This window comes from Pseudomonas sp. P4_C1 (assembly GCF_056402155.1).
Map to the genome: position 1 here is coordinate 57672 of NZ_JBFUHY010000009.1, position 56585 is coordinate 114256.

General features: G+C 59.8%; 58 protein-coding genes and 1 pseudogene (2 of these 59 cut by a window edge). 54 read left to right on the top strand and 5 right to left on the bottom strand.

All coding sequences use genetic code 11. From position 1 onward, the window contains the following. The 38 genes from AC1DU9_RS08655 to flhB form a co-directional block, all read left to right on the top strand. A protein-coding gene (locus AC1DU9_RS08655; protein ID WP_223461323.1) for a DegT/DnrJ/EryC1/StrS family aminotransferase crosses the window boundary here: on the top strand, positions 1-295 show its 3' portion. It extends 827 nt beyond the left edge of the window; only the last 295 of its 1122 coding nucleotides appear in the window; the start codon falls outside the window, past its left edge; the stop codon is at positions 293-295. Then, positions 292-957: an acetyltransferase gene (locus AC1DU9_RS08660; RefSeq protein ID WP_223461325.1), complete on the top strand. Its 666-nt coding sequence runs from the start codon at positions 292-294 to the stop codon at positions 955-957. Before AC1DU9_RS08655 ends, AC1DU9_RS08660 begins: the two co-directional genes overlap by 4 nt. A gap of 30 nt (positions 958-987) precedes the next feature. Further along, positions 988-1716 (top strand): cephalosporin hydroxylase family protein, encoded by a 729-nt coding sequence (locus tag AC1DU9_RS08665; protein ID WP_223461327.1) that lies wholly within the window; start codon positions 988-990, stop codon positions 1714-1716. Between the two features lie 52 nt (positions 1717-1768). Further along, positions 1769-4693: a TIGR00180 family glycosyltransferase gene (locus tag AC1DU9_RS08670; protein WP_223461329.1), complete on the top strand. Its 2925-nt coding sequence runs from the start codon at positions 1769-1771 to the stop codon at positions 4691-4693. 126 nt (positions 4694-4819) lie between these two features. Further along, positions 4820-6010, top strand: a complete 1191-nt coding sequence (gene pseC, locus AC1DU9_RS08675) for a UDP-4-amino-4,6-dideoxy-N-acetyl-beta-L-altrosamine transaminase (RefSeq protein ID WP_477809996.1) — start codon at positions 4820-4822, stop codon at positions 6008-6010. Further along, on the top strand, positions 6010-6630 hold the full coding sequence (locus AC1DU9_RS08680; protein WP_223461333.1) for a pseudaminic acid biosynthesis-associated methylase: 621 nt from the start codon (positions 6010-6012) through the stop codon (positions 6628-6630). The genes pseC and AC1DU9_RS08680 overlap by 1 nt, the downstream gene beginning before the upstream one ends. Further along, the gene (gene pseF / locus AC1DU9_RS08685; RefSeq protein ID WP_223461335.1) at positions 6627-7334 is read left to right on the top strand and encodes a pseudaminic acid cytidylyltransferase; all 708 of its coding nucleotides are present in this window, start codon (positions 6627-6629) and stop codon (positions 7332-7334) included. Before AC1DU9_RS08680 ends, pseF begins: the two co-directional genes overlap by 4 nt. Further along, the gene (gene pseG / locus AC1DU9_RS08690; RefSeq protein ID WP_223461337.1) at positions 7331-8836 is read left to right on the top strand and encodes a UDP-2,4-diacetamido-2,4,6-trideoxy-beta-L-altropyranose hydrolase; all 1506 of its coding nucleotides are present in this window, start codon (positions 7331-7333) and stop codon (positions 8834-8836) included. The genes pseF and pseG overlap by 4 nt, the downstream gene beginning before the upstream one ends. After that, a complete protein-coding gene (pseI, locus tag AC1DU9_RS08695) occupies positions 8829-9881 on the top strand; it encodes a pseudaminic acid synthase (protein WP_223461339.1) in 1053 nt (350 codons plus the stop codon). The genes pseG and pseI overlap by 8 nt, the downstream gene beginning before the upstream one ends. Before the next feature lie 226 nt (positions 9882-10107). Further along, on the top strand, positions 10108-11034 hold the full coding sequence (locus tag AC1DU9_RS08700; RefSeq protein ID WP_223461341.1) for a ketoacyl-ACP synthase III: 927 nt from the start codon (positions 10108-10110) through the stop codon (positions 11032-11034). Between the two features lie 90 nt (positions 11035-11124). Then, positions 11125-12417 (top strand): motility associated factor glycosyltransferase family protein, encoded by a 1293-nt coding sequence (locus AC1DU9_RS08705; protein WP_477809997.1) that lies wholly within the window; start codon positions 11125-11127, stop codon positions 12415-12417. After that, entirely contained in the window at positions 12414-12680 is a 267-nt protein-coding gene (locus AC1DU9_RS08710; RefSeq protein ID WP_223461345.1) for a hypothetical protein, read from the top strand. Before AC1DU9_RS08705 ends, AC1DU9_RS08710 begins: the two co-directional genes overlap by 4 nt. Positions 12681-12922: 242 nt before the next feature. Next, positions 12923-13774, top strand: coding sequence for a flagellin domain-containing protein (locus AC1DU9_RS08715; RefSeq protein ID WP_477809998.1), 852 nt, complete (start codon positions 12923-12925; stop codon positions 13772-13774). Positions 13775-13846: 72 nt separating this feature from the next. Next, positions 13847-14200 (top strand): flagellar protein FlaG, encoded by a 354-nt coding sequence (locus tag AC1DU9_RS08720; RefSeq protein ID WP_223461347.1) that lies wholly within the window; start codon positions 13847-13849, stop codon positions 14198-14200. An 82-nt stretch (positions 14201-14282) separates the two neighbouring features. Beyond that, positions 14283-15719, top strand: coding sequence for a flagellar filament capping protein FliD (gene fliD / locus AC1DU9_RS08725; RefSeq protein WP_477809999.1), 1437 nt, complete (start codon positions 14283-14285; stop codon positions 15717-15719). A gap of 128 nt (positions 15720-15847) precedes the next feature. Further along, positions 15848-16243, top strand: a complete 396-nt coding sequence (gene fliS / locus AC1DU9_RS08730; RefSeq protein WP_477810000.1) for a flagellar export chaperone FliS — start codon at positions 15848-15850, stop codon at positions 16241-16243. A 10-nt stretch (positions 16244-16253) separates the two neighbouring features. Next, positions 16254-16550: a flagellar protein FliT gene (fliT, locus tag AC1DU9_RS08735; RefSeq protein ID WP_223461353.1), complete on the top strand. Its 297-nt coding sequence runs from the start codon at positions 16254-16256 to the stop codon at positions 16548-16550. Between the two features lie 172 nt (positions 16551-16722). Continuing rightward, a complete protein-coding gene (locus AC1DU9_RS08740; protein ID WP_477810001.1) occupies positions 16723-18198 on the top strand; it encodes a sigma-54 dependent transcriptional regulator in 1476 nt (491 codons plus the stop codon). Positions 18199-18326: 128 nt separating this feature from the next. Next, positions 18327-19520 carry a sensor histidine kinase gene (locus tag AC1DU9_RS08745; protein WP_477810018.1) on the top strand — a complete coding sequence of 398 codons (1194 nt, stop codon included), beginning with the start codon at positions 18327-18329 and terminating at the stop codon, positions 19518-19520. Positions 19521-19525: 5 nt separating this feature from the next. Then, on the top strand, positions 19526-20911 hold the full coding sequence (locus AC1DU9_RS08750; protein WP_477810002.1) for a sigma-54-dependent transcriptional regulator: 1386 nt from the start codon (positions 19526-19528) through the stop codon (positions 20909-20911). Positions 20912-21142: 231 nt separating this feature from the next. Then, the gene (gene fliE / locus AC1DU9_RS08755) at positions 21143-21469 is read left to right on the top strand and encodes a flagellar hook-basal body complex protein FliE (protein WP_116263161.1); all 327 of its coding nucleotides are present in this window, start codon (positions 21143-21145) and stop codon (positions 21467-21469) included. A 16-nt stretch (positions 21470-21485) separates the two neighbouring features. Continuing rightward, positions 21486-23273, top strand: coding sequence for a flagellar basal-body MS-ring/collar protein FliF (gene fliF, locus AC1DU9_RS08760; RefSeq protein WP_223461360.1), 1788 nt, complete (start codon positions 21486-21488; stop codon positions 23271-23273). Beyond that, positions 23266-24285, top strand: a complete 1020-nt coding sequence (gene fliG / locus AC1DU9_RS08765; protein ID WP_007983391.1) for a flagellar motor switch protein FliG — start codon at positions 23266-23268, stop codon at positions 24283-24285. The genes fliF and fliG overlap by 8 nt, the downstream gene beginning before the upstream one ends. A gap of 4 nt (positions 24286-24289) precedes the next feature. Further along, complete coding sequence (fliH, locus tag AC1DU9_RS08770; protein WP_223461362.1) at positions 24290-25087, top strand: flagellar assembly protein FliH; 798 nt, start codon at positions 24290-24292, stop codon at positions 25085-25087. Next, the gene (fliI, locus tag AC1DU9_RS08775) at positions 25077-26435 is read left to right on the top strand and encodes a flagellar protein export ATPase FliI (RefSeq protein WP_223461365.1); all 1359 of its coding nucleotides are present in this window, start codon (positions 25077-25079) and stop codon (positions 26433-26435) included. Before fliH ends, fliI begins: the two co-directional genes overlap by 11 nt. Positions 26436-26441: 6 nt before the next feature. Next, complete coding sequence (gene fliJ, locus AC1DU9_RS08780; protein ID WP_223461367.1) at positions 26442-26891, top strand: flagellar export protein FliJ; 450 nt, start codon at positions 26442-26444, stop codon at positions 26889-26891. Between the two features lie 89 nt (positions 26892-26980). Further along, positions 26981-27280, top strand: a complete 300-nt coding sequence (locus AC1DU9_RS08785) for an STAS domain-containing protein (protein WP_223461369.1) — start codon at positions 26981-26983, stop codon at positions 27278-27280. 5 nt (positions 27281-27285) lie between these two features. Then, positions 27286-28992 (top strand): ATP-binding SpoIIE family protein phosphatase, encoded by a 1707-nt coding sequence (locus tag AC1DU9_RS08790; protein WP_223461371.1) that lies wholly within the window; start codon positions 27286-27288, stop codon positions 28990-28992. A 30-nt stretch (positions 28993-29022) separates the two neighbouring features. Next, the gene (locus AC1DU9_RS08795; protein WP_477810003.1) at positions 29023-29373 is read left to right on the top strand and encodes an Hpt domain-containing protein; all 351 of its coding nucleotides are present in this window, start codon (positions 29023-29025) and stop codon (positions 29371-29373) included. A 99-nt stretch (positions 29374-29472) separates the two neighbouring features. Further along, positions 29473-30837: a flagellar hook-length control protein FliK gene (locus tag AC1DU9_RS08800; protein WP_477810004.1), complete on the top strand. Its 1365-nt coding sequence runs from the start codon at positions 29473-29475 to the stop codon at positions 30835-30837. A 185-nt stretch (positions 30838-31022) separates the two neighbouring features. Beyond that, positions 31023-31526 (top strand): flagellar basal body-associated protein FliL, encoded by a 504-nt coding sequence (gene fliL / locus AC1DU9_RS08805; protein ID WP_223461377.1) that lies wholly within the window; start codon positions 31023-31025, stop codon positions 31524-31526. A gap of 9 nt (positions 31527-31535) precedes the next feature. Continuing rightward, positions 31536-32504 carry a flagellar motor switch protein FliM gene (gene fliM, locus AC1DU9_RS08810; protein ID WP_057398369.1) on the top strand — a complete coding sequence of 323 codons (969 nt, stop codon included), beginning with the start codon at positions 31536-31538 and terminating at the stop codon, positions 32502-32504. A 66-nt stretch (positions 32505-32570) separates the two neighbouring features. Next, positions 32571-33017 carry a flagellar motor switch protein FliN gene (gene fliN / locus AC1DU9_RS08815; RefSeq protein ID WP_223461379.1) on the top strand — a complete coding sequence of 149 codons (447 nt, stop codon included), beginning with the start codon at positions 32571-32573 and terminating at the stop codon, positions 33015-33017. Continuing rightward, complete coding sequence (gene fliO / locus AC1DU9_RS08820) at positions 33018-33461, top strand: flagellar biosynthetic protein FliO (protein WP_223461381.1); 444 nt, start codon at positions 33018-33020, stop codon at positions 33459-33461. It abuts the gene before it with no gap. Further along, positions 33461-34219: a flagellar type III secretion system pore protein FliP gene (gene fliP / locus AC1DU9_RS08825; protein ID WP_090324267.1), complete on the top strand. Its 759-nt coding sequence runs from the start codon at positions 33461-33463 to the stop codon at positions 34217-34219. The genes fliO and fliP overlap by 1 nt, the downstream gene beginning before the upstream one ends. Continuing rightward, positions 34216-34485 (top strand): flagellar biosynthesis protein FliQ, encoded by a 270-nt coding sequence (gene fliQ / locus AC1DU9_RS08830; protein ID WP_007983364.1) that lies wholly within the window; start codon positions 34216-34218, stop codon positions 34483-34485. Before fliP ends, fliQ begins: the two co-directional genes overlap by 4 nt. Positions 34486-34488: 3 nt before the next feature. Then, the gene (gene fliR, locus AC1DU9_RS08835; RefSeq protein WP_223461383.1) at positions 34489-35271 is read left to right on the top strand and encodes a flagellar biosynthetic protein FliR; all 783 of its coding nucleotides are present in this window, start codon (positions 34489-34491) and stop codon (positions 35269-35271) included. Between the two features lie 3 nt (positions 35272-35274). Next, positions 35275-36414, top strand: a complete 1140-nt coding sequence (gene flhB, locus AC1DU9_RS08840; protein ID WP_223461385.1) for a flagellar biosynthesis protein FlhB — start codon at positions 35275-35277, stop codon at positions 36412-36414. 166 nt (positions 36415-36580) lie between these two features. Here the strand turns inward: flhB and AC1DU9_RS08845 are convergent, their stop codons facing one another. The 3 genes from AC1DU9_RS08845 to AC1DU9_RS08855 all read right to left on the bottom strand — a co-directional run bounded on the left by AC1DU9_RS08845 (position 36581) and on the right by AC1DU9_RS08855 (position 40172). Beyond that, on the bottom strand, positions 36581-36943 hold the full coding sequence (locus tag AC1DU9_RS08845; protein WP_477810005.1) for a DUF6124 family protein: 363 nt from the start codon (positions 36941-36943) through the stop codon (positions 36581-36583). 561 nt (positions 36944-37504) lie between these two features. Continuing rightward, positions 37505-38599, bottom strand: coding sequence for an RHS repeat-associated core domain-containing protein (locus tag AC1DU9_RS08850; RefSeq protein ID WP_477810006.1), 1095 nt, complete (start codon positions 38597-38599; stop codon positions 37505-37507). Between the two features lie 439 nt (positions 38600-39038). Continuing rightward, positions 39039-40172, bottom strand: a complete 1134-nt coding sequence (locus AC1DU9_RS08855) for an RHS repeat-associated core domain-containing protein (protein ID WP_477810007.1) — start codon at positions 40170-40172, stop codon at positions 39039-39041. 458 nt (positions 40173-40630) lie between these two features. Between AC1DU9_RS08855 and flhA the strand changes: the two genes are divergently transcribed. From flhA to AC1DU9_RS08935, 16 genes and pseudogenes are all read left to right on the top strand, one after another. Next, on the top strand, positions 40631-42760 hold the full coding sequence (flhA, locus tag AC1DU9_RS08860) for a flagellar biosynthesis protein FlhA (RefSeq protein ID WP_223461387.1): 2130 nt from the start codon (positions 40631-40633) through the stop codon (positions 42758-42760). A gap of 11 nt (positions 42761-42771) precedes the next feature. Beyond that, the gene (gene flhF, locus AC1DU9_RS08865) at positions 42772-44100 is read left to right on the top strand and encodes a flagellar biosynthesis protein FlhF (protein ID WP_477810008.1); all 1329 of its coding nucleotides are present in this window, start codon (positions 42772-42774) and stop codon (positions 44098-44100) included. Between the two features lie 116 nt (positions 44101-44216). Beyond that, positions 44217-45047 (top strand): flagellar synthesis regulator FleN, encoded by an 831-nt coding sequence (gene fleN, locus AC1DU9_RS08870; protein ID WP_008001746.1) that lies wholly within the window; start codon positions 44217-44219, stop codon positions 45045-45047. Next, a complete protein-coding gene (fliA, locus tag AC1DU9_RS08875) occupies positions 45044-45784 on the top strand; it encodes an RNA polymerase sigma factor FliA (protein ID WP_223461391.1) in 741 nt (246 codons plus the stop codon). Before fleN ends, fliA begins: the two co-directional genes overlap by 4 nt. Before the next feature lie 168 nt (positions 45785-45952). Then, positions 45953-46324: a chemotaxis response regulator CheY gene (locus AC1DU9_RS08880; RefSeq protein WP_003183998.1), complete on the top strand. Its 372-nt coding sequence runs from the start codon at positions 45953-45955 to the stop codon at positions 46322-46324. Positions 46325-46345: 21 nt separating this feature from the next. Continuing rightward, a complete protein-coding gene (locus AC1DU9_RS08885) occupies positions 46346-47134 on the top strand; it encodes a protein phosphatase CheZ (protein WP_223461393.1) in 789 nt (262 codons plus the stop codon). 54 nt (positions 47135-47188) lie between these two features. Then, positions 47189-49453: a chemotaxis protein CheA gene (locus AC1DU9_RS08890; RefSeq protein WP_223461396.1), complete on the top strand. Its 2265-nt coding sequence runs from the start codon at positions 47189-47191 to the stop codon at positions 49451-49453. 48 nt (positions 49454-49501) lie between these two features. After that, positions 49502-50626: a protein-glutamate methylesterase/protein-glutamine glutaminase gene (locus AC1DU9_RS08895; RefSeq protein ID WP_477810009.1), complete on the top strand. Its 1125-nt coding sequence runs from the start codon at positions 49502-49504 to the stop codon at positions 50624-50626. Next, positions 50626-51366 carry a flagellar motor protein gene (locus AC1DU9_RS08900; RefSeq protein ID WP_477810010.1) on the top strand — a complete coding sequence of 247 codons (741 nt, stop codon included), beginning with the start codon at positions 50626-50628 and terminating at the stop codon, positions 51364-51366. Before AC1DU9_RS08895 ends, AC1DU9_RS08900 begins: the two co-directional genes overlap by 1 nt. A gap of 15 nt (positions 51367-51381) precedes the next feature. Beyond that, a complete protein-coding gene (motD, locus tag AC1DU9_RS08905) occupies positions 51382-52272 on the top strand; it encodes a flagellar motor protein MotD (protein ID WP_085716991.1) in 891 nt (296 codons plus the stop codon). A 43-nt stretch (positions 52273-52315) separates the two neighbouring features. Beyond that, positions 52316-53104 carry a ParA family protein gene (locus AC1DU9_RS08910; RefSeq protein ID WP_115948140.1) on the top strand — a complete coding sequence of 263 codons (789 nt, stop codon included), beginning with the start codon at positions 52316-52318 and terminating at the stop codon, positions 53102-53104. 1 nt (position 53105) lies between these two features. Continuing rightward, positions 53106-53228 (top strand): annotated as a pseudogene (locus AC1DU9_RS08915) (outer membrane lipoprotein carrier protein LolA); the annotation flags it as partial. 2 nt (positions 53229-53230) lie between these two features. After that, positions 53231-54160 carry a CheW domain-containing protein gene (locus AC1DU9_RS08920; RefSeq protein ID WP_477810011.1) on the top strand — a complete coding sequence of 310 codons (930 nt, stop codon included), beginning with the start codon at positions 53231-53233 and terminating at the stop codon, positions 54158-54160. 42 nt (positions 54161-54202) lie between these two features. Next, positions 54203-54688, top strand: coding sequence for a chemotaxis protein CheW (locus AC1DU9_RS08925; protein WP_007980742.1), 486 nt, complete (start codon positions 54203-54205; stop codon positions 54686-54688). Further along, positions 54689-55081, top strand: coding sequence for a DUF2802 domain-containing protein (locus AC1DU9_RS08930; protein ID WP_223461406.1), 393 nt, complete (start codon positions 54689-54691; stop codon positions 55079-55081). Positions 55082-55370: 289 nt separating this feature from the next. Beyond that, complete coding sequence (locus AC1DU9_RS08935) at positions 55371-55868, top strand: hypothetical protein (RefSeq protein WP_223461409.1); 498 nt, start codon at positions 55371-55373, stop codon at positions 55866-55868. Between the two features lie 155 nt (positions 55869-56023). Here AC1DU9_RS08935 and AC1DU9_RS08940 read toward each other — a convergent pair whose 3' ends face one another. Both AC1DU9_RS08940 and fliK read right to left on the bottom strand, forming a co-directional pair. Then, positions 56024-56353, bottom strand: a complete 330-nt coding sequence (locus AC1DU9_RS08940) for an EscU/YscU/HrcU family type III secretion system export apparatus switch protein (RefSeq protein ID WP_223461411.1) — start codon at positions 56351-56353, stop codon at positions 56024-56026. Next, on the bottom strand, positions 56350-56585 hold the 3' end of the coding sequence (gene fliK, locus AC1DU9_RS08945) for a flagellar hook-length control protein FliK (protein ID WP_477810012.1). It continues 1339 nt past the right edge of the window; the window shows 236 of its 1575 coding nt (coding positions 1340-1575); the start codon falls outside the window, past its right edge — the gene reads right to left on this strand; its stop codon occupies positions 56350-56352. Before fliK ends, AC1DU9_RS08940 begins: the two co-directional genes overlap by 4 nt.

A 56585-nucleotide genomic window follows, 5' to 3' on the forward strand; every position in this document is an offset into this window, starting at 1 on the left:
CGAACATGCGCGCAACGGTTACTGGATGCCCACCGTGGTCTTTGACCGCGAGCTGGGGATCACGCGGGAGATGTTGATCGCCGCCTTCCAGGCCGCCGATATCGATGCGCGGGTGTTCTTCTGGCCGCTGTCGTCCTTGCCGATGTTCAGCGAACTGACGGCTGACTCGCCCGTGGCGCATGCACTGCCGGAGCGCGCGATCAATCTGCCGAGTTACCACGACATGACCGATGACGATCAGCACCGGGTCATCGAGGTGCTGCGCGCGCTGGTACTCAAAAGGACCCGGCTATGAAGGTTTACCTGCTGGGGGCGGCCAATCCTGAAGCGGTACGGATGATCCTCACCCTGCAACGCAGCCAGCCGGACGTGCAGTTCGCCTTTCTCGATAACGATCCGGCCAAGCAAGGCACGCTGTTTCATGGCGTGCCGGTGGTGGGTGGTACCGACAAGGTGGCCGAGCTGAAAGGCCCCGACACACGCTTTGTCAATTTGATCACCGGCAGCACGGCGCTGCGTTACCGGACCACCTGCGAGATCGTCGAGGCCGGTGGCACCCTGGGCAACTTCATCCACCCGGGCATCGATCTGACGATGATCACCATGGGCGTCGGCACCTATCTGCAAGAGGGCGTGATCCTGCAGGCGCAAGTCAGCCTGGGTGACAACACCAGTATCAGTGCCGGCAGCGTCGTCGGGCATGAAGGGCAGGTCGGCCATTCGGTGTTCATGGCACCGGGTGTCTGCATTGCCGGTTGTGTCGAGATCGGTGACGGCACCTTCATCGGCACCAACGCCACGATCCTGCCGCGATTGCGCATCGGTCGTTGGGTCACCATCGGTGCGGGCGCCGTGGTGACCAGGGACGTTCCAGACTATGCGGTTGTGGTGGGCAGCCCCGCCAGGACCATCAAGACCAATCCTGCTTCCTTTCAAGACGGTCGGGTTTTCAAGTAACCACCGCGACTAATTTCCGGAGAGTCTGTAATGAATCCTCATGAGCAGTTTCGTGAAGAAGTAAAAGAGAACATCGAAGGCCTGCAACAGGACAAAGCCTTGCAAGCCACCTCGCTGGATTGGGTTGGCACCACCGCCAAACATAAGTACACCTACAACTTCAGCTGGATGGGCCGCCCGATCATTCAGTTTCCCCAGGACATGGTCGCCATGCAGGAGATCATCTGGGCGCTGCGGCCGGACATCATCGTCGAGACCGGTATCGCCCACGGCGGCTCGCTGGTGTTTTACGCCTCGATGCTGGAGCTGATCGGCCATGGCGAAGTGCTGGGCGTCGACATCGATATCCGCCAGCACAACCGTGAGGCAATCGAAGCGCACCCGATGAGCAAGCGGATCCGGATGATCCAGGGTTCGAGTATCAATCCGGCGATTGTCGAACAGGTTCGCCAGCGCGTCGAAGGCAAGAAAGTGCTGGTGGTTCTGGACTCCAACCACACCCACGAGCACGTACTCGAAGAGCTGCGGGCCTATGCGCCGATGACCTCGGTGGGCAGCTACTGCGTGGTGATGGATACCGTGGTGGAAGACATGCCCGAAGACGCCTTCCCGGACCGCCCGTGGGGCAAGGGCGACAACCCGAAAACCGCGGTATGGGCCTACCTGGAAGAAAACCGCGACTTTGAAATCGACCAGGCCATTCACAGCAAGCTGCTGATCACCGTCGCGCCGGATGGCTATTTGCGTCGCGTGCGGTAATCGACAAGACATCGTTGGGTTTTTTCGGCGATACGCCGTTGTGGGGAAAGGTATGCAAGGCAGGAACAATTCTGGACACGGGTTGGCACTCAACGAACAGTTGACCGTGGTGCTGATGTCTCACGAGCGGCCGGCATTTTTGCGCCGGGCGGTACGTTTCTACAGTGGCTTGCCTTGCAGGATTCTGGTGCTGGACTCTTCGAACGAAGGCCAGCCAAGCCTGGCCGGGCAGTTTGAAAATGTGGATTACCAGCATGTCCCGCAGTTTGGCTACTGGGGCGTTCGCGCCAAGCTGGCCTTTGGCGTGGAGCAAGTGACCACGCCGTTCATGGTGTTCGCCGCCGACGATGACTTCCATGTGCATGACGCCCTGCGCGCAGCCGTGGCGTTCATGGAGGCCAATCCCGACTACGGCCTGTGCCACGGTTACAGCATGATGTACCTGTCGCAACCCAACAGCGTCAGCTACTTTCGGCGTGACAAAAAGGTCTGCGAAGACTATTCGTCCGAGCACGCCGAGGAGCGTGTGCTCGATTACATGCACCAGTACCTGCCACCTTTTTATGCCGTACAACGCACCGACCTGGTACGTGACTGGTATCAGGTGATGCCTCAGGATACGTCCTTCCAATGGCAGGAAATCGGTCACACGTATTACATGCTGGCGCGGGGCAAGGCGCGGATTCTGCCGATCCCGTATGTCGTGCGTGAGATGAACTACGGGTATTCGGACCACAACACCGAGATCTTCCACACGCTGGCTCATACCGATGCCAGGACGGTCGCCGAGCGCGAGGCCTTTGCCGATTTCCTCTTCGGGCTGCCGACTCAAGTTCAAAACGAAGACCCGGAGCAAGGCCGGCAGTTCGCGCTGCAAAGCTTTGAAGCCCTGGCCGATAGCTTGCGCACCGGTCGCGCACTGACCACCGAGCTGATTATCGAGTCCGCCTGGACGAGCGTCGAGAAAGGCCCTGTGCGCCGATTCGGCCCCAAGCAGTACGTCGAAATGCCGTTCTACAATCAGCAGTTTTTCGATCAGTTGACTCAGTTCGAATTCCTGTTGCATGCCATGCCGGCCGGTCGTGTTCAGTTGGCAGGCCTGGAGGGTATCTGGACCCGTCAGCAGAACCTGATGCTCGCGCGTAACAATGATACGCCGGAAAGTGTGGTCGACCGTTTGTGGCAGGCCCACGACAGCAACGTGTTCAATCGCGCGGTGGTCAAGCGTCTGGTGGCTCAGCTGGAGCTGCTGGGCGAAGACGAAGAGGCGCAGACTCTGCGCGACTGGGCGGCACGTCTTGAGGCGGTGTCGGTCGAGGGTAATCGTGCGACGTTCGACAAGATGCTCTCCGGTCGTTTGCTCAAGTGGCTTGCGCCCCGTCAGCCCGATGCCCATGAGGCCGAGTCGATTGCCCAACACCTGGCGGCCAACGACGGTGGCCCGCAGTTCGGGATTTTCCTGCTGGACCTGGATAACGATATCGACAAGCTGCAGGTCAGCCTCGACAGCCTGCTCGAAGGCCACAGCAAGGCGTTCAAAATCGTGGTCTTCACCACCGGTGAAGCGCCGGCGGCGACCACGGCGCAGAACACCCTGCACTTTGTCCGGGTTACCCAAAGCAACTACGTCGACAAACTGAACCAGAGCGCGCGTCAGTCGACGTGCGACTGGCTGCTGCTGGCTGAAGCCGGCGACGAGTTCACCGCCGGTGGTCTGTTGCGTGCCAGCCTGGAATTGCTCGCCGCGGCAGACTGTCGCGCCGTCGCCACCGACGAAATCCAGCGCACCGCCGAAGGCGCACTGATGGACGTGTTCCGCCCTGGCTTCAATCTTGACTTGCTGCAAAGCCTGCCGGCCTTGATGGCGCGTCACTGGCTGATCCGGCGGGAAGTGTTCATGGAAGTCGGCGGCTACCAGCCTGACTTCAGCAAGGCCCTGGAGTTCGACTTGCTGCTGCGTATCATCGAGCAGGGCGGCCTCAACGGGCTGGCCCACCTGGACGAACCGTTGCTGATCAGCCGGGCACCGGTGCTGGAAGAAAACGCCGATGAGCGCCTGGCGTTGCTGCGCCACTTGGGCAATCGTGGCTACAAGGCCAAGATCACGTCGGCAGTGCCTGGCACTTATCAGATTGACTACCGCCACACCGAGCGCCCGCTGGTGTCGATCATATTGCCGGCCGGGGACGACCTGGCTGCGCTGCAACAGTGCCTGCAAGCTGTGTTGCTGCGTACCCGCTACATCCAGTACGAAGTGCTGATCGCACTCAATCCGAATCAGTCGGCCGAGGTCAATGACTGGCTGGGTACTTACCAGCATCCGAAAGTCAGCGTGCTGCGTGCCGACCGGACCCTGAGCGATGCGGCGTTGTACAACGCGGCCAGCCAGCAGGCGCAGGGCGAGTACCTGGTGCTGTTGGCCGCCGACAGTGAAGTGGTCAACCCGAACTGGCTCGAGTCGCTGCTCAATCACGCCCAGCGTCCGGAAGTCGGGGTGGTCGGTCCCAAGTTGATCGACCGCGACGGCAAGGTCACCCAGGCCGGGCTGATTCTCGGCATGAACGGTGGTGTGGGCTCAGCATTTGTCGGTGAAAAACACGACGCCGAAGGTTACCTGCACCGGTTGGCGCTGGAGCAGAACTACTCGGCGGTGTCGAAGGTGTGCCTGATGGTGCGTAAAGCGTTGTTCGACGAACTGGACGGTCTCGATAGCGTGACCTTCGCCGACGGCTTGAGCGACGTCGACCTGTGCCTGCGGGCCGGACAGGCCGGTTACCTCACCGTTTGGACACCGCTGGTACAGGTCATTCATTCGGGTGCCGTGCCACAGGTGCCGCAGGCCCTCGATGCGCTGCGTGACAAGTGGGCGGCAGCCTTTGCCCAGGACCAGGCCTATAACGCCAATCTGGCCTTGAGCGGCAAGGGCTTTGCCCTGGGCGAAAGTGCTTCGGTGAACTGGGCGCAGATGCTCGGCTAGGCCCGGCGAAAAGGTATAAGGGATTCAAGGCATGCACAACGGTATTTCGATTTTCATTGCAGGCCGGACCGGTTCGTTCGGGCGTCAGATCATCCGGGACGCGCTGGTGCGTGTCTGGTTGCCAGCATGATTCCTTACGCTCGGCAAAGCCTTGATCAGGCGGACATCGACGCCGTGGTCGGTGTGTTGCAGTCTGACTGGCTGACCCAGGGGCCGACCATCGAGCGCTTCGAGCGAGCCATGGCCGAACGCTGCGAGGCCGGTTTTGCCGTGGCGGTGTGCAATGCCACGGCGGCCCTGCACATCGCTTGCCTGGCGGCGGGGCTCGGCCCGGGCGATTGGCTGTGGACGACACCGAACACCTTTCTCGCCTCGGCAAACTGTGGTCGCTACTGCGGTGCCGAGGTGGATTTTGTCGATATCGACCCGCTGACCTGGAACCTCGATGCCGCTGCGCTGGCCGTCAAGCTGGAACGGGCCGAACGTGAAGGCCGGTTGCCGAAAGTGCTCGTGGCCGTGGCGTTCTCGGGGCAGAGCTGCGACATGCGCAGGATTGCCGCACTGGCCAGGCGCTATGGCATAACGGTGATCGAAGATGCGGCCCATGCCGCCGGTGCGTCCTACGCCGGGCGCCCGGTGGGTTGTGGCGAGTTTGCCGCAATGACCGTGTTCAGCTTTCATCCGGTGAAGATCATCACCAGTGCCGAGGGCGGCATGGTCATGACCAACAGCCCGGAACTCGCCGAGCGTTTGCAACGCTTGCGCAGCCATGGCATGACCCGTGATCCGCAACAAATAACCGGACCCAGTCACGGCCCCTGGTACTACGAACAGGTGGAGCTGGGTTTCAATTACCGCATTACCGACCTGCAGGCGGCCCTTGGTTTGTCGCAGTTGAACAAACTCGATGAGTTTATCGAGCGTCGGCGTGAACTGGCGGCGCGTTATGAGCGCTTGCTGGCGTATTTGCCGCTGACCCTGCCCAGTGCGCAGCCTGAGGCCGAGTCGTCATGGCATCTGTATGTAGTGCGCCTGCAACTCGATCAGATCAATCTCACCCATCGTGAGGTGTTCGAGGGCTTGCGAGCTGCCGGGGTCGGTGTGAACCTGCACTACATTCCCGTGCATTTTCAGCCTTACTATCGTGATCTCGGGTTCGCCGAAGGTGATTTTCCACAGGCCGAACGTTACTACGCCGAAGCCATCAGCCTGCCGTTGTACCCGTTGCTCAGTGATGAACAACAGGACTATGTGGTCGAGCAGATGCGGCAACTGATCGAAATAATCCAGCCATTACGGCGGGTGGGAAATGTGTGATGCGTGAACTGACCGAGCAGGAAACTTTCTGGCAGGGCGAATTCGGCAACCAGTACGTTGATCGCAATGTCGGACAGCCGCTGGTGGCAGCTAACCTGGCGCTGTTTGCCAAGGCGCTGACACGGGTCGGGCGCATCGACAGCCTGGTGGAACTGGGCACCAATGCCGGCAACAACCTGCAGGCACTGCGTCAGCTGTTGCCGCGCTGCGAGTTGTTCGGTGTGGAGATCAATGCCAGTGCCTGTGCTGCTGCCCAGGCGTTGGGTATTGCACAGATCTGGCAGGGATCGCTGTTCGATTTCCCCCGCGAACGCACCTTCGACCTGACCCTGAGCAAAGGCGTGCTGATTCACCTGGCGCCGGAGTTGCTGCCGGCCGCATACGCGCAACTGTATGAGCTGAGCCAGCGCTACATACTGATCGCCGAGTACTACAATCCGGCGCCGGTCGAAGTCCCGTATCGCGGCAATAGCGGCAAGTTGTTCAAACGCGATTTTGCCGGTGAAATGCTCGATCGCTACGACGACCTGCAACTGCTCGATTACGGTTTTGGCTACCACCGCGATCGGCAATTCCCGGTGGATGACATCACCTGGTTTGTCCTGGAAAAACGCCGTTGAACAACGTCGCCATCATACCGGCCCGCGGTGGCAGCAAACGCATACCCCGCAAGAACCTCAAGCCGTTCGCCGGTGTGCCGATGATTGCCCGCTCGATTCAGGTCGCGATGGAGTCCGGGTTGTTTTCCCGGATCGTGGTCAGCACCGACGACGAAGAAATCGCCGGACTGGCGCGGGACTGTGGCGCTCAGGTGCCCTTCATGCGCCCGGCGGCACTGGCCGACGACTTCACGGGGACCGCAGCGGTGATCGCCCATGCCCTGCAAGCATTGGGCGAACAGGGTGACGAGTTTGATCGCGCCTGCTGCATCTACGCGACCGCGCCGTTGTTGCAAACACGATTTCTTGCCCAAGGGCTGAGCCTGCTGGATCAGCATCCCGACAAGTCGTTCGCCTTTTCGGTGTGCGACTTCGGTTTTCCGGTTCAGCGAGCCTTGACCCTTGATGATCGCGGCGCATTGACGGCACTGTATCCGCAGTATCGTGACACCCGCTCCCAGGATTTGTCGGTCGCCTATCAGGATGCCGGGCAGTTCTACTGGGGCCGCAGCGACGCCTGGCTGCGTGGCGAGGTGCTGTATTCACCGTACAGCCTGCCGGTCATCCTGCCGCGTCATCTGGTGCAGGACATCGACACACCGCAGGACTGGAAGCGCGCGGAGTACCTGTATGCCGCGCTTAAAGCCGCAGGTGAGCTGCAATGAGAGTGCTGATTCGCTCTGACGCCTCGCCGACCATCGGCAGCGGCCACATCGCGCGTTGCCTGTGCCTGGCCCGCGTGTTGCGCCGGCAGGGCAGTCACGTGGCTTTCGCCTGTCGCCTGTTACCCGGGCATCGAGTGGAGGCACTGCGGGCCGAAGGTTTCGAAACCTTCGCGCTGCCTGAGCGCTACAGCGATGAAGACCCGCAGCAAGCCATCGAATCCATGCTGCCATGGCAGGCGGACGTCGCCGCGCTCGAGCCGTTGCTGGAGCACCAGCCGGCGTTTGACTGGATCATTGTCGACCACTACGGCCTCGATCATCACTGGCAGACGGCCGCGCGGCGCTGGGCGCCACGGATCGCGGTAGTGGATGACCTCGCCACGCGGACCTACAGCGCCGACTTGTTGCTGAACCAGAATCTCTCGGGTACGCCAGAGGCTTATACCTCGCTGCTGACGCCGGGCTGCCGGACATTGTTCGGTCCCCGGTTTGCCATGTTGCGCGACGAGTTCTGTTGCCCGGCCATCGACATCAAACCACAGGCCCGGCGTGTTCTGGTGAACTTCGGTGGGTTCGACGCGGCCATGCAAACCCATCATGCAATGCTGGCGCTGGCGGATTTTGCCGAGCTGGAAGTCGATTTTGTCGCCGGTGCGGATAATCCGGCCTGGGCGCAGATGCAGGCGTTGGCGGCCAGTCGCCCGCATTGGCGCCTGCACAGTTTTGTCAGCGACTTTTATCGATTGATGACCGAAGCTGACCTGTTTGTCGGCGCGGGTGGCGGCACCAGTTGGGAGCGGGCGGCCATGGGGCTGCCGACGATCTGCATTGCCGTATCGAACAACCAGCAGGCCAACGGCGAGGTGATGGCGGCCGCGGGCGCCCATGTGTTCATGGGCGCCCGCGAGCAGGTCAGTGTCGAGCAGTTGCGCCTGGCCATTGGCTTTGTCGCGGGTAATCAGGGTTTGCGCCAGAGCCTGGCACAGCAGTCGCGACAACTTGTCGATGGGCGTGGGGCGCAGCGGGTAGCGGTTGCGCTGGCCGGTGCGGTGCTGAGGATGCGCCCGGCGACCCTGGGTGATGCGCAGTTGTTGTTCGACGGGCGCAACACCGAGGCCGTGCGCCGCTGGTCGCTGGAGACCGGCGTGATCGAATGGCCTGCGCACCAAAACTGGCTGGCCGCGAGCCTGAACAATCCCTGGCGACTGCTGTTGATTGCCGAGGCCGATGACGGTCCGGTCGGTGTGCTGCGTTATGACCTGCGTGGCTTTAGCGCCGAGGTGTCGATTTATCTGTTCGAAGGCCGGTTCGGCCTGGGCTGGGGCAGGGCGCTGCTGGCCCGTGGGGAAACCTTTGTGAAGGCCCTCTGGCCGGAACTTCAGTCGCTCACCGCCCAGGTGTTGCCCGCTAACCAGCCGTCGCTGAACGTCTTTCGCGAAGCCGGTTTTACCCAGAGTGCCTGCGCGTTCACGCGCGTATTGAAGGATCACGCAGATGACTAGCTTCAAGATTGGCGATCGCCTGATCGGTGCCGATGCGCCACCTTTCATCATTGCCGAGATGAGCGGCAATCATAACCAGTCCCTGGACGTGGCGCTGCAAATCGTCGAGGCCGCGGCCAGGGCCGGTGCCCATGCATTGAAGCTGCAGACCTACACCGCCGACACCATGACCCTGGACCTGGCTGAAGGCGAGTTTTTCATCAAGGACCCGAACAGCCTGTGGGCCGGTACTTCGTTGTACGCGTTGTACGAGAAGGCCCACACGCCCTGGGAATGGCATGCGCCGATTTTCGCTCGCGCCAAAGAACTGGGCCTGCTGGCGTTCTCCACGCCATTCGATAAGAGCGCCGTGGACTTTCTCGAAAGCCTCGAGGTGCCGGCCTACAAGATCGCCAGTTTCGAAAACACCGATTTGCCGTTGATTCGCCGGGTGGCCGCGACGGGCAAGCCGCTGATCATTTCCACCGGCATGGCCAGCATCGCCGAGCTCGATGAAACCGTGCGCGCCGCCCGCGAGGCTGGGTGCAAGGATCTGGTGCTGCTCAAATGCACCAGTACCTATCCGGCATCTCCCGCGAACAGCAATGTGCGCACGATCCCGCATTTGCGGGAATTGTTCGATTGCCAGGTGGGGCTGTCCGATCACTCCATGGGCGTCGGTGTGTCCGTGGCGGCGGTGGCACTGGGCGCAACGGTGGTGGAAAAGCATTTCACCCTCGAGCGTGCGGCCGGTGGCGTCGACGCCAGTTTCTCTCTGGAGCCCTCGGAGCTGGCCAGCCTGGTGATCGAAACCGAACGCGCCTGGCAAGCCATGGGGCACGTGCATTACGGCGTCACCGAGGCGGAGCGCCAATCCCTGGTGTACCGTCGATCGTTATATGTCACCCGGGACATGGAGGCCGGTGAGCCCTTCGACGGGAAAAATCTGCGAGCCATCCGTCCGGGTCTCGGGCTGGCGCCCAAACATGCGCAAAGCCTCCTGGAACGCCGTGCCCGTCAGGCTATCAAGCGTGGAACACCACTGGACTGGTCGTTGGTCGAATGACCCATTGCCGGGCTGATTCGGCAAAATAGCGTGACCTGCGAGTCATAACGGGCATCTTCACTGTATTGTATTGACCGGGAAGATGGCGCCTGACCCTTTATCGGGTTCAGTGATAGTCCTTTATGCTTCCCGGCCGTCGCCTTGGGGTGACAGAAATCCAGGTTTGTCGGCGCCCCTCGATTCCTGCGGGTGGTGGTATTGGGCTGTTTATTATTGGGAAGCCGTAATGATTGGCATAAAAAGCATTGCGAGCTACGTTCCTGTAGCCGGCGTGGACAATTACGCACAAGGTGCAAAATTCGAGAAGGATGAAGAATTCATCCTGGGCAAGATCGGTTCGGCTTTCCTGCCGCGCAAGGGCGTTGATCAGGAAACATCGGATCTGTGCGTTGAAGCGGCCAATGCGCTGTTTGCCGGCAACCCTGATCTGAAACGTGAATCCATCGATGCGTTGATTATCGTCACCCAGAACGGTGACGAAGAAGGCCTGCCGCATACCGCGGCCATCGTGCAGGACAAACTCGGCCTGCCGACCAACGTCGCCGCGTTCGATATTTCCCTGGGCTGTTCCGGTTACGTCTACGGCATCTATGCGATCAAGGGCTTCATGGAGGCCGCAGGCCTGAAGAACGGCCTGCTGATCACCGCCGACCCGTATTCGAAGATCGTCGACCCGGAAGATCGTAACACCACCATGTTGTTCGGCGATGCGGCCACCGCGACCTGGATGGGTGAAAACCCGACCTGGGCACTGGGCAAGGCCAAGTTCGGCACCGACGGTTCCGGCGCGCCACATTTGAAAGTCAGCGACGGCGTGTTCTTCATGAATGGCCGCCAGGTATTCAACTTCGCACTGCTCAAGGTGCCGGCACATTTGCATGAGTTGCTCGGCGAGTCGCAACTGAGCGCCGACGACATCGACGCGTTCTGCATTCACCAGGGCAGCGCGGCGATTGTCGATGCGGTCGCGCGGCGTTTCGAAGAATGCCCGCAGAAGTTCATCAAGGACATGGTCGAGACCGGTAACACGGTGTCGTCGAGCATTCCATTGCTGCTGGAAAAGCATATCCTCGATTCCGAATGGAAGCGCGTTGCGCTCAGCGGTTTCGGTGTGGGGCTGTCATGGGGTTCGGCGATCATCTATCGCCCTTGAGTGAAAGTTTTTTAATAAAAAGGCCGGTACAAAAAAGCGCTCAAGGGTTAACCTTGAGCGCTTTTTTGCTTGTAAGGAATGCGAGGTAGCATGAGCGAATGCTTTGAAGACAATGCTCAGGTTATCCAGCGGCGCTGGCCGTCGCTGTATGCGCGATTGGAAACGGAAGATCGCCTGGCCGTCGATGTCGACCTGATCGAAGGGCGGGACTCGACGTTGTGTGTGGGTGGCATCCAGCTCACCAGCCGCCATGATCGCCTGAGCGAGGCCCGTTTGCAGGCCGCCAGCCTCCCGCTCGACAAGGCACAGCTGCACGTTTACGGCACCGGCTTCGGCGATTTGCCTTCGGTTTTGCTGGAGCGCGCCGGGCTTGAAAAGCTCTATGTCCATATTCTCAACGGCGCGCTTTTCGCGCTGGTGTTGCAGCTGATCGATCAGCGCCAGTGGCTGGGCGATCCGCGTGTGCAATTGCTGTATGCCGGCGATCTGTCGGACATCTGCACACCGTTCTTTGCATTGCCTGCCGAGATGCTGCTGGCGGATGACTTTAGTGCGAAGATTCGTGATCGGCTGGTCAGCGAAGTGCACCTGAGTTTCAACAATCGTGAGTTCGACCCGCAGTCTCCCGTCATTCAGCAGCGCTTGCAGGACACCCTTGAAGTGCTGCTCGCCGATGATGATGTGGCACAGCTGTTTGGCACGTGTTCCGGGCGTGAAATCTATGTGATCGCCACAGGGCCCAGCCTTGAAGGAAATTTCGAGCGTTTGGCAGCGGTGCGCAATCAAACGCCGCGACCGCTGTTCATCAGCGTGGATACCGCTTACCGGCCCCTTCGCGAGCACGGAATCAAACCTGACCTGGTCGTGAGCATCGATCAGCGCATCAGCGTGCTGCACTTGCCGGGCGAGGGCTCCGAAGGCATTCCGCTGGTGTATTTGCCTTTGAGCGATCCACACATGCTGAAAGCCTGGAAAGGCAAACGTTATGGCGGTTACTCCGCCAGCCCGATCTACGCCGAATTGCGTGAGCAACACCCGCGTGCGCAGCTCTACGTCAGCGGCAGCGTGATCCATCCTGCGGTCGATCTGGCGGTGAAAATGGGCGCGCAGCGCATCACGCTTTTCGGTGCGGATTTTTCCTTTCCGATGAACAGGACCCATACCGGTTGGAACGATGGTGACCTGGGGCCGCCGGTGAACCAGGCCAGGCACTGGGTGCACGATGGTCATGGTCAGAAGGTCAAGACGCAATTGAATTTCCGCAGTTACCTGTGCGAGCTCGAACGTTACATTGCCAGGCATCCAGAGGTGCTTTTTTTCAATAGCAGCCGGGCTGGGGCAATGATTGCCGGTACGCGGTTCAATCAGGATTTCGTGCAATGAAGCCGCCAGTGAAAGGCATCGATGAGTACCGGCAGTGCGCAGGGCTTTTTCGCCTGGGGCGTGATGTCGAAGCGGCATTGAACATGGTTGATCTGTTCGATGAGGCGCAGCGACTGTTTGCGCAGACGCCCCAGGAGGTTCAGCAGGCCTGGGCTTTGATGCTCAGGCAAATGCTGGCCTGTCAGGAGCGCCAGGATTGGCTGGGGCTCGCCGACTTCATGGAATATGAGTTGATCGAGCTGCTCGAAAACCTGCCGGACTGAGGGGCAGCAACAGCTTTGGCACGGGCGTTTGTGGGCTGGACAGTTTTATGGCGTCATTTTTTCGTGGTTGAGGGGCGCTAAGCCCTTGTTTTCTCGGGGGTGGCAGGGTGATGGCATTTTTTTTAAAAAAAGCCCTCAAGCAACCTGCCAACCCGACGATAACTATTACGAAGGTTCTCTAGGCCATACCCGGCGGTTGCCAGGGCCGGAAGCCGCAGTACCCAACCAACGAGGAATTCGTCATGGCTTTAACAGTAAACACCAACACCACGTCGTTGAACGTTCAGAAGAACCTGAACCGTGCTACCGACGCTCTGTCGACTTCGATGGCTCGCCTGTCTTCCGGCCTGAAAATCAACAGCGCGAAAGACGACGCCGCTGGCCTGCAGATCGCAACTCGCATGGCCGCACAGATTCGTGGTGGCAACCAGGCAGTGCAGAACGCCAACGACGGTATCTCCGTTGCCCAGACCGCTGAAGGCGCGCTGCAAGCTTCGACCGACATTCTGCAGCGTATGCGTGAACTGGCTGTTAAAGCACGTAACGGTACCAACAGCACTGCTGACCAGACCGCTACCAACTCCGAATTCGCTCAGATGTCTGACGAAATCACCCGTATCTCTGCCTCTACCAACCTGAACGGCAAAAACCTGCTGGACGGTTCGGCTGGCACCATGCAGCTGCAAGTTGGCGCCAACACTGGTTCGGCCAACCGCATCGACCTGGTACTGAGCTCCAAGTTCGACGCCGTATCCCTGTCCGTAGGCAGCGGTACTGTTGTTCTGACCGGTGCGACTTCCGCTACCCTGTCTGCCAACATCGACAACGCAATCACCGCGATCGACGCTGCTCTGGCATCGATCAACGCCACCCGCGCAAACCTGGGTGCTTCGCAGAACCGTCTGACCAGCACCATCTCCAACCTGCAGAACATCGTGGAAAACACCACTGCTGCACAAGGCCGTGTACAAGACACCGACTTCGCCGCAGAAACCGCGAACCTGACCAAGCAGCAAACCCTGCRACAGGCTTCTACCTCGGTTCTGGCTCAAGCCAACCAACTGCCTTCCGCTGTACTGAAACTGCTTCAGTAATTTCGGAATGAGTTTAAGCGGGGGAGTGTGCTGGTCACGCTCTCTCGCTTTTTACGTTAAGAGGTGTTGGACATGGAGATGAGCGTAAAGCTTGGCGTGTCTTATCCGGCTCCCCAGCCAGCGAGCGCTGTCTCGGATAAAGCGCCGGAAAAGCCTGAAGCCGCGAGCGTGACGCCGGCGGCGGATAAGAAACCGGAGGCGGATGACGTCCACCTGAAGCAGGCGGTGCAGCAGATCGAAAAGTTCGTACAGTCGATCAAGCGCAATCTGGAGTTCTCGATAGACGAGCAATCCGGAAAGGTCGTCGTCAAAGTGATTGCAAGCGAAACGGGTGAAGTCGTGCGACAGATCCCCTCCGCAGAAGCCCTCAAGCTGGCAGAAAGCCTGAGCAATGCGAGCCATGTATTGTTCGACGCCAAAGTCTGATAGCTGGCATGAATAGTGTTTGTACGTTCTTGGGCGCAGGTATTGGCCAAAAGAGTGGCAGCAACCTGAAGGGAGACGCAAAATGGCAAGTCCAATTTTACCGGGTACGGGCTTAGGCTCTGGCCTGGATATCGGTGCGATCGTCACTGCGCTAGTCAACGCCGACAAATCGGCGAAACAGACGCAGATCGATACTCAGACCAAAACCAACACGCTGAAGATTTCCGGTGTCGGTTCCCTGAAAAGCGCACTGACGGCCTTTCAGACGGCGCTGACCAATCTCGGTAGCAAGACCAATCCTGTGTTTGCGGGCTATACCGCCACTTCGGGTACCCCGTCGATTCTGGGTGCGACTTCCGACAATACCGCCGTTGCCGGTACCTACAGCGTTGTTGTGAATAACCTGGCCACCAGCTCGAAAGTCGCCAGTGCTTCTTTCGCCGGCGGTGCGGCCAGTGCCATTCCGAGTGGTACTTTGAAAATCAGTCAGAATGGCACTGATTACGATGTCACGATTCCAGCCAATGCGACCCTGCAGAGCACCCGGGATGCCATCAACTCCGCGCAGGCGAGTAATGGTATTTCTGCCAACATCGTGACCGACAGCAGTGGTGCGTCGCGACTGGTGATCAGCTCCAGCAAGACCGGCGCGGGTTCCGACCTGACGGTCAGCGGTATCGCCGGCCTTGATATCGACGGTACCCAAGCGATGGGCGCCAACCCTTCGGCTTCAAGTTCAGGGGCTGTCAACGGGGTTGCGGTGGATGCATCGCTGACCATCGATGGCCTGGCAGTGACCAGCAAGAGCAATACGGTAACCGGCGCAGTCAGCGGCCTGACCCTGAACCTGGCGTCGGTGAGTCCGGGTACGCCGCCGGCTGCGGCGACCGTCACCGTCGCGACCAACACCACGGGTTTGCAAACATCGATCCAGTCGTTCGTCGATTCCTACAACACCCTGATGAACACCATCAATTCCCTGTCCAAGGCGACCGCGGATGCCGATGGCAACCTGACGGTTCAGGCGGCGTTTACCGGCGACTCGATGTCGCGCACACTGATTTCCGATATCCGCGGTGTGCTGACGGCTCCCGGGGCGGGCGGTCCATTGGCCGTGCTGTCGCAGATCGGCGTGCTGACTAACGAGAAAACCGGCAACCTGGCGTTCGATACAACGGCGTTCAATAAGACGATGGCCATCAACGGCATGAGCGGCCAGGTGCAGCAGTTGTTCAACGGTAGCAATGCTACCAACGGCCTGCTGGCGCGCATGGGCACTGCAATCAAACCTTATGTGCAGACGGGCGGGTTGCTTGATCAGCGCAATACCAACCTGCAGAGCGTGAGCAAGAACCTTTCAAATCAGCAGACTGCGTTGGACTTGCGAGTCGCCAACATGACCAAGACGTTGACCGCCAAATACAACGCAATGGACCTTTTGGTCGGGCAAATGAAGGCGACGGCGACGAACATCACCTCGTTCTTCACTTCCTTGAACGCCCAGAAGTCCAACAGCTAGTTTTAAGCTGTCGACAAAACCCGGCTACGCATTTTCGCGTGTGCCGGGTTTTTGTCTTTTGATCTAAAGTTTCCCGGTGCGCGGACGATACACTGGCTATACGAGTCATTGTGGTAGTGAGGTAGAACATGAATCCAATGTTAGCCCTTCGGCAGTATCAGAAAGTGGGGGCGCACGCCCAGACGTCCGAAGCGAGTCCGCATCGTTTGGTGCAGATGCTCATGGAAGGTGGCCTGGACCGGATCGCTCAGGCCAAAGGCGCGCTGGAGCGCAAGGACATTCCCGGCAAGTGTGTGTCGATCAGCAAGGCGATCGGCATCATCGGTGGCTTGCGTGAAGGCCTGGATCTTGAAAATTGCGCCGAAGCCGTGGGCGAACTCGACAGTCTTTACATCTACATGATGAAGCGTCTGGCCGAGGCGAACATCAGCAGCGATCCGAAGACTCTCGATGAAGTCGCGGGGTTGCTGCGCACGGTGAAAGAAGGCTGGGACGGCATTGCTGCGCCAGGTCCGCAGTTCTAGGGAGATCGCCATGAGTCTTGTATTGCAGCGAATAGAACAAACTCGAGAAGCGCTGGTCGGTGCTCTGGCCGAGCGCAACTGGGAGGCTATCGGTCAATTGGACCTGGATTGCCGTTCCTGCATGGAAGACGTCTTGAGCGAGGCTTCGCTGGACGAAGAAGTTCTGCGTAGCAATCTTGAGGAGTTGCTGTATGTCTACAAGCAGCTACTTGAGGTGGCGATGGGGGAGAGGCAGGCGATAGTCGATGAAATGTCTCAGATCCAGCAAGCGCGGAACGCAGCAAAGGTTTACCATCTGTTTGGATAATTAACCCCAAGTTAATCCAGATATGTGCGCCATAAATTTGACTGTGCACGGTTTTTTGACTTAACTAGTGGCTGGTTCCAGATTTCAGTCGTCTTCAGGCATAACGTGTCTGCAAGCGTCTAGCTTGCCCCAGCATTTTGGGCATTGAGTTGACTAGGGAAGTTGCTATTGCATGTGGCGTGAAACCAAAATTCTGCTGATTGATGACGATAGCGTCCGCCGCCGCGACCTGGCGGTGATTTTGAATTTTCTCGGTGAAGAAAATTTACCCTGCGCAAGCCATGACTGGCAGCAGGCTGTCGGCTCTTTGTCGTCAAGTCGTGAAGTAATCTGTGTCCTTATCGGGACGGTCAATGCTCCTGGTGCGCTTCTGGGCTTGTTAAAGACACTCTCGACCTGGGATGAGTTCCTTCCGGTTTTGTTAATGGGCGATAATTCTTCCATTGACCTGCCGGAAGACCAGCGTCGTCGAGTGCTTTCAACCCTGGAAATGCCGCCCAGCTACAGCAAATTGCTCGATTCGCTGCACCGTGCCCAGGTCTATCGCGAGATGTACGATCAGGCCCGCGAGCGCGGTCGTCATCGCGAACCCAATCTTTTCCGCAGTCTTGTCGGCACCAGCCGGGCGATTCAACACGTCCGCCAGATGATGCAGCAAGTCGCCGATACCGATGCCAGCGTGCTGATCCTCGGTGAGTCCGGAACGGGCAAGGAAGTGGTTGCACGCAACCTGCATTACCATTCCAAGCGCCGCGAAGCGCCGTTCGTGCCGGTCAACTGCGGGGCGATTCCGGCCGAGTTGCTGGAAAGCGAGCTGTTCGGTCATGAAAAGGGTGCCTTCACCGGGGCGAWCACCAGCCGCGCCGGTCGATTCGAGCTGGCCAACGGCGGCACCCTGTTCCTCGATGAAATCGGCGACATGCCGCTGCCGATGCAGGTCAAGTTGCTGCGTGTATTGCAGGAGCGCACCTTCGAGCGCGTGGGCAGCAACAAGACTCAAAGCGTCGACGTGCGCATCATTGCGGCGACCCACAAGAATCTCGAAAGCATGATCGAGATCGGCACCTTCCGCGAAGATTTGTACTACCGCCTGAATGTGTTCCCGATCGAGATGGCGCCGCTGCGTGAGCGCGTCGAAGACATTCCGCTGCTGATGAACGAACTGATCTCGCGCATGGAGCACGAGAAGCGCGGGTCGATCCGGTTCAACTCGGCGGCGATCATGTCGCTGTGCCGGCATGGCTGGCCGGGCAACGTCCGCGAACTGGCCAACCTGGTGGAGCGCATGGCGATCATGCATCCCTACGGCGTGATCGGCGTGGTCGAGTTGCCGAAGAAATTTCGCTACGTCGACGATGAAGACGAGCAGATGGTCGACAGCCTGCGCAGTGATCTGGAAGAGCGTGTGGCCATCAACGGTCATACGCCGGACTTCACGGCCAGCGCCATGTTGCCTCCGGAAGGCCTGGACCTGAAGGACTACCTCGGTGGTCTGGAGCAAGGCTTGATTCAGCAGGCGCTGGATGATGCCAACGGCATTGTGGCGCGCGCGGCCGAGCGGTTGCGTATCCGTCGTACCACGCTGGTGGAAAAGATGCGCAAGTACGGCATGAGCCGGCGTGATGGAGACGAACAGGCGGATGATTGACGCCTGTTTTTCAAGTCATTCATTTATAGGAAGTTTTTTTTAGGCACGGGTATTGCTAAGTCCCTCGCAACGTTCCGTTTAACTGACGGTCAGCCAAGCGAGAGAGCACAATGCCCCAAGCCGCCCAGATGTCTCCTGTCCCTGATGCTTCGCGGCAACCGTCGTCCGTAGAGCAGGCGAGTCGGCTGGGTCTTGAGCAGGCATTCGCACTGTTCAATCAGATGTCCACTCAGTTGACCGATTCCTACAGCATGCTTGAAGCCCGGGTAACCGAGCTCAAGGGTGAACTGGCGGTGGTCAGCGCCCAGCGCATGCAGGAGCTGGCGGAAAAGGAACGCCTGGCCAACCGCCTGCAAAATCTCCTTGATCTGTTACCCGGCGGGGTCATCGTCATTGACGCCCAGGGCATCGTGCGCGAAGCCAATCCGGCGGCGTTCGAGTTGCTGGGTCTGCCGCTGGAAGGTGAATTGTGGCGCCACGTCATTGCCCGCTGTTTTGCGCCGCGAGAAGACGATGGTCACGAAGTCTCCCTCAAGGATGGTCGGCGTCTGTCGATCGCCACGCGCTCGCTGGACGCCGAGCCCGGCCAGTTGGTGCTGCTCAATGACCTGACTGAAACCCGCCATCTGCAGGATCAACTGGCCCGTCATGAGCGTCTGTCGTCATTGGGGCGCATGGTCGCTTCATTGGCTCATCAGATACGCACGCCGTTGTCCGCCGCGTTGCTGTATGCCAGTCATTTGACCGAGCAAGAGTTGCCGGTCGCTACTCAGCAGCGCTTTGCCGGGCGCCTCAAGGAGCGCCTGCACGAGCTGGAGCACCAGGTGCGCGACATGCTGGTGTTCGCCCGGGGCGAGTTGCCGCTGACCGACCGCGTGACGCCCGGTCAGCTGATGCAATCGTTGCAAGCGGCGGCGCTGACCCACGTACAGGATCTGCCGATCCGCTGGCAGTGCGACAGTCACTCGGGGGAGTTGCTGTGCAATCGCGACACTCTGGTCGGCGCGATCCTCAATCTGATCGAGAACGCCATTCAGGCCAGTGCCGGTCAATTGCGCCTCAAGATTCACCTCTACACCCGCGGCAATAACCTGCGCCTGTGCGTCAGCGACAGTGGCAGCGGTATCGACGCCGCTGTTCTGGAGCGATTGGGCGAACCCTTTTTCACCACCAAGACTACCGGCACGGGTCTTGGCCTGACCGTGGTCAAGGCAGTGGCGCGTGCTCATCAGGGCGAACTGCAGCTGCGTTCGCGGCTCGGTCGCGGCACCTGCGCGCAGGTAATCCTGCCGTTGTTCAGCAGCGCTCAAGGAGCGGAGTGACGCAGATGGGTATCAAGGTTCTGCTGGTCGAGGACGACCGCGCTTTGCGCGAGGCACTGGCGGATACGCTGCTGCTCGCGGGGCATGATTACAAGGCGGTGGGGTCGGCAGAGGAGGCGTTGCTTGCCGTCGGCGGCGAGGCCTTCAGCCTGGTGATCAGTGACGTCAATATGCCGGGCATGGACGGCCACCAGTTGCTTGGCATGCTGCGAGCGCGGCAGCCGCAGTTGCCGGTGTTGCTGATGACTGCTCACGGTGCGGTCGAGCGCGCGGTCGATGCGATGCGCCAGGGGGCGGCGGATTACCTGGTCAAGCCATTCGAGCCCAAGGCGTTGCTCGATCTGGTGGGGCGTCATGCCCTGGGCAGTCTCGGCCTGACCGAGGGCGAAGGGCCGGTAGCGTTCGAGCCGGCGAGCGCGCAGTTACTCGAGTTGGCGGCGCGGGTCGCACGCAGTGATTCCACTGTGTTGATCTCGGGCGAGTCGGGCACGGGCAAGGAAGTGCTGGCGCGTTATATCCATCAGCATTCTCATCGCGCCAATCAGCCGTTCATCGCGATCAACTGCGCAGCGATTCCGGACAACATGCTCGAAGCGACCTTGTTCGGTCACGAGAAGGGTTCCTTCACCGGCGCCATTGCCGCGCAAGCCGGCAAGTTCGAGCAGGCCAACGGCGGCACCATTTTGCTCGATGAAATTTCCGAAATGCCTCTGGGGCTCCAGGCCAAATTACTGCGTGTGCTGCAAGAGCGCGAGGTCGAAAGGGTTGGCGCGCGCAAACCGATCGCGCTGGATATTCGCGTGGTCGCCACCACCAATCGCGACCTGGCGGGTGAAGTGGCGGCGGGGCGTTTCCGCGAGGACCTCTATTATCGCCTGTCGGTGTTTCCCCTGGCCTGGCGCCCGTTGCGCGAGCGTACCGCCGACATCCTGCCGCTGGCCGAGCGTCTGCTGGCCAGGCACGTCAATAAAATGAAGCATTCGCCTGCCAGGTTGTCGCCCGAAGCTCAGGCGTGCCTGATCGGTTATCCATGGCCGGGTAACGTTCGTGAACTGGACAACGCGATTCAGCGTGCGCTGATTCTGCAGCAGGGTGGCTTGATCCAGCCGCAGGATTTCTGCCTGGCCGGGCCGGTGGCTTGCGCGCCACTGCCTGCGTTGGCGCAGGCGCCGGTACGTCCCGTGGAAGTCGAGTCCGAGTCGGTCGGTGCGCTGGGCGATGACCTGCGTCGCCGTGAATTCCAGATGATCATCGATACCTTGCGCGCCGAGCGCGGTCGTCGCAAAGAGGCGGCCGAGCGCCTGGGAATCAGCCCGCGGACCCTGCGCTACAAGCTGGCGCAGATGCGCGATGCCGGCATGGATGTGCAAGCGTTTTTGTTCGCGACCTGATTTTTACTGTGTAGGAGCGAGCCTGCTCGCGATGGTCGTGAACGATATTGCGGGGCGGCAGGATAAGCGCGACAGCCTTGAGTCCATCGCGAGCAGGCTCGCTCCTACAGGAGGGGGGCGTAAGGAAGGGCTTTTGTGAAACAAGGCCATGGAGCTGGCACCCTTGTTGCTAACACCTCATTACCCGCCGAGTGAGTGTCAAAAAATTGCGGGTCGTCAAAGAGAGAAACCATGAGCCAAGGTATTGAATTCAATCGGTTGATGCTGGACATGCGCGCCATGCAAATGGATGCCATGTCTGCGCCGAAGTCGGCTGCCGTCCCTGAAGTGGCGGGCAGCAGCTTTTCCGACATGCTCGGCCAGGCCGTCAATAAAGTGAACGACACCCAACAGGCTTCCACTCAGTTGGCCAGCGCCTTCGAAATCGGCAAAAGCGGCGTCGACCTCACAGACGTGATGATTTCCTCGCAGAAGGCCAGCGTTTCATTCCAGGCGTTGACCCAGGTGCGCAACAAGCTGGTTCAGGCTTACCAAGACATCATGCAGATGCCGGTTTAAAGGACGAGATTGAGTCATGGCAGAAGCAGTCGCCGATAATGTTCCGGCCAAGGCCACTCTAATAGACGGCAAGCCGCCGCTGTTCGGGTTGTCCTTCCTGGAAAACCTCTCCGAGATGACCATGTTGCGTCAGGTGGGCCTGCTGGTCGGCCTGGCAGCGAGCGTGGCGATTGGTTTTGCCGTGGTGTTGTGGTCCCAGCAGCCGGACTACCGGCCTCTGTACGGCAGCCTTGCCGGCATGGACGCCAAGCAGGTCATGGAAACCCTGGCCTCCGCCGATATCCCGTACACCGTCGAACCCAATTCCGGTGCCTTGCTGGTCAAGGCCGATGACCTCTCCCGTGCGCGGCTCAAGCTCGCGGCCGCTGGTGTCACTCCCAGCGACGGCAACATCGGTTTCGAAATCCTCGACAAGGAACAGGGGCTGGGCACCAGCCAGTTCATGGAAGCGACCCGCTACCGTCGCGGCCTCGAAGGCGAACTGGCCCGGACCATTTCCAGCCTGAACAACGTCAAGGGTGCCCGCGTGCACCTGGCGATCCCGAAAAGTTCGGTGTTCGTGCGCGACGAGCGCAAGCCGAGTGCTTCGGTGTTGGTTGAACTCTATTCCGGTCGCTCCCTCGAACCCGGCCAGGTCGTGGCCATCATCAACCTGGTGGCGACCAGCGTTCCCGAGCTCAGCAAGTCGCAGATCACCGTGGTCGACCAGAAGGGCAACCTGCTCTCGGATCAGGCGGAAAACTCCGAACTGACCATGGCCGGCAAGCAATTCGACTACAGCCGTCGCATGGAAAGCATGCTCACCCAGCGCGTACACAACATCCTGCAGCCGGTGCTGGGCAACGATCGCTATAAAGCCGAAGTGTCCGCGGATGTGGACTTCAGTGCGGTCGAGTCGACTTCCGAGCAATTCAACCCGGATCAACCGGCGTTGCGTAGCGAGCAGTCGGTCAACGAACAGCGTACCGCCAGCAACGGTCCGCAAGGTGTGCCGGGTGCATTGAGCAACCAGCCGCCGTCGCCGGCCTCCGCGCCGCAAACCACCGGTGGCGCCACTGCGTCGGCCGGCATGGTGCAGCCAGGTCAGCCGCTGATCGATGCCAACGGCCAGCAAATCATGGACCCGGCCACCGGTCAGCCGATGCTCGCACCGTACCCTGCGGACAAGCGTCAGCAATCGACCAAGAACTTCGAACTCGACCGTTCCATCAGTCATACCAAGCAGCAGCAGGGCCGATTGAATCGCCTGTCGGTGTCGGTGGTGGTCGATGACCAGGTCAAGATCAACCCGGCCAATGGCGAAACTACCCGTGCGCCTTGGAGCGCCGATGAATTGGCACGCTTCACTCGCCTGGTTCAGGATGCGGTCGGCTTCGATGCCAGCCGTGGTGACAGCGTCAGTGTGATCAACATGCCGTTCTCCGCCGAGCGCGGTGAAGTGATTACCGATATTCCGTTCTATTCCCAGCCGTGGTTCTGGGACATCGTCAAGCAAGTGCTGGGTGTGCTGTTCATTCTGGTGCTGGTGTTCGGTGTGCTGCGTCCGGTGCTCAACAACATCACCGGTGGCGGCAAAGGCAAGCAGCTGGCCGGTATTGGTAGCGACATCGAGCTGGGAGGCATGGGCGGTCTGGATGGCGAACTGGCCAACGACCGTGTCAGCCTCGGTGGCCCAACCAGCATTCTGCTGCCGAGCCCGAGCGAAGGCTATGACGCTCAGTTGAACGCAATCAAGAGTCTGGTGGCAGAAGACCCGGGGCGTGTGGCCCAGGTCGTGAAAGAGTGGATTAACGCAGATGAGTGATAACCGAGCCGTTGCCGCCAAACTGTCCAAGGTCGACAAAGCTGCAATCCTGTTGCTGTCCCTGGGCTCCACCGATGCTGCGCAGGTGCTGCGTCACATGGGTCCCAAAGAGGTTCAGCGCGTGGGCGTGGCCATGGCCCAGATGGGTAATGTGCACCGCGAGCAGGTCGAGCAGGTGATGAGCGAGTTCGTCGATATCGTCGGCGACCAGACCAGCCTGGGCGTCGGCTCCGACGACTATGTGCGCAAAATGCTCACCCAGGCCCTGGGCGAAGACAAGGCCAACGGCCTGATCGACCGCATCCTGCTCGGTGGCAACACCAGCGGCCTCGACAGCCTGAAGTGGATGGAGCCGCGCGCCGTCGCCGACGTGATCCGCTACGAACACCCGCAGATTCAGGCGATCGTGGTGGCGTACCTTGATCCGGACCAGGCCGGTGAAGTGCTCGGCAACTTCGACCACAAGGTGCGACTGGACATCATCCTGCGAGTCTCCTCGCTGAACACCGTACAGCCAGCGGCCCTGAAAGAACTCAACCAGATTCTCGAGAAGCAGTTCTCCGGCAACTCGAACGCCTCGCGCACCACCCTGGGTGGCATCAAGCGTGCGGCGGACATCATGAACTTCCTCGACAGCTCGATCGAAGGCCAGCTCATGGACTCGATCCGCGAAGTCGACGAAGACCTGTCCGGTCAGATCGAAGACCTCATGTTCGTCTTCAACAACCTGGCCGATGTCGACGACCGCGGGATCCAGGCGCTGCTCCGCGAGGTGTCCTCCGACGTGCTGGTGCTGGCCCTCAAGGGATCGGACGAAGGCGTCAAGGAGAAGATCTTCAAGAACATGTCCAAGCGTGCCGCCGAATTGTTGCGCGACGATCTGGAAGCCAAGGGCCCGGTACGCGTCAGCGACGTGGAAACCGCGCAGAAGGAAATCCTCACCATCGCCCGCCGTATGGCCGAAGCCGGAGAAATCGTTCTCGGCGGCAAGGGCGGCGAGGAAATGATCTAACGCCATGGTCAAGAATGATGATGCACCCACTGACCTGATCCGGGCCAGGGATGTCGGTGGCTTCGAGTCCTGGGCGTTGCCCAGTTTCGACCCGCCGGAGCCCGAGCCTGAACCAACGCCTGAACCCGAACCGCCGGAAATGGAGGAAGTGCCGCTGGAGGAAGTCCAGCCACTGACCCTTGAAGAGCTCGAAAGCATTCGCCAGGAAGCCTACAACGAAGGTTTCGCGGTGGGAGAGAAGGAAGGTTTCCACAGCACCACGCTCAAGGTTCGTCAGGAAGCCGAAGTGGCACTTTCTGCGAAGATCGCGGGGCTGGAACAGCTGATGGCGCATCTGTTCGAGCCCATCGCCGAGCAGGACACCCAGATCGAAAAATCCCTGGTCGACCTCGTGCAGCACATCACCAAACAGGTAATTCAGCGCGAACTGGCCATCGACTCCACGCAAATCGAACACGTCATGCGCGAGGCTCTAAAGCTCTTGCCGTTGGGCGTGGGCAATGTGCGGTTGTACATCAATCCGCAGGATTTCGAACAGGTCAAAGCCCTGCGCGAACGCCATGAAGAGACCTGGCGCATCGTCGAGGACGAATCGTTGTTGCCCGGCGGTTGCCGGGTCGAGACCGAACACAGCCGCATCGACGCCACAGTCGAAACCCGCATTGCGCAGGTGATGGACAAGCTGTTCGACCAGTTGCACGAACAGTCCTTGCACCCGACCGCACCGGACTTGAGCCTGGAACTGCCGGTCGACAGCAAGCCTGCTGCCGCGCCAGAAACGGATGCACCTGATGCGCCTTGAGCGCACCAGCTTCGCCAGGCGCCTGGGCAGTTACGCCGAGGCGACTACGCTTGCCGGTGCGCCGATCCTTGAAGGCCGCTTGCTGCGCATGGTCGGTCTGACCCTCGAAGCCGAAGGCCTGCGCGCCGCCATGGGCAGCCGCTGCATGGTCATCAACGACGACAGCTATCACCCGGTACAGGTTGAAGCCGAAGTGATGGGCTTCTCCGGCAGTAAAGTCTTTCTGATGCCGGTCGGCAGCGTCGCCGGTATCGCACCTGGCGCCCGCGTAGTTCCCTTGTCCGATACCGGGCGTTTGCCGATGGGCATGAGCATGCTCGGGCGGGTGCTGGATGGCGCCGGCCGTGCACTGGACGGCAAGGGCGGGATGAAGGCCGAAGACTGGGTGCCAATGGATGGCCCGACCATCAACCCGCTCAAGCGCGAACCGATCAGCGAACCGCTGGACGTGGGTATCCGTTGCATCAACGGCATGTTGACGGTCGGGCGCGGTCAACGGCTCGGGCTGTTTGCCGGTACCGGTGTCGGTAAATCGGTGTTGCTGGGAATGATGACGCGCTTCACCGAGGCCGACATCATCGTCGTCGGGCTGATCGGTGAGCGGGGTCGTGAAGTTAAAGAGTTCATCGAGCACATCCTCGGTGAAGAAGGGCTCAAGCGTTCAGTGGTGGTGGCGTCCCCGGCGGACGATGCGCCGCTGATGCGTTTGCGCGCCGCCATGTATTGCACGCGAATCGCCGAGTATTTTCGCGACAAGGGCAAGAATGTCCTGTTGCTGATGGATTCGCTGACCCGGTTCGCCCAGGCCCAGCGGGAAATCGCCCTGGCCATCGGCGAACCTCCGGCGACCAAGGGCTATCCGCCGTCGGTATTCGCCAAGCTGCCGAAACTGGTGGAGCGGGCTGGTAATGCGGAGAAAGGCGGTGGTTCGATCACCGCGTTCTACACCGTGCTGTCCGAAGGCGATGACCAGCAGGATCCGATTGCTGACTCGGCACGGGGCGTGCTCGACGGGCACATCGTGCTGTCGCGGCGCCTGGCCGAAGAGGGGCATTACCCGGCCATCGATATCGAAGCGTCCATCAGCCGGGTGATGCCGGCGGTGGTGTCACCGGAACACATGGCCCGCGCGCAGTATTTCAAGCAGTTGTGGTCGCGTTATCAGCAGAGCCGCGACCTGATCAGCGTCGGTGCCTATGTCGCCGGCGGTGACCGGGAAACCGATCTGGCGATTTCCCTGCAACCGCAATTGGTCAAATACCTGCGTCAGGGGCTCAATGACAGCATCAGCCTGGGCGAAAGCGAAGCGTATCTCGCCTCGATCTTCGCGCCCGCGGCAGGCGGTTAAGCGGTCATGGCCCTGAGTCGGGCGGGAAGGCTGGCACCGGTGGTGGAAATGGCCGAGAAGGCCGAGAAAACCGCGGTCCAGCGCCTGGGGCACTTTCAAGGGCAGGTTCGTCTGGCGCAAAGTAAACTCGCCGACCTTGAAGCCTTCCATCTCGACTATCAGGAACAATGGATCGTACGCGGCAGCGGTGGTGTCTCGGGTCAATGGTTGCTGGGCTATCAGGGCTTTCTCGCGCAATTGGGCACGGCCATCGACCAGCAGCGGCAAAGCCTGGCCTGGCATCAAAACAACCTGAACAAGGCCCGGGAAACCTGGCAGCAGGCGTTTGCCCGAGTCGAGGGTTTGCGCAAGCTGGTTCAGCGCTATGCCGATGAGGCGCGGGCGCTTGAAGACCGGCGCGAACAGAAATTGCTGGATGAATTGTCCCAGCGCTTGCCGCGCGAGAACCCCTATTGAGCGTGCTTTCGAAAAACAGGTAGGCTTGCCCCCATCCACAGCTGGTGCTAAACCTTCTAAACGTTCTCCAAAGACAAGGAAGCCATTGAATGTCAGTCGTTACCGAAGTGTCCCCTGATGGGCAAAAGTTGACGATATCGGTCAAAGGACGATTCGATTTCGCCAAGCATCAGGAATTTCGTCAGTCTTACGAAGATAAAGAGATATCGGCGGTTGTGGTCGACCTGAAAGACGCCACTTACCTCGACAGCTCGGCTCTGGGCATGCTGCTTTTGCTGCGCGATCACGCCGGTGGCGACGACTCCGATGTGCGCGTCGTCAACAGCAGTACCGACGTGCGCAAAATCCTCGCCATCTCCAACTTCGACAAACTGTTCGACATCAGTTGATTGCCATGCAGCCACTGGAGCCGCTGACCATTCTGATTGCCGAGGACAGCGCCGCCGATCGCCTGCTGTTGTCGAGCATCCTGCGCCGCCAGGGGCACGATGTGCTGACGGCGGCCAACGGCGCCGAAGCGGTCGACGCATTTCGCCAGCAACAACCGCACCTGGTGTTGATGGACGCGATGATGCCAGTGATGGACGGCTTTGAGGCGGCCCGGCAAATCAAGATCCTGGCCGGGGAAACCCTGGTGCCGATCATCTTCCTCACCTCGTTGTCCGAAAGCGAAGCCCTGGCCCGTTGCCTGGAAGTCGGCGGTGACGACTTTCTGGCGAAGCCCTACAACCAGGTGATTCTCGCCGCCAAGATCAAGGCGATGGATCGCTTGCGGCGCTTGCAGGACACCGTGCTGCAACAGCGTGATCAGATCGCCCGGCACCACGACTACCTGCTCAACGAGCAGCGTGTGGCCAAGGCTGTTTTTGACAAGGTGGCGCACTCCGGCTGCCTGAATGCCGCAGCGAATATCCGTTATCTGCAATCACCCTATGCACTGTTCAACGGCGACCTGTTACTGGCCGCGTTCACCCCGGCCGGAGACATGCACGTGCTGCTGGGCGACTTCACCGGCCACGGTCTGCCGGCGGCGGTGGGTGCCATGCCCCTGGCCGAAGTCTTCTACGGAATGACCGCCAAGGGCTATGGCCTGGCGGAAACCCTGCGCGAGATGAATGCCAAGCTCAAGCGCATCCTGCCGGTGGACATGTTTTGCTGTGCCACGTTGCTGTGCTTGAGTTTTCAGCGTCGTTCGGTGGAGGTTTGGAACGGCGGAATGCCCGACGGTTATCTGCATTGCATTGCCAGTGGCGAGCGAACGCCTCTGCCGGCGCGGCATCTGCCTTTGGGTGTGCTGAGCCCGGAATCCTTCGATGAGCGCACCGAGGTGTTTCCCATGGCGCTCGGGGATCGGGTTTTCCTGTTGTCCGATGGGGTGATCGACACCTGCGACGCCAATGACCAGTTGTTTGGCGTGCAGCGATTGCAGCAGGTGTTTGCCGCCAATCGGCATCCAGATGCGCTGTTCGAAGAGATCGAGCGGGCGCTGCGACAGTTTGGCGCAGAAGCGCGCGACGATGTCAGCATGGTTGAAATCAGCTTGCTGGAGCCGACGCAGGTCGCTGCGCCGGCGTTGGTCTACTCCGACAGCGGCCAGTCGTGCCCGCTGGACTGGTCGGTGAGCTTCGAGTTTCGCGCCGCCACGCTCAAGCGCTTCAATCCGTTGCCCTATCTGTTGCAGTTGCTGCTTGAGGTGCATGGTCTGCGGGCCCAGAGCGGTGCGCTCTACAGTGTGCTGGCGGAACTCTATTCCAACGCGCTGGAGCACGGCGTGCTGGGGCTGGACTCGAGCCTCAAGCGCGATGCGACGGGTTTTGCGCGTTATTATCAGCAACGCAATACCCGGCTGGACGAACTTCAGGAAGGCTATGTACGGTTGCATTTGCAGGTGGCGCCAACAGAGGACGGCGGTTGCCTGACCATTCGCATCGAAGACAGCGGCAAGGGTTTCGATGTCGAGAGGGTGATGAAAAGACCTGTGGATGACATCCGCCTGTCGGGACGTGGAGTCAGTCTGATCCGCCAGTTGGGGCGTAATGCCCGCTGGACCGACGATGGTCGAAGTGCAAACGTGGAGTTTATCTGGAAGGCTGCGCAGTAATCCGCGCATTCTTGATCAAGGAGTGAGCAAGTGGACGACAAACATGTGGATCGCAGCGTGCTGAGTGCGTTACAGGAAGTGATGGAAGAGGGCTATCCCGATTTGCTGGATATCTTTCTTGCGGACTCCGAAGAGCGCCTGAACGCCTTGCGAACGGCTGACAGTACTGCATTGCTCGTTGAAACCGCCCATAGCTTCAAGGGCAGCAGCAGCAATATGGGTGCGGTCAGGCTGGCCGAACTATGCCATCGGCTTGAACAGCAGGCCAGAAGCTCGCCATGGGCTGGCATTCAGGAGCTGGTCGGCGAAATCGACCACGAATTCGCCGGCATCCGGCCTCTTTACGAAGCTGAACGACAGCGTTGCGCGGCGAAAATCTGAGCATGCGCTTCATTTGGTCTCCTTCGAGTGAAACTGGCTCGACCTTTGCAGTTAACTCTCCAACTGTACTTACGAGCCCCGTGCAGCGGAGACCGTTTCATGCCCGTTACCCCCAATATTCTGCTTCAGGCCTCCAGGCAGGCCAAGACTCAGGCCGCCTGCGCCAATCCTCCGGCGCAGACCGCTGAGCCCGGGGACAAGGCCGCAAGCTTCGCTCATGTCTATGCCAATCAGGCCCAGAGCAAGCCTAATGCGTCGGCGGATACCTCGGTCAAGCCGAGTCGCGAAAAAAGCTCCGATGTCGCCGGAGAAAAAGACGCTGGCGACGACAAGTCTGCCGCCGGGGAGCCGGTGGTTGCCGATGGCGGCAAATCCTTGCCTGCCGACACGCCGGTGCAGGCTGACGACAAGTCTGTCGACGATGATGCGTCAGATGCCGAGCCGGCGCTGATCGTCGATGCCGTACCGCTCGATCCGGCGCTTGATCCCTCGTTGCAGCAAGCCGTACAGCCAGTAGTAACTGCGCCGGCGCCGGCAACACCTGCCGTGGCCAACATTGTGCCGCCAACGGTTGGCGCGCCGGTTGCCGCGGCAATCACCGTAACAGCCACGCCGGCACAGGCTGCTGCTGACGGCGATTTCGATCCGCAGGCTGATCCGCTCGATGCATTGCCGGCGGTGCGCCTGGCAATGGAGCAGAGCGGTTACGTTTCGGCTTCCAGCCAGGCGCAGCCCAAGGCTGCTCCGACACAGGCGCAAGCCCAGGCTGACGGTGAGCTGACACCGGCGCAGAACTTTGCCGCCGGCATGGCGACTCTGCTGGATGTTCAGGCCGACAAGAACAGCACCAACCAAGGGGACGACAAGGCTTTCAGCGGCTTGATCGATGACGGCCTGAAGGATCTCAAGTCCGCCAGCAGCGACACCCGTGTCGATGATTTCGCCAACCGTCTGGCCGCGCTGACCCAGGCGGCCACACCGAAGACAGCCAATGCCTTGCCGGTGAACCAGCCGATCGCCATGCACCAGAGCGGCTGGACCGAAGAGGTGGTGAACCGGGTCATGTACCTGTCCAGCGCCAATCTCAAGGCCGCGGACATCCAGTTGCAGCCCGCTGAGCTCGGGCGCCTGGACATTCGGGTGAACATGGTTCCCGATCAACAGACCCAGGTCACGTTCATGAGTGCGCATCCGGGTGTCCGTGAGGCGCTGGATGGCCAGGTCCATCGCTTGCGCGACATGTTCGCGCAGCAGGGCATGGGGCAGGTCGATGTCAACGTTTCGGACCAGTCCCGTGGTTCGCAGCAAGGGCAGGAACAGGCCCGGCAAAGCCAGAGCGGGAAGACCAGCGCCAGCGGCGGTCGCCTCGATTCAACGGATGACGACATGACCCCGGGCGTCGCTGAAGTGGCTGCCAATACCATCAGCGTGATCGGCTCCAGCGCGGTCGATTACTACGCCTGACGAACACAATACCTGACCCTGTGGGAGCGAACTTGCTCGCGATGATCGTTAACGATAACGCGTGTTTACTGGCTAAACGCGGCGCTCTTGAATTCTTCGCGAGCAGGCTCGCTCCTACATGGCATAACACTTGCTCTTGCCTTGCCGTGCGACTGTGAAAACCCGATTAGTGACGGATTATTGGCATGGCGAAGAGCGACGCAGCAGTAAAAGACCCCGCAACCAAAGGCAAACTCAAGCTGATTATCGTGATCGTGGTGGCCCTGCTGCTGGCGATCGGTGTGTCCGTGGGGGCGACCTGGTACTTCATGCACAGCGCTCAGAGCAAGCCTGCCGCCGCCGAGGCGCAAATCGCTCCCGTCGGCAAACAGCCCGCGATTTTCGAGGCGATGGCGCCGGCTTTCGTGGCCAACTTCAACCAGAACGGTCGCCAGCGCTACATGCAAGTAAGCATCACCATGCTCGCGCGTAACCAGGCGGATCTGGAGGCGCTCAAGGTCCACATGCCGGTGATCCGCAATAACCTGGTGATGCTGTTTTCCGGGCAGGACTTCGCGACTCTCGCGTCGCCGGTCGGCCAGGAAATGCTGCGGCAGAAAGCCACCGCCAGCGTCCAGGAAGTGGCGCAGAAAGAGCTCGGCAAAGTGGTGATCGAACAGTTGCTTTTCACTAATTTCGTACTGCAGTAGGAACACGACATGGCCGTGCAGGACCTGCTGTCCCAGGATGAGATCGACGCGCTGTTGCATGGCGTCGACGATGGTCTGGTACAGACCGAAAACGCTGCCGAACCCGGCACCGTCAAAAGCTATGACCTGACCAGCCAGGATCGCATCGTCCGTGGACGCATGCCGACCCTGGAAATGATCAACGAGCGTTTCGCCCGCTATACCCGCATCAGCATGTTCAACATGCTGCGTCGCTCGGCGGACGTGGCGGTCGGCGGCGTGCAGGTGATGAAGTTCGGCGAATACGTGCACTCGCTGTACGTGCCGACCAGTCTCAACCTGGTCAAGATCAAACCCCTGCGCGGCACCGCGCTGTTCATCCTCGACGCCAAACTGGTGTTCAAGCTGGTGGACAACTTCTTCGGCGGCGACGGCCGGCACGCCAAGATCGAAGGGCGTGAATTCACCCCGACCGAACTGCGTGTGGTGCGCATGGTGCTGGAGCAGGCGTTCGTCGATCTGAAGGAAGCCTGGCAGGCGATCATGGAAGTCAATTTCGAGTACATCAACTCGGAAGTGAATCCGGCCATGGCCAACATCGTCGGCCCGAGCGAGGCCATTGTGGTGTCGACCTTCCACATCGAACTCGATGGCGGTGGCGGTGACCTGCACGTGACCATGCCGTACTCGATGATCGAACCGGTGCGCGAAATGCTCGACGCCGGCTTCCAGTCGGACCTCGACGACCAGGACGAGCGCTGGGTCAACGCCCTGCGCCAGGACGTGCTGGACGTCGACGTGCCAATCGGGGCGACGGTGGCCCGTCGTCAGTTGCGCCTGCGCGACATCCTGCACATGCAGCCGGGGGATGTGATCCCGGTCGAGATGCCGGAAGAAATGATCATGCGCGCCAACGGCGTGCCGGCCTTCAAGGTCAAGATGGGCTCGCACAAGGGCAACCTGGCATTGCAAGTGATCGAGCCGATCGAGCGCCGTTGACCGGCGCTAGAACCCATTCGCGATTAACCGAATTCTGAATTTTTGCTCGCCGAGGACACTGACAATATGAACACGCAGGACGATCAGGCACTGGCCGATGAATGGGCTGCGGCCCTGGAAGAAACCGGCGATGCCGGGCAGGCTGACATCGACGCTTTGCTGGCCGCCGATTCCGGCAGCTCCGCGTCCAACCGCCTGCCAATGGAAGAGTTCGGCAGCGTGCCGAAAAACAACGATCCGGTCACCCTCGACGGTCCGAACCTGGACGTAATCCTCGATATCCCGGTGTCGATTTCCATGGAAGTGGGCAGCACCGACATCAACATCCGCAACCTGTTGCAACTCAACCAGGGTTCGGTGATCGAGCTCGATCGCCTGGCCGGTGAGCCGCTGGACGTGCTGGTCAATGGCACGCTCATCGCCCACGGCGAAGTGGTGGTGGTCAACGAGAAGTTCGGCATCCGCCTGACGGACGTGATCAGCCCAAGCGAACGCATCAAGAAGCTGCGCTGAGTGAAAAAGGTTCTTGGGTTTGTGCTGGCGATGCCGTTCAGCGTGCTGGCGGCCGAGCCGGTTGCGACAGCTGCTACCGCCGCTGCGCCAGCGGTGAGCAGTGGTGTGGCTGGCCAGCTGACGCAGCTGGTGTTCGGCTTGCTGCTGGTGCTGGGGCTGATCTTTCTCCTCGCCTGGTTGCTGCGGCGTGTCCAGCAGGCCGGTCCGGCTGGCAAGGGGCAGGTGATCGAGATTGTCGGCTCCCGCGCGCTGGGGCCGCGTGACCGACTGATGCTGGTGCAGGTCGGCAACGAGCAGATTCTGTTGGGCCTCAGCCCCGGCAACATTGCTGCGCTGCACGTGCTCAAGGAGCCGGTGCAAGTGCCGAGTACCGAGAAGCCGACGCCGGAATTTGCCCAGCGCCTGTTGGAGATGCTGGGTAAAGATCAGAAGGATAAGAAGTAATGGGTGCGCTACGCATCGTCTTGACGCTGGCCCTGATGCTGGCCGCGCCACTGGCATTCGCCGCCGATCCGCTGTCGATCCCGGCCATTACCCTGGGCACCAATGCGCAGGGTGCGCAGGAATACTCGGTCAGCCTGCAAATCCTGCTGATCATGACCGCGCTGAGTTTTATCCCGGCGTTTGTCATGCTGATGACCAGCTTCACCCGGATCATCATTGTCTTCTCGATCCTGCGCCAGGCCCTGGGCCTGCAGCAGACGCCGTCGAACCAGATCCTCACCGGCATGGCGCTGTTCCTGACCCTGTTCATCATGGCGCCGGTGTTCGACCGGGTGAACCAGGACGCCTTGCAGCCGTATCTGGCGGAAAAACTGACGGCTCAGGATGCGGTCGCCAAGGCGCAGGTGCCGATCAAGGACTTCATGCTCGCCCAGACCCGCACCAGCGATCTGGAGCTGTTCATGCGCCTGTCCAAGCGCACTGACATTGCGACGCCGGATCAGGCGCCGCTGACTATCCTGGTACCGGCCTTCGTGACCTCCGAGCTGAAAACGGCTTTCCAGATCGGCTTCATGATCTTCATTCCGTTCCTGATCATCGACCTGGTCGTGGCGAGTGTGTTGATGGCCATGGGTATGATGATGCTCTCGCCGCTGATCATTTCCCTGCCGTTCAAGATCATGTTGTTCGTGCTGGTGGATGGCTGGGCGCTGATCATCGGCACACTGGCCAGCAGCTTCGGCGGTGTCTCGCCATGACGCCGGAAGTAGCGGTCGACATCTTTCGCGAAGCGCTGTGGCTGACCACCATGATGGTGGCGATCCTGGTGATTCCGAGTTTGCTGGTGGGCCTGCTGGTGGCGATGTTCCAGGCTGCCACCCAGATCAACGAACAGACCCTGAGCTTCCTGCCGCGCCTGCTGGTGATGCTGGTGACGCTGATCGTCGGCGGTCCATGGATGGTGCAGACCTTCATGGACTACATCCTGCAGTTGTACGGCAGTATTCCTCAGGTCATCGGCTAAACCATGTCACTGCTTGCGCTGACCGATACGCAGATCAGCACCTGGGTGGCGACGTTCATGTTGCCGCTGTTTCGCGTCGGCTCCTTGCTGATGGTCATGCCGGTGTTCGGCACGACCCTGCTGCCCCGGCGCATCCGCCTGTATTTCGCCTTGGCCATTACCGTGGTCATCGCGCCGGGCCTGCCGCCGATGCCGCCGGTGAATGCCCTGGATCTGAGCGGGTTGCTGCTGATTGCCGAGCAGATTCTCATCGGTGCGGTGATGGGCTTCTCCTTGCAGCTGTTCTTCCAGGCCTTTGTGGTGGCCGGGCAAATCGTCGCCATCCAGATGGGTATGGGCTTCGCTTCCATGATCGACCCGGCCAACGGTGTGTCGACGGCGGTGATCGGGCAGTTTTTCACCATGCTGGTGACGCTGCTGTTCCTGTCCATGAACGGTCATCTGGTGGTGTTCGAGATCCTCACCGAGAGTTTCACCACGCTGCCGGTGGGTGGTGGCCTGATGGTCAATCACTACTGGGAACTGGCCGGCAAGCTCGGCTGGGTGCTCGGTTCGGCGTTGTTGCTGGTGCTGCCGGCGATCACCGCGTTGCTGGTGGTCAACATCGCGTTTGGCGTCATGACCCGGGCGGCGCCGCAACTGAATATTTTTTCTGTCGGCTTCCCGCTGATCCTGGTGCTTGGGCTGTTCATCGTCTGGGTCGGGCTGGCGGACATTCTCAACCAGTATCAACCGCTGGCCACCGAAGCCTTGCAGTTGTTACGCGAAATGGCGCGGGCGAGCTGAGTCATGGCCGAGAGCGAAAGCGGTCAGGACAAAACAGAAGACCCCACGGAGAAGCGCAAGCAGGACTCCCGTGAGAAGGGGGAGGTAGCCCGCTCCAAGGAGCTCAACACCCTGGCGATCATGCTGGTCGGTGCCTCGGCGTTGCTGATTTTTGGCGGCGCCATGGCGCAGGACATGATGGAGCTGATGCGCATCAACTTCTCGCTGCCGCGGGAAGTGATTCTGGATCAGCGCTACATGGCCACCTACCTGATGCGTTCGGGGCAAATTGCCCTGTGGTCGATCCAGCCGGTGATGATCACCTTGGTGCTGGCCGCCATCATCGGTCCGATTTCCCTGGGTGGCTGGCTGTTCGCGGCGAGCTCCATGGCGCCCAAATTCAGTCGCTTGAACCCCGGTCCCGGCCTCAAGCGCATGTTCTCGACCAAGTCGCTGATCGAACTGCTCAAGGCCCTGGCCAAGTTCATCATCATCCTGTTCGTGGCGCTGGCGGTGTTGTCATCGGACATCGATGACCTGCTGCGCATCGCCCATGAGCCCTTGGACATGGCGATCATTCACAGTCTGCAAGTGGTGGGCTGGAGCACCTTGTGGATGGCGTGCGGGCTGATCCTGATCGCTGTGGTGGATGTGCCGGTGCAGCTCTGGGAAAGCCACAAGAAACTGCTGATGACCAAGCAGGAGGTGCGCGACGAGCACAAGGACCAGGAGGGGCGGCCGGAGGTCAAGCAGCGGATCAGGCAGCTGCAGCGCGAGATGTCCCAGCGGCGGATGATGGCCGCCATTCCCGAGGCCGACGTGGTCATCACCAACCCGACGCACTACGCCGTGGCCCTCAAGTACGACCCGGAAAAGGGCAATGCGCCGGTATTGCTGGCCAAGGGTAGCGACTTCCTGGCCCTGAAGATCCGCGAGATCGCAGCGGCCAACGAGATTTTGCTGCTGGAGTCACCGGCGCTGGCGCGCTCGATCTACTACTCCACCGAGCTTGAGCAGGAAATTCCGGGGGGGCTGTATCTGGCCGTTGCCCAGGTACTGGCCTACGTCTACCAGATCCGACAGTACCGCGCGGGCAAGGGCAAGCGACCGGATCCGCTCAAGGATGATCTGCCGATTCCGCCGGATTTGCGTCGAGATTCCTGAAAAGTCCAACCCAGTCAGCCAACCCACACACCCTGTAATTGAATTGGCTTGCCCGCGAAGAGGCCGGCACATCCAACATCGATGTTGGCAGACAGTCCGCAATCGTCGGAACGCCGCCCGGAGCAAGTTCGCTCCCACAGGAAATTGCCTCGGCTCAAGTCATTCGCTAGCCCTGCGGATCAATGTTATCCAGCGCGCGATTCACCGCCAGTTCTCCCAGCATGATGACCTGTTGAATCGCCAGCATCGTGCTGCGCTGCGGTCCCTTCAGGCCTCCCGCGAAATCACTGGCCAATACACTGGCCGAAGCCAGGGATTCACAGGCATGGGCCAACAGGCTCTCGGTATCGATGCCGGGTGCAATGACAAACATCGTGCTGGGTTTTCGCGCGGTGGCGTTTATACGGGCGGACAGGTTGATGTACTCATCGAGGGCGCGGTCGGCGGCTTCTTGGAGTTTTTGCGGATTGATTGAGGTGTCTGGGGAAGTGTCTTCGGTGTTTGGCGGGTTGGGCGTTACTTTGAACATAGATGGAGCTCCAAATCAGAAAAGAGGAGCCATCACTTTCGCTACCAAACGAAGAGGTGGTGGCCATACGCGGGTTGGTAGACCGGTGACTTGGAAAACCGGCGCGCCCGAAGGCGCCCTGCGCATGGCCACCATAAAGACGCAAACCGCAAGGCCTGCTTCGGGTGTGCTACGCAAGAAGTCTACCGGGCTACCAAACCCGACCGCTGATTTTCAGCGGCCGCGAAACGATAAAGTCCGGCCCTCAGGCGCACAAGCCGGCGGATTCTGATGCAGTCGTAGGCTGCGGCGCAAGCATGTGTAGGCTCTGTAAGTGTCTGGAGATGTTGATTAAACATAGATGTTTAAAATCAAAAGATCGCAGCCTTCGGCAGCGCCTACAGGGTGTACGCATTGCCTGTGTAGGAGCTGCCGGTGAACGGGTCAACTAATTTTGGACACTAGTTACTGCTCGGGATATGTTGTAAATAAATCTGTGCCCGTTTTTTTTGTTAATGAGTTTGTCCCCGTTGTTAGTGGCTTTTAACCTTGACTTGAGACAAGTTAATGGGAGTTCTATTTTTACTCTTGATATCGTGGGAATATCGTGAAAAAAAGTTCATCATATCTTTGGTTCAGTTGGATCAGTTCGGATTGGCGAATGGCGATTATTCTAGAATGATACGCTTTGGCGGTATTAAGATCTATCTCGCGCCCAGATGAATGGCTAAACGAGCGTCCCTTGTACATGCTATCTAATAGGTGTTCGGGTTTGAAGTCGGAGTCGTTAAGGAACTCAAGTAAGTCGCGGGAATTAAGTGGTCTGGCAGGAATTTTGGCAAAGTTTTGTACCGTTGGAGGAAGGTCGTTTAGCTCGAGTCCGTGTTTGGCTGCTGTATCGGATGCAATGTTTTGTAAGTTTGGTGAGGTGCGGTTTTCGTAATCGAATTTAATAAGTGCCCTCCTTTCTTTCTTTATGCTTTTTGCCGTATCAATAATTTGGTTCCTTTGATCGATTATGTCTGCTACTTGGTCAAGTGTTAGTTTTGGGTTGTTCAAGTGGCCAGTTTCTCGATAGCTGTTTATAAGTGTCTTTGCTCTCTGTCTCCGCGCCAGTTTAAGTCTTGCAAGTATGAAGCCTGAGACGTGCCCGGTTGGGTCGGTCTGATTAATCGGATCTCCTGCGCAATACGCATACGCATTCAACCCACCCTTCCCAAACGGACTCCAACTGTCCGGACTATTGAACCGCATCAACATTGGGTTAAACGCCCGATACCCATTCCCCAGCAAATAACACCCGGTCACCGGATCTGATCGTTCACCGTTGAAACCAAGCAGGCTGAGTAATCCGTTTTCAATCGACCGGTGGCCATAGGGCGAATAGGCGATGGCCTGCCGTGGATGATTGGCCTTAAGTGTCTGCACCACTGAGCGCTGCTGGTCGGTGGCCAACAGCGTGGCGTCAAGTTGATCGCCGTCACTCCGCTGCTGCGCCAACAACTGATTACCATGCTGAACGATCGAATAGCGCATCGCCCCCTGTACCTCGGTAGCCAACCTGCTTTTGCAGTAAAAGCGCCGGCGCTCGGGGATATCCGGCAGTGCATGACTGATCAGGCGATCAAGGGGGTCGTAGTGGTATTGGCAGAGCACGGTTTCAGGCGAGGATGTCATGGAGGGGGGCTCCGAAGGTCCGAAGTGCGGGAGCTCAGTATTGGCGGTTTGGCAAAGGTTGGGTACTAGCAGAACTGCTAGGGTCGGTGGTCTGTGCAGCAGTYCTGCATGCCTCACGGGCGAGGGCAAGCGGCTCGACCCGATCAAGGATGACCTGCCGATTCCGCCGGATTTGCGTCGAGATTCTTGAGGTCGGCAGCGCTTATGCTGATGTCTTCGCTGGCAAGCCAGCTCCTACAGGATTGTGTTGATCGCAATGTAGGAGCTGGCTTGCCAGCGAAGGCGTCAGTTCTGGCAAAGCAAATCCCCGATAAATCCTTCTATTTCAACCCCCGGCAAAAGTTGGAAGGCTTCTTGCGGTACCCCCCTCTACGCCGGTCAAAATAAATCTGTCCCCGTTTTTCCGTTTTTGCTGTCCCCGTTTTTGCTCGTTTTTGCCTTACTTTTTCCTTATTTTATTCATGAATACAGAATTAGCCCAAGGAGCAGGTAGTCGTCTCGGGTCGACTTTTCTGAAGGACACATCATCATACATATGGGGGTGGATGACGATTCCAGCGTTTTTACTGTCACCTCCTCTAGCCTCTCTGTTGAAGATTGGTGTGAAGTCAACTCCCGCCTTCTTCAGCGGAAGATCTTTTACATATACGCCAAGTGTCTCTGTTCCTGGATAAGAGAGTCCGGCATTTTTGTAAGCAGCATAATGAGAATGTCTGTAGCCGTATGATTCATAATAGTCAGCACTGTGAAACCCTTTTATCCCTTGATTTCTACTTGGAGGTGGGTCTTCGTAATTCGATGTTAGTCTGTTTGATATTAGGTTGGGTGCCTCACTTTTCGTAGTGGTGTGATACCCTATAAGGTAATTGTTGTCGTCGGGAATGCTTGGTTTTACTTCGGGATAAGTTGTTGGTGTTTTCACTTTTCCAGTGTTCATTTTTGATAGCATTTTCGAAGCAGTTGTTCGAGATGAGAGTATTTTCGTGCGCGGTATTGTGTCGAACAGAGAATCTGCGAAATTAAACACTCCAAAAATACCGGCATGTCCGGTAGGGTCGCGACTATTACGAGGATCCCCCGAGCAATACGCATACGCATTAAACCCACCCTTATCAAACGGACTCAAACTATCCGGACTGTTAAACCGCATCAAAACCGGATTAAACGCCCGATACCCGTTCCCCAACAAATAACACCCGGTCACCGGATCCGGCCGTTCACCGTTAAAGCCAAGCAGGCTGAGTAACCCGTTTTCTCCGGTACGGTGGCCGTAGGGCGAATAGGCGATAGGTTGCGGTAGATGATCGACCTTGAGCGCCTGCAGCACCGAACGCTGCTGATCGGTGGCTAGCAGCGTGGTATCAGGCGCACCATCCTCACCTCGCTGTTGCGCCAACAGTTGCTCGCCATGCTGGACGATCGAATAGCGCATCGCCCCCTGTATCTCGGTGGCCAGCCTGCTTTTGCAGTAAAAACGCTGGCGCTCGGGGCTATCTGGCAGTGCGTGACTGGTCAATCGATCAAGGGGATCGTAGTGATATTGGCAGAGCACGGTTTCGCGCGGCGATGTCATGGGAGGTTGCTCCGAAGGTCCGAAGTGCGGGAGCTCAGTATTGGCGGTTTGGCAAGGGTTGGGTACTAGCAGAACTGCTAGGTTCGAGTGAATTAATCTGTTCGATTTGAGAAGTCCGCAGCCCGTCCTGAGAGGTGCGGCGGCAGTACCGGCCCCATCGCGGGCAAGCCCGGCTCCCACAGGTTTTGTGTTGGTCGTGAGATGGGCGGCAGCGGGGACGGCCTCTTCGCGAGCAGGCTCGCTCCCACATTTTGATCTTTGTTGTACGCAGAATATGTGATCTGCACAGACCCCCTGTGTGCGAGCCTGCTCACGAAAGCGTCTGTCCTGTCGCCGTAAACTTCCCGTTAAAACATCCGTACCCAAAAACCTCGAAAAAGTTGGAAGGCTTCTTGCAGTACCCCCTCTACGCCGGCACCCGGCGTCAAAAGTTTGCTTCAAAGGAACGGGGAATACCGGTGGATCGCTCTCAGTTAATCAACAGTGCCCGCAGCAACATTGCCGACCTCAGTCGGGGCAATCTGGGCGTGCCGCTGTTGCTGCTGGTCATGCTGGCGATGATGATGTTGCCGGTGCCGCCGTTCCTGCTGGACGTGTTCTTCACTTTCAACATCGCCCTGTCCATCGTCGTGCTGCTGGTGTGCGTGTACGCCTTGCGTCCGCTGGATTTCGCGGTGTTTCCGACCATTCTGCTGGTGGCGACGCTGTTGCGCCTGGCGTTGAACGTGGCCTCCACGCGGGTGGTGATGCTCCACGGCCAGGACGGTCACGCGGCCGCCGGCAAGGTGATCCAGGCCTTCGGTGAGGTGGTGATCGGCGGTAACTACGTGGTCGGTATCGTGGTCTTCGCGATCTTGATGATCATCAACTTCGTCGTGGTGACCAAGGGTGCCGGGCGGATTTCCGAGGTGAGCGCGCGTTTCACTCTCGATGCGATGCCCGGCAAGCAAATGGCGATCGACGCCGACCTCAACGCTGGATTGATCGATCAGAACCAGGCCAAGTTGCGCCGGATGGAAGTGGCCCAGGAAGCCGAGTTCTACGGTTCCATGGACGGTGCCAGCAAATTCGTCCGGGGTGACGCCATCGCCGGCCTGTTGATCCTGTTCATCAACCTGATCGGCGGCATGGCGGTCGGTATCTTCCAGCACAACATGAACTTCGCCGACGCCGGCAAGGTGTATGCGCTGTTGACCATCGGTGACGGTTTGGTGGCGCAATTGCCATCACTGTTGTTATCGACAGCCGCGGCGATCATGGTGACCCGTGCATCCGGTTCGGAAGACATGGGCAAGCAAATCAATCGCCAGATGTTCGCCTCGCCCAAGGCGCTGGCGGTGGCGGCGGGCTTGATGGCGGTCATGGGCCTGGTGCCCGGCATGCCGCACTTCTCGTTCCTGAGCATGGCGGCCCTGGCGGCTGGTGGCGCGTACCTGTTCTGGAAAAAGCAGAACGTCGCCAAGGTGCAGGCCCTGCAAGAGGTCAAGCGCCAGCAGGAGCTGCTGCCGTCGCCGGCACGCGCCCAGGAAACCAAGGAGCTTGGCTGGGATGACGTGACACCGATCGACATGATCGGCCTGGAAGTGGGTTATCGCCTGATTCCGTTGGTGGACCGCAACCAGGGTGGCCAGTTGCTGGCGCGGATCAAGGGGGTGCGCAAGAAATTGTCCCAGGACCTGGGCTTCCTGATGCCCACGGTGCATATCCGCGACAACCTCGACCTGGCGCCCAGTGCCTATCGCCTGACCCTCATGGGGGTGATTCTGGCCGAAGCGGAGATTTACCCGGATCGCGAACTGGCGATCAACCCGGGGCAGGTCTACGGCACGCTCAACGGCATTACCGCCAAAGATCCGGCTTTTGGCCTGGAGGCGGTCTGGATTGAAATCAGCCAGCGCGCCCAGGCGCAATCCCTCGGTTATACGGTGGTCGATGCCAGTACCGTAGTGGCTACCCACTTGAACCAGATTCTCTACAAGCACTCCAGTGAACTGATCGGTCACGAAGAAGTGCAGCAACTCATGCAATTGCTGGCCAAAAGCTCGCCGAAACTGGCCGAGGAGCTGGTGCCGGGCGTGGTTTCGCTGTCGCAGCTGCTCAAGGTGCTGCAAGCGCTGCTGGCCGAACAAGTGCCTGTGCGCGATATCCGCAGTATTGCCGAGGCTATCGCCAACAATGCCGCCAAGAGTCAAGATACCGCCGCGCTAGTGGCTGCTGTGCGGGTTGGCGTATCCCGTGCAATCGTGCAAAGCATTGTAGGCACTGAGTCGCAGCTGCCAGTCATCACGCTGGAGCCAAGGTTGGAACAGATATTGCTCAATAGTCTGCAAAAGGCCGGGCAAGGCTCGGAAGAAGGCGTTCTGCTGGAGCCAAGCATGGCTGAGAAGCTGCAACGTTCGTTGATCGACGCGGCGCAGCGGCAGGAGATGCAAGGTCAGCCGGTGATTCTGCTGGTGGCCGGTCCGGTTCGCGCGATGCTCTCGCGATTCGGTCGGCTCGCAGTCCCGGGTTTGCACGTGTTGGCTTACCAGGAAATCCCTGACAACAAGCAAGTGACCATCGTTGCGACAGTAGGGCCCAACGGCTGAGGTAGTGGTTTATGCAAGTTAAGCGTTTTTTCGCCGCCGATATGCGTCAGGCCATGAAGCTGGTTCGCGATGAGCTGGGCGCTGATGCCGCCATCATTGGCAACCGCCGGATCGCCGGAGGTGTCGAGCTGACGGCTGCGCTGGATTACAAGTTGTCGGCGCTGGCGCCGCGGGTTCCGAACATGGAGCTCGAGGACGAGCTGCGCAAGACTCAGTCGCGGATCGTCACCGCCCAGGCCGAATTGAGCCTGCGTAGCGATGGCGAGAGCGACCAGAGCACCAACCGTCAGTTGTTCGCCGGCTTGCCGTTGACCGCCGCCGAGCCGCTGATCGAGCCGACGTACGCCGAACCCCGTCGCCCCGCACCAGCCGCTGCGCCAGCGTCCGGTGGCGTGGACCCGCGGGCGTTCGACTCGATGCGATTCGAGCTCAACAGCCTGCGCGAACTCATGGAAGTCCAGCTGGGCTCCCTGGCCTGGAATCAGCTGCAAGGCAGCCGTCCGGACCAGGCCAACCTCTGGCGCCGCCTGCAACGCATCGGCCTGTCAGGCCCGCTGTCGCGCGACCTGCTGGCGCTGATTACCGGGATCGAAGAACCTCGTCAGGCCTGGCGCATGTTGCTGGCGCACCTGGCGCGCATGATCGCTACCCCCGAGGTCGAGCCGCTGGAGGAGGGCGGTGTGATCGCCATGGTCGGCCCTGCCGGCATGGGCAAGACCACCACCCTGGCCAAGCTGGCGGCCCGTTACGTGCTCAAGTACGGCGCGCAGAACATTGCGCTGGTGAGCATGGACAGCTTCCGCATCGGTGCCCAGGAGCAGCTCAAGACCCTGGGGCGCATTCTCAACGTGTCGGTGACCCACGTCGATCCGGGCCAGTCCCTGGTGCAGGCGCTGGAACCCTTGCTGCGCAAGCGGGTGGTGCTGATCGATACCGCTGGCCTGCAGGCCAGCGATCCGGCCCTGCGTATGCAACTCGAAAGCCTGGCCGGTCGCGGTATCCGCTCAAAAAATTATCTGGTCCTGGCAACCACCAGCCAAAAACAGGTTCTAACCGCCGCTTATCACAGTTACAAGCGTTGTGGGCTCGCTGGCTGCATCCTGACTAAACTGGATGAGACGGCTAGTCTGGGCGAGGTGTTGAGCCTGGCTATCAGTCATGAGTTACCCGTGGCCTACCTGACCGATGGCCCGCGGATTCCGGATGATCTCCATCTGCCGCGCCGTCATCAGTTGGTCAGTCGCGCCGTCAGCGTACAAATGCAGGAAGAACCCAGCGAAGAAGCCATGGCTGACATGTTCGCTGATATTTACCACAGCCAAACCAAGCAGGTTGGCTAAGGTAGTAATGAACAGTTTTTGTACCTACATCGATGGTCTGCCATGCATTGTTCCGATTGCGAACGCGCAGCCAGTAATGTGGCCTCCGTCTATGCAAGACAAGGTAAAGAAATAACATGGGCAGCATGCATCCCGTACAGGTGATTGCGGTGACCGGCGGCAAAGGTGGCGTCGGGAAAACTAATGTGTCAGTGAACTTGTCCCTGGCTCTGGCTGAGCTTGGCCGGCGCGTCATGCTGTTGGACGCCGACCTGGGACTGGCGAACGTCGACGTTCTGCTGGGCCTGACACCCAAACGTACCCTGGCCGACGTGATCGAGGGCCGCTGCGAACTGCGCGATGTACTGCTGCAGGGACCCGGCGGCATCCGAATCGTTCCGGCCGCATCCGGCACTCAGAGCATGGTGCATCTGAGCCCCGCGCAACACGCCGGCCTGATCCAGGCCTTCAGTGATATCGGCGACAACCTCGACGTATTGGTGATCGACACCGCTGCGGGCATTGGTGACTCGGTCGTCAGTTTCGTTCGCGCAGCCCAGGAAGTGCTGCTGGTGGTGTGCGACGAGCCGACTTCGATTACCGATGCCTACGCCTTGATCAAGTTGCTCAATCGCGACTACGGCATGAACCGCTTCCGCGTTCTGGCCAACATGGCCCAGAGCCCGCAGGAAGGACGCAACCTGTTCGCCAAGTTGACCAAGGTCACGGATCGCTTCCTCGACGTCGCCCTGCAATACGTCGGCGCGGTGCCCTACGACGAAAGCGTGCGCAAGGCCGTGCAGAAACAGCGTGCCGTCTACGAAGCCTTCCCGCGCTCCAAGTGCTCGCTGGCATTCAAGGCCATCGCGCAGAAGGTCGATACCTGGCCACTGCCTGCCAACCCGCGCGGGCACCTGGAATTTTTCGTCGAGCGCCTCGTGCAGCAGACAGCAGGACCGGTTCTATGACAGCAAGCGGTTACAACCTCTACAAAAAATCGGCCCGTGATGCGCAGTACGAGCTGATCGAGCGTTACGCGCCGCTGGTTAAACGCATTGCCTATCACTTGCTGGCGCGCCTGCCGGCCAGCGTCCAGGTCGAAGACCTGATCCAGGCCGGGATGATCGGCCTGCTTGAAGTGTCGACCAAATATGACGCCAGCAAAGGCGCCAGTTTCGAGACGTACGCGGGCATTCGAATCCGCGGCGCCATGCTCGACGAAGTGCGCAAGGGGGACTGGGCGCCACGTTCGGTTCACCGCAATACGCGCATGGTCAGCGATGCCATTCGCTCGATTGAAGCGAAAACCGGCCGTGACGCTAAAGATCACGAAGTTGCGGCCGAACTCCAATTGAGTCTCGACGATTACTACGGGATTTTGAACGACACCCTGGGCAGCCGGTTATTCAGTTTCGACGATCTGTTGCAGGACGGCGAACACGAAGGGCTGCACGAGGATGGCGCGAGTGCTCATATCGAGCCGTCACGCGATCTGGAAGATGAACGCTTCCAGGCTGCGCTGGCGGAGGCGATTGCCAATTTGCCGGAGCGTGAGCGACTGGTGTTGGCGCTGTACTACGACGAAGAGTTGAACCTCAAGGAAATCGGTGAGGTCCTGGGGGTCAGCGAATCTCGGGTCAGCCAGTTACACAGCCAGTGCGCGGCCCGTTTGCGGGGGCGTTTGGGGGAGTGGCGAGCGCGCTGAAGGCAGTGTGGGGGACACTGCGAACGAGGCCGGTGTGGTGTTGAGCTGCGCCGGTCGCGATCTGTTGTGCTCCAGACAGTCATTGAGTGCTTTGCCGGATTGATTGAAATGGCGCGTCCAGGTGCTGGGCGCGTTTAAGACTGCTTGGAGGTCGAATTGGACAAGAACATGAAAATCCTCATCGTTGATGACTTCTCAACGATGCGGCGGATCATCAAGAACCTGCTGCGTGACCTTGGGTTCACCAACACCGTCGAGGCCGACGATGGCACTACCGCCATTCCGGTGCTCAACAGCGGAAGCATCGACTTTCTGGTAACGGACTGGAACATGCCTGGCATGACCGGTATCGATCTGCTGCGTCACGTGCGTGCCGATGAAAAGCTCAAGCACCTGCCGGTGTTGATGGTGACCGCTGAAGCCAAGCGTGAGCAGATCATCGAAGCGGCCCAGGCCGGTGTTAACGGCTATGTGGTCAAACCCTTCACGGCCCAGGCGTTGAAAGAAAAAATCGAGAAGATTTTCGAACGCATCGGTTGATGAGTGCGCCACGGGGGAGCTATGGGCAATAACGAAACTTCATTGGGCGACTTTGAGTCGACCCTGAAAAAACACGCCGTCGAATTGGTCGCGAGCCTTGAAAAAGGCAGGTTCGGCGACGCGGTGCAATTGATCCATGAGCTCAACCAGACCCGTGACCGCGGCCTGTATCAGGAAGTGGGCAAGCTCACTCGCGAACTGCATAGCGCGATCGTCAATTTCCAGATTGACCCGCACATGCCGCAAGCCGAAGAAGTGTCCCAGATCACCGACGCCACCGAGCGTCTGGGCTATGTGGTCAAGCTGACCGAGGCCGCGGCCAACCGCACCATGGACCTGGTGGAAAGTGCCACGCCGCTGGTCAATGGCCTGGCCGATGAAGCCAAGGTCTTGAGCGCGGACTGGGGGCGCTTCATGCGTCGCGAAGTCGGCGCCGAAGAGTTTCGTGAACTGGCCCGACGGGTCGAGGGGTTCCTGGCGCGCAGCGGCACGGACAATCGCGCGGTGTCGGGCAACCTCAACGACATCCTGCTCGCCCAGGATTACCAGGACCTCACGGGACAAGTGATCAAGCGAGTGACCCAGTTGGTCACCGAAGTCGAAAGCAACCTGCTCAAGCTCGTGCTGATGGCCAGTCAGGTGGACCGCTTTGCGGGCATCGAACATGACCGTGAAGCGATGCTTGCTGAAAAAGATCCACAAAAACATCTCTCTCAGGGTGAAGGTCCGCAGATTCATGCCGATAAAAGAGAAGACGTTGTGTCCGGTCAGGACGATGTGGACGATTTGTTATCCAGCCTGGGATTTTAGAGTTTTAGAATTTTAGGTTTTTTGGGTTTTTAGACCTGTAGGAGCACCCCCTTAATGAGCTTCGGCGCCGATGAAGAGATCCTTCAGGATTTCCTGGTTGAGGCCGGCGAGATTCTAGAGCAACTGTCCGAGCAACTGGTCGAGCTGGAAAGCCGTCCGGATGATGCGGATCTGCTCAATGCAATTTTTCGCGGTTTTCACACTGTAAAAGGGGGCGCCGGCTTCCTCCAGCTCAACGAGCTGGTGGAGTGCTGCCACATCGCCGAGAACGTGTTCGACATCCTGCGCAAGGGTGAACGTCGCGTCGATTCGGAACTGATGGACGTGGTTCTCGAGGCGCTGGACGCGGTGAACAGCATGTTCAGCGAGGTCCGCGATCGCGGCCCGATCACGGCCGCTACACCGGAGCTGCTCGCGGCGCTGGCACGTCTGGCCGAACCGCAATCGGCTGACGAGACGGCTGCTGCACCTGTCGCCGCCGTGGTCGAAGCGCCTGTGGCTGAAAGCGAATCGGGCGATATCACCGACAATGAATTCGAACAACTGCTGGACTCGCTGAACGCCGTCAAGGCTCAGGCCGAGGCGCCGGCACCTGTTTCTGTGCCGGTCAGCGATGCTGCTGCCAGCGATGAAATCACCGATGCCGAGTTCGAGTCGTTGCTCGATCAACTACATGGCAAGGGCCAGTTCGCCATTGACGCGGTGGTCCCGGCGCCGGCTGCGCCAGAGGCCCCGAAAGCGGCCGGCGACAGCTCCGATATTACTGACGACGAATTCGAAGCACTGCTCGACCAACTGCACGGCAAGGGTAACTTCGCTGTCGATGCGCTCGAATCGGCCATTGCTTCAGTACCGACTCCTGCCGCGCCAGCCGCTGCGGCGGCCGGCAGCGATCTGATCAGCGATCACGAATTCGAATCGCTGCTCGACGAGTTGCACGGCAAGGGCAAGTTCAGCGAAGTCGGCAAGGCGACGGTTTCCAGCGGATCGAACACGTCCGTTGCCGCGCCGGCCGCGAAGGCAGCGGCGCCGAAACCTGTGGCCAAGGCACCCGAGCCCAAAGCCGAAACACCGGCCCCGGTAGCCGCTGCTGCACCGGCTGCTGCCCGTGCTCCGGCCGCGCCACCGGCGGAAAAACCGGCCAGCGAAGCCGAGACCACCGTACGCGTCGATACCGCGCGTCTCGACGAGATCATGAACATGGTCGGCGAGTTGGTGCTGGTGCGTAACCGCCTGGTCCGCCTGGGCCTCAACAGCGGCGACGAAGCCATGTCCAAGGCCGTGTCGAACCTCGACGTGGTCACCGCCGACCTGCAAACCGCGGTCATGAAGACCCGGATGCAACCGATCAAGAAAGTCTTCGGGCGCTTCCCGCGCCTGGTTCGCGACCTGGCTCGCCAGCTCAAGAAAGAGATCAACCTGGAGCTGGTCGGCGAAGAAACCGACCTCGACAAGAACCTCGTCGAAGCCCTGGCCGACCCGCTGGTCCACTTGGTGCGCAACTCGGTCGACCACGGTATCGAAGAGCCGGCTGATCGCGAAGCGATGGGCAAGCCTCGCAGCGGCAAAGTGATTCTGTCCGCTGAACAGGAAGGCGACCACATCCTGCTGTCCATCTCCGATGACGGCAAGGGCATGGATGCCGATGTTCTGCGCGGCATCGCCGTGAAGAAAGGCTTGATGGACAAGGATGCGGCGGACCGTCTCAGCGAGTCGGATTGCTTCAACCTGATCTTCGCTCCGGGTTTCTCGACCAAGACCGAGATTTCCGACGTCTCCGGGCGCGGCGTGGGCATGGACGTGGTGAAAACCAAAATTGCCCAGCTCAACGGCACCATCAATATCTACTCAACCAAGGGCAAGGGTTCGAAGATTGTCATCAAGGTGCCGCTGACCCTGGCGATCATGCCGACGCTGATGGTCATGCTCGGCAACCAGGCGTTTGCGTTCCCGCTGGTGAACGTCAACGAGATCTTCCACCTCGACCTGTCGACCACCAACGTCGTGGACGGCCAGGAAGTGGTGATCGTGCGGGACAAGGCACTGCCATTGTTCTATCTCAAACGCTGGCTGGTCAGCTCCGCCGCTCACGAAGAGCAGCGCGAAGGCCATGTGGTGATCCTTTCGGTGGGCACGCAGCGGATCGGCTTTGTCGTCGATCAACTGGTGGGCCAGGAAGAAGTGGTCATCAAGCCATTGGGCAAAATGCTTCAGGGAACGCCGGGGATGTCTGGCGCCACCATCACCGGTGACGGCCGCATCGCGCTGATTCTCGATGTTCCGAGCATGCTCAAGCGTTACGCCACACGGCGTATTTGATTCTGGTGGAGCGGGGCGCCTGGCCTCGCTCCATCTAATGGAGTGTTTATGGCAGTCAAAGTCCTGGTGGTGGACGATTCGGGGTTTTTCCGCCGCCGCGTCTCGGAAATTCTTTCAGCGGATTCCAATATCCAGGTCGTCGGCACGGCGACCAACGGCAAAGAGGCGATCGATCAGGCGCTGGCCCTCAAGCCCGACGTGATCACCATGGACTACGAGATGCCGATGATGGACGGCATCACCGCCGTGCGGCACATCATGCAACGCTGCCCGACCCCGGTCCTGATGTTTTCCTCGCTGACCCACGAAGGCGCCCGGGTCACGCTCGATGCGCTGGATGCCGGCGCGGTGGACTTCCTGCCGAAGAATTTCGAAGACATCTCGCGCAACCCCGAGAAGGTCAAGCAACTGCTGTGCGAGAAGATCCTGAGCATTGCGCGCAGCAATCGTCGCGTCAGCACTTACAGCGCTCCGGCCCCTGTGGCCGCACCCGCTCCAACACCTGCGCCTTCGAGCGTCGGCAGTTTTGGCGGCAGCGCGCCCGTGCGTCCGGCACCGATCCCGGTGCGTACACATGCGGCCACTGCGTCGTCGCCCGCGCCGAAACGCAAAGCCTACAAACTGGTGGCCATCGGTACGTCCACCGGCGGCCCGGTTGCCCTGCAGCGGGTGCTGACCCAATTGCCGGTCAGCTTCCCGGCCCCGATCGTGCTGGTTCAACACATGCCGGCCGCCTTCACCAAGGCTTTCGCCGAGCGCCTGGACAAGCTCTGCCGCATCAGCGTCAAGGAAGCCGAGGATGGCGACATCCTGCGACCGGGCCTGGCGCTGCTGGCGCCCGGTGGCAAGCAGATGATGATCGACGGCCGTGGCACGGTGAAAATCCTCCCGGGTGACGAGCGTCTGAATTACAAGCCATGCGTGGACATCACCTTCGGTTCGGCAGCCAAGTCCTACGGCGACAAAGTTCTGGCGGTCGTCCTCACCGGCATGGGCGCCGACGGTCGCGAAGGCGCGCGCCTGCTCAAGCAGGGAGGCAGTTCGATCTGGRCACAGGACGAAGCCAGTTGCGTGATCTACGGCATGCCGATGGCCATCGTCAAAGCCGAGCTCGCCGACGCGGTGTACAGCCTCGACGACATAGGCAAGCACCTGGTCGAGGCCTGTATCTGATGGATGTTCTAAGCCTGATCGGCATCATCATGGCCTTCGTCGCCATCATCGGCGGCAACTACCTCGAAGGTGGTCATCTCGGCGCCCTGGCCAACGGCCCGGCGGCGCTGATCGTGCTCGGCGGCACCATTGGCGCCGCGTTGTTGCAATCGCCGATGAGCGCCTTCAAGCGTGCGATGCAGGTCCTCGCCTGGATCCTGTTCCCGCCTCGCGTTGACCTGGCCGGTGGCATCGACCGCGTGGTGAACTGGAGCCTGACCGCCCGCAAGGAAGGCCTGCTGGGCCTTGAAGGTATCGCCGATGCCGAACCCGACAACTACGCGCGCAAAGGCCTGCAACTGCTGGTTGACGGCGCCGAGCCGGAAGCGATCCGCAGCATTCTGGAAGTGGATTTCTACACCCAGGAAAGCCGTGATGTCGAAGCGGCCAAGGTCTTTGAAAGCATGGGCGGTTACGCGCCGACCATCGGCATCATCGGTGCGGTGATGGGCCTGATTCACGTCATGGGCAACCTGGGTGATCCGTCGCAACTGGGTAACGGCATCGCCGTGGCGTTCGTCRCCACCATCTACGGCGTGGCCAGTGCGAACCTGGTGCTGCTGCCGATTGCCGCGAAACTCAAATCCATCGCGTTGCGCCAGTCGCGTTATCGAGAAATGTTGCTGGAAGGGATCCTGTCGATCGCCGAAGGTGAAAACCCTCGCTCCATTGAGTTGAAGCTTCAGGGCTTCATGGATTGATGGGAGACATGGATCATGGCACGTCGTCGCCAGCATGAAGAACACGTCAACCACGAACGCTGGCTGGTGTCCTACGCGGACTTCATCACCCTGCTGTTCGCCTTTTTCGTGGTGATGTACTCGATTTCGTCGATCAACGAAGGCAAGTACAAGGTCATTTCCGAAGCGCTGATTGGTGTCTTCACCGATTCCGATCGTTCGCTCAAGCCGATCCCCATCGGTGACGAGCGGCCGAAGACCGTGACCCCCGCCAAGCCGCTGGTCAAGGACAGTGACCAGGTCGATGCCGGTGTCGCCGGCGCCAGCGATCCACTCAAAAGCATCGCCGACGACATCAGTGCGGCGTTCGGTGACCTGATCAGCTCCAACCAGATGACCGTGCGCGGCAACGAGTTGTGGGTCGAGATCGAGCTCAATTCCAGCCTGTTGTTCGGCAGCGGCGACGCCATGCCCAGCGACATCGCGTTCAACATCATCGACAAGGTCGCGGCGATCCTGAAGCCGTTCGACAACCCGATTCATGTCGAAGGTTTCACCGACGATCAACCGATCCGCACCGCGCAGTACCCGACCAACTGGGAACTGTCCTCGGCCCGCTCGGCCAGCATCGTGCGCATGCTGGCGATGCAGGGGGTGAACCCCGGTCGCCTGGCTTCGGTGGGCTACGGTGAGTTTCAGCCGGTGGCCAACAACGCCACCGCTGAAGGCCGCGCACGCAACCGTCGCGTGGTGCTGGTGGTGTCGCGCAACCTTGATGTGCGCCGCAGCCTGACCGGCACCGGAACCGCCCATGCGCAACCGGATGCCGCATTGAAGCGTGCTGGCACACAAACTGCACCGACCCCGGTCAAGTCGCCGGTACGAGAGAGCGCCGTCAATTCTCCGTCGCCCGCATTAACACGTTGAGCTATTTCTCGGCCGCTGCGTTGGGCCGGGAGGAACAATCCGAATGAGAGTCTGGGCAGTCGCCAATCAAAAGGGTGGTGTCGGTAAAACCACTTCCTCCATCGCTTTAGCCGGTTTACTGGCGGAGGCGGGCAAGCGCGTGGTCGTGGTCGATCTCGACCCCCACGGCTCGATGACCAGCTATTTCGGCTACGATCCCGACAGCCTGGAACACAGCAACTACGACCTGTTCCTGCACAAGGGCAACGTACCTCAAGGCCTGCCGGGTCAACTGCTGTTGTCGACCAGCGACGAACGCATCTCCCTGTTGCCCTCCAGCACCGCGCTGGCCACCCTTGAGCGCCAGTCGCCGGGGCAGAGCGGTTTGGGCCTGGTGATTGCCAAGAGCCTGGCGCAACTGTGGCAGGACTTCGATTACGCCGTGATCGACAGCCCGCCATTGCTCGGCGTGCTGATGGTCAATGCCTTGGCGGCGAGCCAGCAACTGGTGATCCCGGTGCAGACCGAACACCTGGCGGTCAAGGGCCTGGAGCGCATGGTCAACACCCTGGCGATGATCAACCGCTCGCGCAAACAGGCATTGCCCTTCACCATCGTGCCGACCCTGTTTGACCGCCGCACCCAGGCGTCCCTCGGAACCTTGCGCGTGCTGCGCGACAAATTCCCCGACGAAATCTGGCAAGGCTATATCCCGGTGGACACGCGCCTGCGCGATGCCAGTCGAGCAGGGCTGACGCCTTCGCAATTCGACGGCAAGAGCCGTGGCGTTCTCGCTTACCGCGCGTTGCTCAAGCATCTGCTGGCGGCACAACTTGTTCCGCAGGTGGCCTGACATGACCCCGATCCCTGTAGGAGCGAGCTTGCTCGCGATGGTCGTCAACGATGACGCGGGAAACCTGACACCCCGTGGCGCTCTCAGGTTCATCGCGAGCAAGCTCGCTCCTACAGGTGCATGCGCATGAACCGGCCGTTGAAGGTGACGTCGCGTCCACAACTGGCGCTGCAGTCCTACCTGGACAGCCTGCTGCAGGACGTGACTGAAGAATTGACGCTGCCCGTAGAGGCAGTGGCCGAGGAGATCGCCGCCGAAACCGTGCTGGACGAGTTCCAGGCTGCCGTGCTCGAAGAACAGGCCCGGGATGCGCAGAAACCCGCGCCTGTGGTTGCGCCAGTAGCACCGGTAGCCAAGGCGCCGGTTGCTGTGGTCGAAGCGCCGGAGCCCGTTCTGGCACCGGTATCGACCCTTGCGCCGCTGTTGCAAACCCTGGTGGCTCCAGTCATTGAAGAGCCGGTAGCGCTGGAGGCTCCGGTGATCGAGGAACCTCAGGCGCTGGTGTCACCAGTCGTCKAAGTGCACCTGCCGCCGAGCAACACGCCGCCACCGGTACAAACCGACGGTCGTCCATCCTGGGCTGCCGAGCCGTTCGAGTGCCTGTTGTTCGATGTCGCCGGGTTGACCCTGGCGGTGCCGCTGGTGTGCCTGGGTTCGATTTACTCCCTGGCCGGTCATGAGCTGACGCCGTTGTTCGGCCAGCCGGAGTGGTTCCTCGGCATCTTGCCGAGTCAGTCGGGCAACCTGAAAGTGCTGGATACCGCACGTTGGGTCATGCCCGACCGTTATCGCGACGATTTCAAGCAGGGTCTGCAATACGTCATTTCCGTCCAGGGCTACGAGTGGGGGCTGGCGGTGCATCAGGTCAGCCGCTCGTTGCGCCTGGATCCGAACGAAATCAAGTGGCGCAGTCACCGTGGTCAACGGCCATGGCTGGCGGGCACGGTGATTGAACACATGTGTGCGTTGCTCGACGTTTCCGCGCTGGCCGAGTTGATCGCCAGCGGCGGCGCAAAGCACATGGGCGGCCACAAGCCGACCCACAAAACTACATAACAGAACACACACCGCCAGGGCGGTTTCTTGAGGGGGCAGGGTATGAATGACAAGGCAACGGCGGCAAAGGGTTCCGAAGATCCGATCCTGCAATGGGTCACCTTCAAGCTGGACAACGAGACCTACGGCATCAACGTGATGCGCGTCCAGGAAGTCCTGCGCTACACCGAAATCGCCCCGGTCCCGGGTGCCCCGAGCTACGTGCTGGGCATCATCAACCTGCGCGGCAACGTCGTTACCGTGATCGACACCCGCCAGCGCTTCGGCCTGATGAATGCCGAGATCAGCGACAACACCCGTATCGTCATCATCGAAGCCGACAAGCAGGTGGTCGGGATCATGGTCGACAGCGTGGCCGAAGTGGTTTACCTGCGTCAGTCGGAAATCGAAACCGCGCCGAACGTGGGTAACGAAGAGTCCGCCAAGTTCATTCAAGGCGTGTGCAACAAGAACAACGAATTGCTCATCCTGGTCGAGCTCGACAAGATGATGAGCGAAGAAGAATGGTCGGAACTGGAGAGTATCTGATTGATTCTCGAGGTTGCGGTCATTGTCCTGTTCCTGTTTTGGGCAGGCACGCTGGCAATGTTCCTGGCGTACATTCGCGCTCAAAAACAGATCGCCGCACAACAGGCCCAGGGTGATGCGCTGCGTGATCAGCGCATCAAGGACCTGGGCAAACGCGTCGACGACTACCAGAACGGCAATGTGCGCATGGGCGAAGACCTGCATGAGCTTCGCGCGACAGTCGCACCATTGCCGGACAAGCTCGCGCAGCTGGAACAGCGTGATCCTTCAAGCCTTTCGTTTGCCCAGGCAGCGCGGCTGGTCGGAATGGGCGCCAGCGTCGACGAACTGACCCAGTCCTGCGGCCTGACCCAGGCTGAGGCGGAGTTGATGAGTAAGTTGCACAAGAACTGATTCTTGCGATTGGCCTGAAATCCCCTTCGCGGGCAAGCCCGCTCCCACAAGTGTTGATGGTGCTTACAATATCTGTGAACACCCCCAACCCTGTGGGAGCCTGCCCGCGAAGACGTCTTCGAATGCGCAGCAATCTTCCCCGCATCCGACGCATTCTTCTCTATCCTCAGACCGGGATTACGCTTTCGTAGTCTCCTGCCTATAGCACTCTCAGATTCCACCGTCTTGTGATTGCAACCAGCGATCAGTAGTTTGATCTGCTCAAACATACACAGTGCCAGGAAGGCTTATGATCGACATTCTGCGTGGTACACCGCTGTGGGTTTATGCGGTGTTTTTTATTCTGAGTTACTACGGTGTCATCGCCTGTTTCAGGAGCCATGTATCGAAGAGGTCATTGCAGATATCCCCCGTGATATTCGTGGCTTTGTCCCTCGCATCGCTCAATCCCTCCCAGGAAATTGCAATCCAGCTTTCAGCCTATGCGCTGGGATTACTGGCGGGGTGGTTGCTGGCACAGCGTTTTTTCTCGTACAGCAATGTGCAGTGCGAGGGGCAACATCTGGTTCTACCCGGCACGATCAAGGTACTGATTGTGTATTGGGGCTTTTTTGCCTGGCGTTATTACGAGGGTTTCCAGGCGGCCATGTACCCTGAGCTGGCCAATGAAATGTCGGCGGTTGCAGGGGCGGCGCTGGGGGCAGGGCTCATCAACGGCCTGATTGTCGGTCGCAGTTTCAAGCTATTGCGTTTTTTCAAGTTTGAACACGTGACGCCCCGGAGTTGATGAGCAAGTTGCGCAAGAACTGAGTTTTACAGTTCCTTGAGATTGCTATCGCGAGCAAGCTCGCTCCCACAGTAGTTGTATCTCGTACACAAAATACGTGTTCGCTGAAGATCAAATGTGGGAGCGAGCTTGCTCGCGATGGCGGCCTTAAAAACTCAGTAGTCTTCCCCGCGCTCGGTGACATCCTTCTCCACCATCAACGCATCCGGCCCCATCCCCGCCGGAAACTTGCCCTTCAAACTCCACGCAAACGCAATGATCTCGGCAATCGTCAGATACAGCTCCTGCGGAATGCTGTCCCCCAGCTCCATCCTCGCCAGCAGCCTCACCAGTTCGGCGTTCTCGTAGATCGGCACTTCGCAGTCCCGGGCGATCCGCAGGATTTCTTCCGCCAGTTCTTCGTCGCCCTTGGCGGTGAGGGTGGGAGCATGGCTGCCGTCGTATTTGAGGGCGATGGCCTGGCGTGGGGCGTTGGGGTTTTTCATGCGGTTTCGTCGACCCAGCGTTGTTCGAGGCGGGTTTGCGGGCCTTGCGGTGGTGTTCCGAGGTGGCAATCCAGGTCACCGACGTTCAGTCCGGCGGACAGCAGACGCTCACGTAGCCCGCTCAGGTTGCTTTCGATCAGGCTGGCGGTGTACGGCCGTTCTGCCCAGAGCTGGCTGGAAAGGCTGCCCTTGATCAGTTGTGCCTGAATTTGCAGCGGTCCCAAAGGCTCCA

Excerpts from the sequence above, each read along its gene's own strand:
- AC1DU9_RS08745 (WP_477810018.1), top strand. The coding sequence starts at position 18,327 with ATGTCTCCTGTCCCTGATGCTTCGCGGCAACCGTCGTCCGTAGAGCAG.
- AC1DU9_RS08670 (WP_223461329.1), top strand. The coding sequence starts at position 1,769 with ATGCAAGGCAGGAACAATTCTGGACACGGGTTGGCACTCAACGAACAG.
- fliN (WP_223461379.1), top strand. The coding sequence starts at position 32,571 with ATGAACACGCAGGACGATCAGGCACTGGCCGATGAATGGGCTGCGGCC.
- AC1DU9_RS08940 (WP_223461411.1), bottom strand. The coding sequence starts at position 56,353 with ATGAAAAACCCCAACGCCCCACGCCAGGCCATCGCCCTCAAATACGAC.
- AC1DU9_RS08785 (WP_223461369.1), top strand. The coding sequence starts at position 26,981 with ATGTCAGTCGTTACCGAAGTGTCCCCTGATGGGCAAAAGTTGACGATA.
- fliM (WP_057398369.1), top strand. The coding sequence starts at position 31,536 with ATGGCCGTGCAGGACCTGCTGTCCCAGGATGAGATCGACGCGCTGTTG.
- flhF (WP_477810008.1), top strand. The coding sequence starts at position 42,772 with ATGCAAGTTAAGCGTTTTTTCGCCGCCGATATGCGTCAGGCCATGAAG.
- AC1DU9_RS08800 (WP_477810004.1), top strand. The coding sequence starts at position 29,473 with ATGCCCGTTACCCCCAATATTCTGCTTCAGGCCTCCAGGCAGGCCAAG.
- AC1DU9_RS08700 (WP_223461341.1), top strand. The coding sequence starts at position 10,108 with ATGATTGGCATAAAAAGCATTGCGAGCTACGTTCCTGTAGCCGGCGTG.
- AC1DU9_RS08665 (WP_223461327.1), top strand. The coding sequence starts at position 988 with ATGAATCCTCATGAGCAGTTTCGTGAAGAAGTAAAAGAGAACATCGAA.
- fliT (WP_223461353.1), top strand. The coding sequence starts at position 16,254 with ATGAGTCTTGTATTGCAGCGAATAGAACAAACTCGAGAAGCGCTGGTC.
- AC1DU9_RS08705 (WP_477809997.1), top strand. The coding sequence starts at position 11,125 with ATGAGCGAATGCTTTGAAGACAATGCTCAGGTTATCCAGCGGCGCTGG.
- fliE (WP_116263161.1), top strand. The coding sequence starts at position 21,143 with ATGAGCCAAGGTATTGAATTCAATCGGTTGATGCTGGACATGCGCGCC.
- AC1DU9_RS08790 (WP_223461371.1), top strand. The coding sequence starts at position 27,286 with ATGCAGCCACTGGAGCCGCTGACCATTCTGATTGCCGAGGACAGCGCC.
- motD (WP_085716991.1), top strand. The coding sequence starts at position 51,382 with ATGGCACGTCGTCGCCAGCATGAAGAACACGTCAACCACGAACGCTGG.
- flhB (WP_223461385.1), top strand. The coding sequence starts at position 35,275 with ATGGCCGAGAGCGAAAGCGGTCAGGACAAAACAGAAGACCCCACGGAG.
- pseC (WP_477809996.1), top strand. The coding sequence starts at position 4,820 with ATGATTCCTTACGCTCGGCAAAGCCTTGATCAGGCGGACATCGACGCC.
- fliS (WP_477810000.1), top strand. The coding sequence starts at position 15,848 with ATGAATCCAATGTTAGCCCTTCGGCAGTATCAGAAAGTGGGGGCGCAC.
- fliJ (WP_223461367.1), top strand. The coding sequence starts at position 26,442 with ATGGCCCTGAGTCGGGCGGGAAGGCTGGCACCGGTGGTGGAAATGGCC.
- fliI (WP_223461365.1), top strand. The coding sequence starts at position 25,077 with ATGCGCCTTGAGCGCACCAGCTTCGCCAGGCGCCTGGGCAGTTACGCC.
- AC1DU9_RS08660 (WP_223461325.1), top strand. The coding sequence starts at position 292 with ATGAAGGTTTACCTGCTGGGGGCGGCCAATCCTGAAGCGGTACGGATG.
- fliL (WP_223461377.1), top strand. The coding sequence starts at position 31,023 with ATGGCGAAGAGCGACGCAGCAGTAAAAGACCCCGCAACCAAAGGCAAA.
- fliF (WP_223461360.1), top strand. The coding sequence starts at position 21,486 with ATGGCAGAAGCAGTCGCCGATAATGTTCCGGCCAAGGCCACTCTAATA.
- pseI (WP_223461339.1), top strand. The coding sequence starts at position 8,829 with ATGACTAGCTTCAAGATTGGCGATCGCCTGATCGGTGCCGATGCGCCA.
- fliQ (WP_007983364.1), top strand. The coding sequence starts at position 34,216 with ATGACGCCGGAAGTAGCGGTCGACATCTTTCGCGAAGCGCTGTGGCTG.
- fliA (WP_223461391.1), top strand. The coding sequence starts at position 45,044 with ATGACAGCAAGCGGTTACAACCTCTACAAAAAATCGGCCCGTGATGCG.
- pseG (WP_223461337.1), top strand. The coding sequence starts at position 7,331 with ATGAGAGTGCTGATTCGCTCTGACGCCTCGCCGACCATCGGCAGCGGC.
- AC1DU9_RS08880 (WP_003183998.1), top strand. The coding sequence starts at position 45,953 with ATGAAAATCCTCATCGTTGATGACTTCTCAACGATGCGGCGGATCATC.
- fliG (WP_007983391.1), top strand. The coding sequence starts at position 23,266 with ATGAGTGATAACCGAGCCGTTGCCGCCAAACTGTCCAAGGTCGACAAA.
- AC1DU9_RS08845 (WP_477810005.1), bottom strand. The coding sequence starts at position 36,943 with ATGTTCAAAGTAACGCCCAACCCGCCAAACACCGAAGACACTTCCCCA.
- AC1DU9_RS08855 (WP_477810007.1), bottom strand. The coding sequence starts at position 40,172 with ATGACATCGCCGCGCGAAACCGTGCTCTGCCAATATCACTACGATCCC.
- AC1DU9_RS08885 (WP_223461393.1), top strand. The coding sequence starts at position 46,346 with ATGGGCAATAACGAAACTTCATTGGGCGACTTTGAGTCGACCCTGAAA.
- AC1DU9_RS08750 (WP_477810002.1), top strand. The coding sequence starts at position 19,526 with ATGGGTATCAAGGTTCTGCTGGTCGAGGACGACCGCGCTTTGCGCGAG.
- AC1DU9_RS08850 (WP_477810006.1), bottom strand. The coding sequence starts at position 38,599 with ATGACATCCTCGCCTGAAACCGTGCTCTGCCAATACCACTACGACCCC.
- fliR (WP_223461383.1), top strand. The coding sequence starts at position 34,489 with ATGTCACTGCTTGCGCTGACCGATACGCAGATCAGCACCTGGGTGGCG.
- fliD (WP_477809999.1), top strand. The coding sequence starts at position 14,283 with ATGGCAAGTCCAATTTTACCGGGTACGGGCTTAGGCTCTGGCCTGGAT.
- fleN (WP_008001746.1), top strand. The coding sequence starts at position 44,217 with ATGGGCAGCATGCATCCCGTACAGGTGATTGCGGTGACCGGCGGCAAA.
- AC1DU9_RS08925 (WP_007980742.1), top strand. The coding sequence starts at position 54,203 with ATGAATGACAAGGCAACGGCGGCAAAGGGTTCCGAAGATCCGATCCTG.
- fliP (WP_090324267.1), top strand. The coding sequence starts at position 33,461 with ATGGGTGCGCTACGCATCGTCTTGACGCTGGCCCTGATGCTGGCCGCG.
- AC1DU9_RS08910 (WP_115948140.1), top strand. The coding sequence starts at position 52,316 with ATGAGAGTCTGGGCAGTCGCCAATCAAAAGGGTGGTGTCGGTAAAACC.
- AC1DU9_RS08890 (WP_223461396.1), top strand. The coding sequence starts at position 47,189 with ATGAGCTTCGGCGCCGATGAAGAGATCCTTCAGGATTTCCTGGTTGAG.
- fliH (WP_223461362.1), top strand. The coding sequence starts at position 24,290 with ATGGTCAAGAATGATGATGCACCCACTGACCTGATCCGGGCCAGGGAT.
- AC1DU9_RS08680 (WP_223461333.1), top strand. The coding sequence starts at position 6,010 with ATGCGTGAACTGACCGAGCAGGAAACTTTCTGGCAGGGCGAATTCGGC.
- AC1DU9_RS08935 (WP_223461409.1), top strand. The coding sequence starts at position 55,371 with ATGATCGACATTCTGCGTGGTACACCGCTGTGGGTTTATGCGGTGTTT.
- AC1DU9_RS08720 (WP_223461347.1), top strand. The coding sequence starts at position 13,847 with ATGGAGATGAGCGTAAAGCTTGGCGTGTCTTATCCGGCTCCCCAGCCA.
- AC1DU9_RS08710 (WP_223461345.1), top strand. The coding sequence starts at position 12,414 with ATGAAGCCGCCAGTGAAAGGCATCGATGAGTACCGGCAGTGCGCAGGG.